Raw genomic sequence first — 57,671 nt, forward strand, 5'->3', positions numbered from 1 at the left:
GCCTGGGACATGCCGACGCCCTATGGCGATGGCATCTTTCATACGCAGAATATCATGCAGTTCGCCGATGACGTCCGGGAGGCAACAGGCGGCAGCATCGACATCACCGTGCACTCCGCGAACTCCCTCTTTGGCCATGCTGAGATCAAGGATGCGGTGCGTGACGGTCTCGTGCCAATTGGCGAGTTCCTGCTCTCGCGTCTTGCGAACGAAGACCCGGTCTTCGCGCTCGATTCCATTCCGTTCCTGGCTTCTTCCTATGAAGAGGGCGAGCAGCTCTGGGCTGCCTCACGGGACGCGGTCTCCGAAAAGCTCGCCGAGCAAGGGTTGACGGTGCTTTATGCGGTCGCTTGGCCCGGCCAGAGCCTCTACCTCAACCAGGAAGTCACCGACCCGGCACAGATGGAAGGCCTGAATTTCCGCGCTTACAACGTCGCCACGGAGCGCCTTGCAACGCTGCTCGGCGCCACGCCGACGCAGGTCGAGGAGACCGACATTCCGACCGCGTTCTCGACCGGCCGCGTCGAGGCGATGATCACCTCGCCTTCGACCGGCGCCAACGCCAAGGCCTGGGATTTCACCTCGCATTACATCGACGTGCAGGCTTGGCTCCCGAAGAACATCATCGTCGTCAACACGGAAGCCTTCGAAGCGCTTTCGGAAGACGAGCGCAACGCGATCCTAGAAGCGGCTGCTGCCGCTGAAGAGCGCGGCTGGCAGATGTCGCGCGAGGAGACCGACGCCAAGATCGCTGAACTGGAGGCTGGCGGCATGAGCATCATGCAGCCGTCCGAGGCGCTTTCCGCCAAGCTGCAGGAGATCGGCGCGACCATGACCGAGGAGTGGCAGGCCTCGGCCGGTGAGGCAGGCACCGCGGTCATCGAAGCCTACCGCAACCAGTAAGCCTTCAAGAACGGGCGGGTCATCGACCCGCCCGTTGCACTTACGGGGACCGCTCCCATGCGCAAGGCACTCGATGCCCTCTACGGCGCTGCTTTGTTCGGCGCCTGCTCGGCGATGGTCGTGATCGCGACCCTCGTTTTCATCCAGGTGGTGGCACGGCTGATCGACCGCTTGTCTACGCTCGCCGGCTTCGGCCGCTTCGGCTTTGCCATCCCGTCGCTGGCAGAGATCGGCGGCTTTCTCTTTGTCGCCTCGGCCTTTCTCGCTCTGCCGGCGACCCTGAGGGCAGCGGGTCATGTGCGCGTGACGCTCTTCGTCGGCTGGGCCGGGCCCCGCCTGGAACGCGCCATGACCGCATTCGTCCTTATCGTCGCTCTGGCGCTTGCCGCCTATGCCAGCTGGGTGGTCGGAGGACAGGCTTATGCGTCCCTCGAGCGCGCATCCGTATCCTACGGCCTGATCGCGATCCCGCTCTGGATCCCGCAAGCGGTCATGACAAGCGGGCTCGCTATCCTCGCCGTTGCGATCCTGGACGAACTCGCAGCCGTGCTTTCCGGTGGCGAAGCGAAGTTTCGCGAGATCGAGCGCACGCGCGGCGTCGACGAGGGAGGCCACTGATGGATATCGGCATTCTGTCCCTGATCCTGGTTGCCGTCCTTTTCGGTTTCCTTTTCTCCGGCCTTTGGGTCGGCTTTGCCCTCATGGCTGTCGGCTTTGTCGCTATGGAACTGGCGTCATCGGCGCCGGCCGGACTCGTCTTTGCACGTCGGGTCTGGGGGGCAATGAACAGCTGGGACCTGACGGCGCTTCCCATGTTCATCTGGATGGGCGAGCTTCTGTTCCGCTCCCGCATTTCGTCGGACATGTTTTCGGGCCTTGCGCCTTTTACGCGACGGCTGCCTGGGCGTCTCCTACACGTCAACGTGTTCGGATGCGCGCTGTTTGCAGCCGTGTCCGGTTCGTCGGCTGCAACGACTGCGACGGTCGGCAAGATGTCGCTGCCGGAACTGCAGCGGCGCGGCTACGACCCTCGCATGGCGATCGGCACGCTTGCCGGTTCGGGCACATTCGGCTTCCTCATCCCGCCCTCGATCATCATGATCGTCTATGGCGCGGCGACCGAGCAATCGATCGCGCGCCTGTTTCTCGCCGGCATCCTGCCAGGCGTCATGCTGGCAGTGATGTTTTCGTCCTACGTCATGCTCTGGTCCTTGATGAACAAGGACAGGATGCCCGAGCCCGAGCCGAAGCCCACTTGGGGCGAGCGGTTCGAGGCGCTGACGCTGCTCCTGCCGACGGTTATCCTGATCGTGACAGTTATCGGCTCGATCTATGGTGGTTTCGCCTCACCGACCGAAGCAGCCGTGGTCGGCGTCTTCGGCGCCCTTGCGATCTCCTACTTTTCCGGTGGGCTGTCGCGGGAAAGCTTCGTAACCTCGCTCAAAGGATCGGCGATCACGAGCTGCATGATCGCGCTGATCCTGGCAGGCGCGTCGTTCCTCACCGTCGCCATGGGCTATACCGGCATACCGCGCACGCTTGCCACCTGGATCGGCGAACAGGGCTTCTCGCAGTTCGCGCTGCTGGCCGTCCTCCTCGTGTTCTTCATCATTCTCGGCTGCTTCATCGACGGCATATCAATGGTCGTGCTGACAACGTCCGTCATCCTGCCGATGGTGCTTGCCGCCGGCATTGATCCGATCTGGTTCGGCGTCTTCCTCGTTCTCGTGGTCGAGATGAGCCAGATCACCCCGCCGGTCGGCTTTAACCTGTTCGTCATCCAGTCGATCACGGGACGAGGGATCTTCGAGATCGCGCTCTATGCGCTGCCCTTCTTCTTGATCCTTGTCCTGGCGACCGCACTTCTCGCCGCTTTTCCGGAGATCGCCCTATGGCTGCCGAGCACCATGATGAACAACTGAAGGATCTGGCGATCGGGCCGGTGGTTTCATCGGCGCATCTCGCCAATTCGAGCCTGCCAGCGCTCTCGGAAGTCGAGTTTGCCTTGACCATGGCAAATCATGCTTTCCAGCGGTGGATCGTGCGCTGCACGGCGGCAGCCGGTGGGCCTTCACTCTCGCCTATGGAAGTGTTGATCGTGCACCTCGTCAACCACCGGGCAAGACCGAAGACGCTCGCTGATATCTGCCTCGTGCTCAATGTCGAGGATACGCATCTGGTCAACTATGCGATCAAGAAGCTGGTTGAGCACGGTCTGGTGGAGCCGGGCCGCAAGGGCAAGGAGAAGACGATCACGGTAACGGAAACGGGGCGCCAACTCTGCAAGCGCTATGGCGATGTTCGAGAGGCGCTGGTGGTGCAGTCGGTTCTGCAAATCGGTCACGACCCGGCCGAGCTCTCGCGTCTCGCCAGCTTGTTACGTGCGGTCTCTGGTGCCTACGATCAGGCGGCGCGTGCCGCCGCCTCCCTTTAGGCTGGTGCCAGTCTTCGCCTTTCTCGCCCGCCATGGGCGGATGCTGCTCGTCTCGGGGCTCTTGATCGGCGCAATCCTGCCGGACCTCGCGATTGCACTGAGGCCCGGCATTGCGCCGATGATCGTGGCGCTGCTGTTCCTTGCGGTTCTCCGGTTGGGGCCAGATGGCATCAAAGCAGGGCTTAAAGGCGTTCACCGAGCGGCGGGACTGGCGCTCGTCCTCCAGGTCGTGCTGCCGCTGACGGCGGCGTTCGTCTTTTGGCTCACGGGCGTACTTGGCTCTACCATCGCTATGGGCATCGTGCTGGTGCTGGCGGCCGCGCCCATCACTGGCAGCCCGAACATCACCCTTATGGCCGGCGGCGATCCAGCGCCGGCCTTACGCCAGCTTGTTATTGGAACCGCGCTCCTGCCGTTGACGGTCCTGCCGGTGTTTCTCGTCATGCCCGCCTTCGGCAGCCCGCTTGCGGTTGCGCGGGCTGCACTCGAGCTTCTGATGCTGATTACACTAGCCGGCGGCGTCGCCTACGCGTTACGGGCGTTCAGGGTCGTGTCGGGCAGCGACCGGTCGGTGTTGGCCATGGATGGGCTTGCCGCGCTTCTGCTCGGTCTCGTCGTCATCGGCCTTATGTCGGCTATTGGTCCGGCGGTTCTCAACGAGCGTGGCGCATTCTTCCCGGCACTGGCCGCTGTCTTCCTGCTTAACTTTCCGATTCAGCTCTGCGCCAGTGCGCTTGCCGCGCGTAAGGACCCTGTATCGGCCCCAGCGATGGGGATCACCGCCGGCAATCGCAACGCAGCTTTGTTCCTTTCGGTGCTACCCGAGGCAACAGCCGACGAGCTTCTACTCTTCATCGGCTGCTTCCAGATCCCGATGTATTTGACGCCATTCCTAATGGCGCGGTGGTATCGAAAGCTCGCAAAAAGTTAGCTTTTTCGCTGTGGGCAGATCTTGTGAGGCGCACAGCTCATGGCTCAGCTTGGATACAACACACACGGCCCTCGGTCTCTGATCCGATACTGCTGACGGTCGGGCGCTTAATATATGTGATTGACATGTCGTCCTGGGAACAGGTCTGTGGCTCGCTGGCGATAAAGCCAACGAAGCTGTCGTCTGGCGGAGAACGGGGGAAAGGTGAGCGCAAGTTCAAGCTCAGCGAAAGGCAAAATCGCCAACGCAGCCATATTTGCTGCGTTGGGAGACAGGATCCGAGAAATTAGCAACCCGGACGATCTCGCCTATGCCGCTGCGCAAATCCTTGGCGAAGCGCTGCAGGTTAGTCGGGTAGGCTATGGTGAGATCGATAAGGACCGCGAGACGATCACCATCGATCGCGACTGGAACGCACCTGGCATCCAAAGCCTCGCCGGAACGCTCCACTTTCGCGACTATGGTTCCTACATCGACGATCTCAAGCGTGGTGAAACGGTCGTCTTCGAAGACGCGGAGAAGGATCCTCGTGCCGCGCCCGGGGCCAAGGCTTTAAAGGCCATCAGTGCACAAGCCGTCGTCAACATGCCGGTGACCGAGTACGGCGGCTTCGTCGCGCTCCTCTATCTAAATCATGCCAGTCCACGGGTATGGACCGAGGAAGAGATTGCACTGATCTCGGAAGTTGCTCAACGCACACGCACGGCAGTCGAACGGTTGCGGGCGGAGCAGGCACTTCGCCAGAATGCGGAGCGCCTGGCCTTTCTCGACAAGCTGGGTAAAGCGAGCGGCCTTGCGACTGACGCGAGCGCGTTGATGCGGGTATCGACCCGCCTCCTCGGCGAACATCTCGGAGTCTCCATCTGCGCTTATGCCGACATGGAGCCAGATCAGGATCATTTCACCATTCGCGGCGACTGGAGCGCGTCTGGTTCACCCAGCATCGTCGGCTCCTACAGCCTGGCCGATTTCGGGCAACTTGCCGTATCCCGGCTTCGGGCTGGCCTGCCGCTGATCGTCAACGACAATCGAAACGAGCTCGCGCCGCATGAGTCGGAGACATTCCAGTCGATCGGCATTACCGCGACCATCTGCATGCCGCTGGTCAAGGACGCACGCCTCACGGCACTCATGGCCATCCACGACAAGAACGCCCGGGTTTGGACAGAACAAGAACTGGCGCTTTTGAAGGAGGTCACCGAGCGGTGCTGGGCGCATATCGAGCGTGTCCGCTCGCAGGAGGCCGCCCGCGAGAGCGAGGAACGGCTGCGTCTCGCTACGAATGCGGCCTCCATCGGCATCTGGGATTACGACCCGATCTCCGGACGCCTTCAATGGGATGACCGATGCAAGGCGCTGTTTGGACTGCCACCTAATGCTGAGGTGCGTTATGAAGAGACGTTCTTGGCTGGGTTGCATCCCGACGACCGGGAGAATGCAGACGACGCTGTGCGCAGAGCCCTCAACCCCGGCGAGCCAGCCGCCTTCGACATCCAATATCGAACGATCGGCCTCAACGACCAGATCGAACGCTGGATCGCGGCGACCGGCAGTGCGCATTTCGAAGATGGACGCGCGACGCGCTTCATCGGTACCGTGATCGACATCACCGCGCGCAAGCGCACCGAAGCTGCGCTCCAGACGTTGAATGCGACGCTGGAACAGCGTGTCCAGGAAGAAGTCGCGGAGCGGGCCAGAGCGGAAGATCATCTGCGCCAGGCGCAGAAGATGGAGGCTGTCGGGCAGTTGACCGGCGGCATCGCACACGACTTCAACAATATGCTCGCGGTCGTCATCGCAGGTCTGAACCTTACTCAGCGCAAGCTGGCCAAGGGCGAAACCGATGTCATTCGGTTCATCGAGGGCGCGCTTGAAGGTGCGCAACACGCAGCTGAGCTGACCAAGCGTCTGCTTGCGTTCTCCCGGCAGCAGCCGCTCGCGCCAAAGCGCTTCAATTTGAACCGATTGGTGAGCAACATGAGCGAGCTGCTCACGCGGACCCTTGGCGAGACCATCAAGGTTGAAACCGTGCTTGGCGCCGGTCTCTGGCAAGTGGAGGCGGACCCCGCACAACTTGAAAGCGCACTTCTCAATCTAGCGGTCAATGCTCGGGATGCGATGCCAGGCGGTGGCAGGCTCACAATCGAGACGGGGAATGCACACATCGACCGACCGAGCGCGAAGGAATATTTCTTGCCGGAAGGCCAGTACGTGCTGATCGGCGTGACGGACACCGGGACCGGAATGACCTCAGACGTCATCAAGAAGGCATTCGACCCGTTCTATACGACCAAGGGTGTCGGAAAGGGTACCGGGCTTGGCCTCAGCCAGGTTTATGGGTTCGTGCGCCAGTCCGGCGGGCACGTGAAGATCTACTCCGAGGTCGGGGTGGGCACGACCATGAAGATCTATCTTCCCCGCGCCGCTGCGGGTCCAGCCGAAGAAGCTGCAAAACCGCCTCAAACCGTGCACGGTGGTGCGGCGACAGAACTGATCATGGTGGTAGAGGATGACAACCGGGTACGGGCAATGGCTGTCGAAGCATTACGTGAACTGGGATACTCAGTAGCCGCAATGAGCAGCCCAAGGGATGCGCTTGAGGCTATCCGAGGAGGCTCGGTCCCAGACCTGCTTTTCACGGATGTCGTGATGCCGGAGATGTCCGGCCGGGAGCTTGTGGACCAGGTGGAGGCACTGCGGCCGGCGTTAAAGGTGCTCTTCACGACCGGCTATACCCGCAATGCGATCGTCCACAACGGGACGCTCGACCGAGGTACGGAGCTCCTGTCAAAGCCTTACACGATGGACGAACTAGCCGGAAAAGTGCGGGCGATTCTTGATCGATAGGCGAAGAATGCCCCTGCCTGTCAATCTTGAGAAGGCAGTGGAGGACCTCGCGATCTAAATCCGGGCTGTGGCGAACGGTCCCACAACCGCCATCCGGCTTACCTTTCTCAGGACAGTTCAGCTCTGCCTATCTGACAGGTCGTAGAGCTTGAGCTGTGCCGCTGCGACACCGATTGCGGCCAAGAGCGGAGCCAGACCGGGTCGTCTTACGTCGCGATAGACAAACGAGATAGAAGCAGCGTCATCATCGATACTATCCGATGAACAACTTCACATTCTTGATCTGCCGCTTTTGATCCGACGGCGGGGCATCGAGCGTCGACTTAAAATCGAAGGCGCAGCTATGCCTGTGCCTCGCTTGGATCGGCCATTGATCGACGCGACCGCCCGTGCTCATTCGTATCGCGAGATGCTGACCGATGACGAAGGATGCACGCGCAAAGATGTCGCCATGCTCTTTGGCGTTCATCCGGAAGATGTCAGCCGCCTGTTGCCGCTGGCTTTCCTCTCACCAAGAATTGTCGATGCTATCCTGACTGGCCAGCAGCCGGTCGATCTGTCGGTTCAGCATCTCACCCGCAACATCGAGTTGCCGATCATTTGGGCTGACCAGGCCAAGAATCTCGGGATCTAGGACCTAGGCGATCCGACCAGTTCACGATCGCTGCTCGTCCTCACCTGAATGCATCAACGTTTGCCGGCCGCTCATCTTGCCCGATGGTGCAGCCAGCAGCGCCAAGACTGAGTGGACACGGAAAGCGGGCTGTCGGAACTGGCCGACAAAAAGCGTCCAAAATCGCTGAATAGAGCAGCCCCGGTTTCACTGTGGCCGTGCTCCAGGCTCGTAAGCGCCCGAAAAGTCGGCGGCATTCGAAGCCGACTCATACATAGCCAAAACTGTGGACTGGATGGTGGGCGTGACAGGGATTGAACCTGTGACCCCTACGATGTCAACGTAGTGCTCTCCCGCTGAGCTACACGCCCATCCGTGGAGCGGCATAGACCATAAATGGCTTCGCCGCGTCAATAGTGTCGAAAGCGAAATTACCTGCTTTTCGGACGAGCGCAAAAAGGCCCTCAGGCAGCTTCGAGCATCTTGTGGATTTCATCCACCAGATCGCGCAGATGGAAGGGCTTGGAAAGAACCTTGGCATCTTTCGGTGCGTTGGAATCCGGGTTCAGCGCCACGGCGGCAAAGCCGGTGATGAACATGACCTTCAGGTCCGGGTCGAGTTCCGTCGCGCGACGGGCGAGCTCGATGCCGTCCATCTCGGGCATCACGATGTCCGTCAAGAGCAGCGAAAACGGCTCTTCGCGCAACCGGTCATAGGCGCTGGCGCCATTGTCGAAGGCGCGGACCTCATAGCCGGCCTTTTCCAGCGCCTTCACCAGGAAGCGGCGCATGTCATTGTCGTCTTCGGCAAGAAGAATCTTCATTCTCTGTCGTCCTGAAATGTCGTCGTCGGCTGTCATAAAGCGCGCACCTCTCGCTGCCACAGAAACAACACTTGCGTAAACATCCGGTGAAAGCCGAATAAGGAGCGCGCTCGACTCAAGCAGGTACAGGCCTGTTTTTATGGGCTATGGACACGGGTTGAGGCAACTGGCAACATGATTTGGGCCGTCGAATTCAAGGGATGCGGGGCTTTTTCGCATCGCTCCCACCATCTCGATCGACATGCAACGGAGTGCAGGCGAATTGGCAGCGCTGGTGTTTGATTCTGAGCCATTCGAGGTCCGGATGGCGCCCCGCCAGACAACGCCTCTCGTCTTCAACTCGCCCCACAGTGGACGAATCTATCCCGCTTCCTTCCTTGCCCAGTCGCGGCTCGACGCGCGCCGCATCCGCAAATCCGAAGATTTTTACGTCGACGAATTGTTTGCCCATGCGGTCCAGGCCGGTGCGCCGATGCTGGTGGCCCACTTTCCGCGCGCCTATCTCGACGTCAATCGCGAGCCTTACGAACTCGATCCGCGCATGTTCGAGGGAGCGTTGCCGCCCTTCGCCAATATCTCGTCGACGCGTGTCGCCGGCGGTCTCGGCACGATTCCCCGTCTGGTGGCTGAAAATGTGGAGATCTACAGCCATCGCCTGCCGGTCTCCGAAGCGCTGGAGCGCATTGAGGGCATTTACCGCCCCTATCATGCGTGCCTGCGCCGGCTGATCGCGCGCACCCGCGTAACCTATGGCATGGCCGTTCTGGTCGATTGTCACTCGATGCCGGCGAGCGTGCGTTCTCCCGCTTCGCCGGTGAGGCCGGACTTTATCATCGGCGACCGCTACGGCACCAGCGCATCGCAGGACCTGACCCGCTCGGCCGCCCTGATCCTGCAGGAAATGGGTTATGCGGTGACCCGCAACAAACCCTATGCGGGCGGGTTCATCACCGAACATTACGGCCGGCCGGCCCATGGGCTTCATGCCTTGCAGATCGAAGTCAATCGTGGGCTCTATTTCGACGAGGAGCGGCTCGAGAAGAAGTCGGGATTCGACCGGCTGCGCGCCGATCTGACGGATTTCATCGATGCGCTGATCGCGCTCGTCGAAAGCGACATGGTGGAAGTGCCGCTCGCCGCCGAATAGCCTGGAGCGTTTCCAGGTGAAGTGGATAGCGGTTCACCGTGGGACAACGCGACACATCAAAGCGCTGGAGCTATTGCTCCAGCCCATAAAAAAACCGCGCCCGTTGGGACGCGGTAGAAGTCTAGGGAGGAAACGCCCAAATGGGCATTGCAGCGAACTGCACCTCGACGCTATTGTTGCGCCGCACAAAAGTCAATCGATTAGATTGATGGGTCTTCGCAGTCGCAATAAATTCATGGGCAGTGTTGTCCGTCAGTCATAGTGGAATTCATGGCCTTACCCGATCTCGATTTCTTTCGCCGACTGGCAGCTGCGGCGGCTGAGCAGACGCTCCCGCGGTTTCGCCAGAACGGAGCCGTCGAGACCAAGGGGGCCGGTCTATTCGATCCGGTCACCGAGGCCGACAAGGCAGCCGAGATGGCGATCCGCGACCTGATCATGCACGCCTATCCCGATCATGGCATTCTCGGCGAAGAGCATGGCGGTCATGGCACCGATCGTGAATACCTGTGGGTCATCGACCCTATCGATGGCACCCGCGCGTTCATTTCAGGTCTTCCCGTCTGGGGGACGCTGATCGGCCTCTATCAGAACGGCCGCGCCGTGATGGGGCTGATGGACCAGCCGTTCATCGGCGAAACCTTTGTCGCCGGTCACGGAGAATCCCGATATTTCGGTCGATCAGGAGGGCAGGAAGCACTCAAGGTGCGCGCCTGCGAAACGCTCGCCGACGCCACGCTGTTCACGACGTCGCCGAAGATCTTCTCCGATGCCCATGTCGGCCGTTATGAGCGCGTGGAACAGTCCGTTCGCCTCGCCCGCTATGGCTGCGACTGCTACGCCTATGCCCTGTTGGCCAGCGGCCATGCGGATATCGTCGTCGAATCGGACCTCAAGCCCTACGATATCGCGGCGTTGATCCCGATCATCGAGAATGCCGGCGGTGTGATCACCACCTGGGATGGCGGACGGCCCGAAGGCGGGGGCGATATCGTGGCCTGTGGCAGCAGGCGCGTGCACGAAGAGGCGCTGGCGCTCCTCAAGAACTGATCGACAGCGCGTTCTGTTCGCCTTCAGCATCTGCGCCCGGCAGAAAGGCCTTGATCGCAGCCAGTGTCGGTTCCCGGTGAATATCGCTTTCCTGAAACAGTTCGTGGCGCGCCTGGTCGATCGTGATTACCCGCCCGGCGCGAAACAGCGTTCCAAGCTCTTCGATGGCTCGCAGCGGAACGATCTGGTCACCGCCTGCGGCCAGGATCAGCGTCGGTATCTGGATTGCCGCAAGATGGTCCTGATGTCGAACGACATCGATCCGGCCGAGCGCTTCGCTGATCCAGCGGGCCGTCGGGCTCGAGGGCGCAAGCAGAGGCGCCGAGCCGAAGATCGCCTGGTTGCGCCGGAAGCGCCGCTCGTCATGGGTAAGGCGGTTCTCCGCAAAGGGCTGATTGTGCCGGTTGCGGGCAACGATCGTGCGCTTGAGCCCAACCCGGCTCATGATATTCGTCAGAAGGCGCACCCCGCGCTGGCCCAGCCTCTGGCCGCCGAGCGCAATGAACGGCGCGCAGAGCACCATGCGCTCGATCCGTGTCGTCAACCGCGGTGCGGCTGCAAGTGCGACGAGGGCACCGGCCGAATGCGCCACGAGGAAGAACGGCAGCCGCGCATCCGGCAGCACCACCTGGGTCAGAAAATCTTCAAGATCGTGTTCGTAGTCGACGAACCGCTCCACGTAGCCGGCGCTGTGATTGGGCAAGAGCCGCTCGGACCCGCCCTGGCCGCGCCAATCGAACGTCGCCACCCAGAGGCCGGTCTTCAGAAGGTCGGAGATCGTCTCGTAATATTTCTCGATGCACTCGTTGCGGCCGTGAGCGAGCACGATCGTGCCCTTGGCGCGCGGGGCGTCGGATTTGAAGAGTGCGTAACGCAAGGATTTGCCATCCCGCGTGCGGAAATGGCCGGCAACATGGCGGTTGCCGGTGGGATCGGGGAACGGGTTGTCTGGGGTCTGATAAAGAATATCTTGCATCACGCAGCGCCGGCTCAAAGCAGGCACTTAGCATCGAACCTGCCTGTTCACAAAGAACGGTGATGCGAAAAAAGAGACCGGAGGCGCGAGAGCGATATGTGGGTTTCGCGCGCCTCCGGCCGATGGCTGAAGGGAAGGGACGTTACACTCCAGCCAGTCAGGATTTCTTTGTCCCGACGCTGGCCAATATGGTCCAGTGCATCTGAACGCGATCCGAACCTGACATTCATCTCGCATTCATGTGCCTAACGGCTGACGGCCCGGTCTATTCCCTGCAGAATTGAGAGCAGCATTCGTTGGGTGCGGACACCTCTTGAACGGCGAATGCGCCTTTCCCATCTTCTTTTTGCGGACGCCAGAACGGGTCCGCTGGTCTCTTCAAGCCTTTCGCCGCCAAGCGGGAACAGGTGTGAGGCCAGACAATCGATCAGACGAACAAGTCGCTTCAAGGAGGACTTTAAAATGCGTCATGTAGACTTCTCCCCCCTCTATCGCTCGACCGTTGGCTTCGACCGCCTGTTCACCATGCTGGACAGCCTTGCGCAGCCCGACCAGGGCCAGACCTACCCGCCCTACAACATCGAGCGCACCGGCGATAACGCCTACCGCATCACCATGGCGGTCGCTGGCTTCAGTGAAGACGAACTGTCGATCGAAGCGCGCGAGCATACGCTGACCGTCAAGGGCGAAAAGGCCGATGACACCAGTGATGCCGGCGAATTCCTCTATCGTGGCATTGCCAAGCGCGCCTTCGAGCGCCGCTTCCAGCTTGCCGATCATGTCGAGGTTCGTGGCGCTTCGCTGAAGAACGGCCTGCTGCACATCGATCTTCTGCGGGAAATCCCCGAGGCCATGAAGCCGCGCCGGATTTCCATCCAGGCAAGCCCGGCGAACGCAAAGCAGATCGAGGCGCAAACCGCCTAATCCGCTAGAGCCATCGAGTGGCTCAATGAACGGCGCCCTTGCGGGCGCCGTTTTTCGTTACAGATGCCGAATGCTTAGAACTGGCGGCCGATCTTCGCGTCGACAGACTGGGCGTTGCCGCCGCGGATAACAAAGAAGAGCATCATCGCAGCCCACAGGATCGACTTTTCGGCACCGGAATAGCCTTCAGCCTGCACAACCCAATGGAAGTAGGTCGTGACGCAGAGGACGATGAAGCAGCCAAATGCTGCCGGGCGCGTCAAAAGGCCGATGGCGAGCAGGATGCCGCCGAAGAATTCGGTGCCCGCCAGAAGCGGAGACCACAGCGCTCCCGGCACGAAGCCGAGGCTCTCCACCATCCCCACCGAGCCGAACGGATTGGTGATCTTGGGCCAGCCATGTGTCACCATCGCAAGGCCTGCGACGAGGCGCATAACCGTTTCGGCAGTGGTGGAGAGGCCCGAATAGAGCGGACGCAGTGCGGGAATGATGAGGTTCTGTTGGTCTGGCTGAGCCATGCGATGTCGATCCTTGCCCTTATCGTTATTAACCTCCCGCGCGGGAGATAGAGCAGGATCGCCAGATCGCAAACAGCCAGAGAAGATCAGGCGACGAGTTCGAGGAAACCGTCCACGTCTTCCTCGCGCGTCGCAAAGCTCGTGACAAGGCGCGTCAACACCTCGTCCTCCGCGATCATGCCGTTCAACGCGCGCGGCGGCGTCCAATCATAAAACGCGGCGCCTTTTGCGCGTGCGGTCTCGGCATCCGCCTTGCGAACGATGGCGAAGACCTCGTTCGTCTGCGACGTCCAGCCCGGACGCGCGCGGTTCGATGATTTCAGCCCGTCCTGCAGACGGGCGGCCATGGCATTCGAATGCCGCGCGAGCTCGAGCCAGAGGTCGTCCTCGAAATAGCCGTGGAACTGCGCCGCGATGAAGCGGCTCTTGGAAAAGAGCTGCGCGGCGCGCTTGCGGATAAAGGGCAGGTCGCGCGCCTTTTCGGGATCCATGAAAACGAGCGCTTCTGCGCACCAGCAACCGTTCTTCGTCGCGCCGAAGGAGAGGACGTCGACGCCGCGCTTCCAGGTCATTTCCGCCGGCGTGATGTCGAGTTCGACCAGCGCATTCGCAAACCGGGCGCCATCCATGTGGAGCGGCAGGGCGTGCGCCTTCGCGATCTCAGCGATCGCATCGATTTCCTCGGGCGCATAGACCGTCCCGATCTCGGTCGCCTGGGTGATCGAGATCGCCATGGGCTGGCCGGCATGGACGAAGCCGGGTGGGAAGCGCTTCAACTCGGAGCGCAGCTCGTCCGGGTCGATCTTGCCGTTCCCGCCGTCGACCGGCACCAGTCGCGCGCCGTGGGTGAAGAATTCCGGCGCCCCGCATTCGTCCTCGATCACATGCGCCTCGCGGTGGCAGAAGGAGACCCCGCCCGGCCGGTTGACGCTGGCCAGCGCCAGCGAATTGGCCGCTGTGCCCGTGCCGACGAAGAACACCGCCACCTCCCGCTCGAACACCTCGTTAAACTTCGCCTCGATCTCCTTGTCGAGGTCGCTTGCGCCGTACGAGGCGGCAAAGCCGTCGGAGTGTCGGTGCAAAGCTTCAGCGATGCGCGGGTGGACACCCGCCCAGTTGTCGGAACTGAAAATCATGGGCTGAGCTACCTTTGCGGACATTGACGAGCGAATTGGCAAGAAGCCTTAAGGCGAGATGGCGAGTGCAGCAACACAGAGGCACGCAAAAGCGCTTTCTGTCCGTGTGCCCCGCCTGTACGACATAAAGTTTCAAGTAAGTCGGCGCACTGGCAAGGAATTGTCGCCATGCGTCATTATTTCCCGTTGCGCAACTTGCGCCGCCCGGAGCTTTCTGGCATACACCGCTGCGATAGGACAGGTTTGCTGTCCTATTTTCGGCGCGGCCACACCTGCTCGAACCGAGGCCTGTCACGGCCCCGCGACAGCACTATAATGGCCGAGATGGCGGTGCCATGCAGCCGGCGCGGGGTGAACCGACGCACGGCCAGTTGGGCGCCCAGTCAGACGAATTGAAATAGAGCAAACGGCATTTTCGGTTTCGCGAAAACGCCCGTTCGATCGACGGCCCGGTGGTGAGAACCGGGCTGAGTTGCAAGGTCAGAGCGCCGCAGCTGCGGCAGGAGGAAGGCACGATGACGACGTTTTCGCCATCTGAAGACATGATCCCGACGAGCGCCGCAATGACGGCCGCAACCGAGATGTCTTCGCGTGCCAAAGACAAACCGGTTGCGCCACGACGACTGCCGGATGCCCAAGGGCTTTATAATCCGCGCAACGAACACGATGCCTGCGGCGTAGGCTTCATCGCTCATATGAAGGGCGAAAAGTCGCACCAGATCGTGTCCGACGGTCTCGCCATGCTCGAGAACCTGACGCACCGCGGCGCCGTCGGCGCCGATCCGCTGATGGGCGACGGTGCCGGCCTGCTCGTGCAGATCCCGGATCAACTCTTCCGTGAAGACATGGCCGCTCAGGGCGTCGCCCTGCCGGAAGTCGGCAACTATGCGGTCGGCTACGTCTTCATGCCGCAGGACGAAGCGCTGCGCGCACACATCGAGGCGATCATCGCCGAAGTCGTCGAGGCTGAAGGCCAGCAACTGCTCGGCTTCCGCGACGTGCCGGTCGACAACTCCTCGCTGTCCAAGGCGCCGGATATCGCCGCGACCGAGCCCTGCCACCGCCAGGTCTTCATCGGCCGCAACCCCGAGCTTGTCTCGGTTGCAGAGTTCGAGCGGCGGCTCTTCATCCTGCGCAAGGTCATTTCCAACCGCATCTATGCGGAGACGAACGGCGTCGACAACGGCTTCTATTTCGTGTCGTTGTCTTCGCGGACCATCGTCTACAAGGGCATGTTCCTCGCCTTCCAGGTGAAGGCCTATTACAAGGATCTAGCCGACGAGCGCTTTACCTCGGCGGTGGCTCTCGTGCACCAGCGCTTCTCGACCAACACCTTCCCGTCCTGGAAGCTCGCGCACCCTTACCGCATGGTGGCGCATAACGGCGAGATCAACACGCTGCGTGGCAACGTCAACTGGATGGCGGCCCGCCAGGCGTCGGTGTCCTCGCCGCTCTTCGGCAAGGACATCGAGAAGCTGTGGCCGATTTCCTATGAAGGCCAATCGGACACTGCCTGCTTCGACAACGCGCTCGAATTCCTGGTCCAGGGTGGCTATTCGCTCGCCCATGCCGTGATGATGCTCATCCCGGAAGCCTGGGCCGGCAACCAGCTCATGACCGCCGAGCGGAAGGCGTTTTACGAGTATCACGCAGCCCTGATGGAGCCGTGGGACGGTCCGGCCGCCGTCGCCTTCACCGATGGCGTGCAGATCGGCGCGACGCTCGACCGCAACGGCCTGCGCCCGGCGCGCTACATCGTGACGGACGACGACCGCATCATCATGGCCTCGGAAGCCGGTGTCATCACTGTGCCGGAAGAGAAGATCGTGAAGAAGTGGCGCCTCCAGCCGGGCCGCATGCTCCTGATCGACATGGAAAAGGGTCGCATTGTTTCCGACGACGAGATCAAGTCGGAAATCGCGACGATGCATCCCTACAAGGACTGGCTGAAGCGCACCCAGCTCATCCTGGAAGAGCTGAAGCCGGTCGAACCGCGCGCGCTGCGCCGCGACGTGTCGCTGCTCGATCGCCAGCAGGCGTTCGGCTACACGCAGGAAGACACGAAGATCCTTCTGTCTCCCATGGCGACGACCGGCCAGGAAGCGATCGGCTCGATGGGAACGGACACGCCGATCTCGGCGATGTCGGACAAGTCGAAGCTGCTCTACACCTATTTCAAGCAGAACTTCGCGCAGGTCACGAACCCGCCGATCGACCCGATCCGCGAAGAGCTCGTCATGAGCCTCGTATCCTTTATCGGTCCGCGGCCGAACATTCTCGACCACAAGGGCGCGTCGAAGAAGAAGCGGCTCGAAGTGCGTCAGCCGATCCTGACCAATGGCGATCTCGAAAAGATCCGCTCCATCGGCCATTCGGAAGATTTGTTCGACACCAAGACGCTCGATCTCACCTATCCGGTGGACGAGCGCGCAGCCGGCATGAAGGCTGCCCTCGATCGTCTGTGCGAGCGTGCTGAAACGGCCGTCAATGGCGGCTACAACATCATCGTTCTCTCTGACCGTCAGCTTGGCCCGGACCGCATCGCCATCCCGGCATTGCTGGCGACGGCAGCCGTGCACCATCACCTGATCCGCAAGGGCCTGCGCACCTCTGTCGGCCTCGTTGTGGAATCCGGCGAGCCGCGGGAAGTGCATCACTTCGCGTGCCTCGCGGGCTACGGCGCGGAAGCTATCAACCCCTATCTCGCCTTCGATACGCTGCTGGACATGCACAAGCGGGGCGAGTTCCCACCGGAAGTGGAAAGCCACGAAGTCGTCTCGCGCTACATCAAGGCGATCGGCAAGGGCATCCTCAAGGTCATGTCCAAGATGGGCATCTCGACCTACCAGTCCTATTGTGGCGCGCAGATCTTCGATGCGGTCGGCCTGTCCAGCGGGTTCGTGAAGGATTACTTCACGGGCACCGCCACGACGATCGAAGGCGTCGGCCTGGCTGAAGTCGCCGAAGAGACGACCCGTCGGCACGATGCGGCATTCGGTGCCGATCCGGTCCTCGCGCACTCGCTCGAGATCGGCGGCGAATACATGTACCGCCTGCGCGGCGAAGGCCACGCCTGGACACCCGATGCGGTGGCCACGCTTCAGCATTCCGTGCGCGGCAATGCCCAGGATCAGTACCGCGCTTTCGCCAAGATGGTGAACGAGCGGGAATCGCGGATGAACACGATCCGCGGACTGTTCGCGATCAAGACTGCCGAGCAGGCGGGTCGCACGCCCGTGCCGATCGAGGAAGTCGAGCCCGCACAGGACCTGGTCAAGCGCTTCTCCACGGGCGCCATGTCCTTCGGCTCGATCAGCCGCGAGGCGCACACGACGCTGGCGCGCGCCATGAACCAGATCGGCGGCAAGTCCAACACCGGCGAAGGCGGCGAGGAAGCCGATCGCTACCTTCCGCTTCCTGGCGGCAAGGCGAACCCCGAGCGGTCGGCCATCAAGCAGGTCGCGTCCGGCCGGTTCGGCGTGACGACGGAATATCTCGTCAATGGCGACATGATCCAGATCAAGGTCGCACAGGGCGCCAAGCCCGGTGAAGGCGGCCAGCTGCCCGGCCACAAGGTCGATGCGACGATTGCCAAGACCCGGCATTCGACCCCGGGCGTCGGCCTTATCTCGCCGCCGCCGCACCACGACATCTATTCGATTGAGGATCTGGCACAGCTGATCTTCGACCTGAAGAACGTCAATCCGGAAGCGGACATCTCGGTCAAGCTCGTCTCCGAGGTGGGTGTGGGCACGGTTGCCGCAGGTGTGGCCAAGGCGCGTGCCGACCACATCACCATCGCCGGTTTCGATGGTGGCACCGGCGCTTCGCCGCTGACGTCGCTGAAACATGCCGGCAGCCCGTGGGAGATGGGTCTTGCCGAAACGCACCAGACGCTGGTGCTGAACGGCCTGCGCTCACGCATCGCGTTGCAGGTCGATGGTGGCCTCAAGACCGGCCGCGATGTCGTCATCGGTGCGATGCTCGGCGCCGACGAGTTCGGCTTCTCGACCGCGCCCCTGATCGCCGCGGGCTGCATCATGATGCGCAAGTGCCACCTGAACACCTGCCCCGTCGGCGTGGCGACGCAGGATCCGGTTCTGCGCAAGCGCTTCAAGGGCACGCCCGAGCACGTGATCAACTACTTCTTCTTCGTCGCCGAAGAAATTCGCGAAATCCTTGCCTCTCTCGGCGTGCGAAAGCTGGACGAGATCATCGGGCAGTCGGATCTGCTCTACAAGGACGACCTGATCGACCACTGGAAGGCCAAGGGTCTCGACTTCACCGGCGTGTTCTTCAAGCCAGCGGCACCGAAGGAGGCCACCTACTGGACCGAGCGTCAGGTGCATCCGATCGACGACGTCCTCGACCGCAAGCTGATCGAACAGGCGATGCCTTCGCTTGAAACTCGCAAGCCGCTTCAGTTCGAGGTGCCGATCCGCAACGTCGACCGGTCGGTGGGTGCCATGCTTTCCGGCGAAGTCGCCAAGCGATTCGGCCACCGCGGTCTGCCGGACGATACGATCTCAGTCACGCTGCGCGGCACGGCCGGCCAGTCATTCGGCGCGTTCCTCGCCCATGGCATTTCGTTCGATCTCGTCGGCGACGGCAACGACTATGTCGGCAAGGGCCTGTCGGGTGGCCGCATCGTCGTCCGTCCGCCTGAAAACTCCCGCGTCGTGGCCGAAAAGTCGATCATCGTCGGCAACACGGTGCTTTATGGGGCGATCGAAGGCGAGTGCTATTTCCGCGGTGTCGCGGGCGAGCGCTTTGCCGTGCGCAACTCCGGTGCGGCGGCTGTCGTCGAAGGCGTCGGCGACCATGGCTGCGAGTACATGACCGGCGGCATCGTTGTGGTCATCGGCGAAACCGGCCGCAACTTCGCAGCCGGCATGTCGGGCGGCGTCGCCTATGTTCTGGACGAGGACAACACCTTTGCGTCCCGCTGCAACATGGCGATGGTCGAGCTCGAGCCCGTGCCGGAAGAAGACGACATCCTCGAGAAGCTGCACCACCATGGCGGCGATATCGCCCACAAGGGCCGCGTCGACGTGTCGGGAGACATGACCCGTCACGACGAGGAGCGGCTGGTACAGCTCATCTCGAACCACATGCACTACACCGGTTCGACACGGGCGAAGGAGATCCTCGACAACTGGGCAGACTTCCGGCCGAAATTCCGCAAGGTCATGCCCGTCGAGTACCGCCGCGCGCTGGAAGACATGGAACGCATGCGCATGGGCGTCGCTGCCGAATAAGGCGCAGCATAGAGCGAGGATCGGGCGCGCAAAAGATCGCGCCCATCTTCCCCTCATCGATCGAATTCAAGGATTTAAGCCGTGGGTAAGGTAACAGGTTTTCTCGAGATCGACCGGCAGGTGGCGAAGTATCAGCCGGCATCGGACCGCATCCGTCACTTCAAGGAATTCGTCATCCCGATGTCGGATTCGGAGATTTCCAAGCAGGCCGCGCGCTGCATGGATTGTGGCATTCCCTATTGCCATGGCCCGACAGGCTGCCCGGTGCACAACCAGATTCCGGATTGGAACGATCTCGTCTATTCCGACAATTGGGACGAAGCGATCCGCAACCTGCACTCGACGAACAACTTCCCGGAATTCACCGGCCGCATCTGCCCCGCGCCCTGCGAGGAAGCGTGCACGCTGAACCTGGAAGACGCGCCGGTTGCCATCAAGACGATCGAACAGGCGATTGCGGACAAGGCCTATGAGCGTGGCTTCATCGTGCCACAGCCGGCAAGCCGCAAGACCGGCAAGAAGGTCGCCGTCATCGGCTCCGGCCCCGCCGGCCTCGCCGCTGCCCAGCAACTGGGCCGCGCCGGCCACGAGGTCCATGTCTATGAGCGCGAGGACAAGCCCGGTGGCCTCCTGCGCTACGGCATTCCGGACTTCAAGATGGAGAAGCACTTCATCGACCGCCGCGTCGAGCAGATGACAGGCGAGGGCGTCACCTTTTTCTGCGGCGTCAATATCGGTGTCGACAAGAAGGTCGAGGATCTGCGCGCGGAATACGATGCGGTGCTTTATGCGGGCGGTTCCGAAACCCCGCGCGACGCGGGCATCCCCGGTGTCGAACTGCACGGCGTTCACGATGCGATGCCGTATCTCGTGCAGCAGAACAAGCGCGTCGCGCGCCGCAACATTGACAGCATCGGCTGGCCGTCCGAGCCGATCACGGCAGGCGCCAAGCACGTGGTGGTCGTCGGTGGCGGCGATACCGCATCCGACTGCGTCGGGACCGCTTTCCGCCAGGGCGCTGTTCGCGTGACCCAGCTCGACATCCGTCCCAAGCCGCCGGAAAAGGAAGATAAGCTCGCCGTCTGGCCGTTCTGGGCCACCAAGATGCGCACGTCGTCTAGCCAGGCGGAAGGTGCGGAGCGCGAATTCCAGGTCGGCACGCTGGAGTTCGTCGGCGAGGATGGCAAGCTCACCGGCGTGAAGTGCTGCCAGGTCGATGAAAAGCGCAATCCGATTGCCGGTTCGGAATTCATCATCAAGGCCGACCTCGCCTTCATCGCGATCGGTTTCCGTGGCCCGTTTGAGGACAGCGTCGTCAGCGAGCTCGACGGTCAGCTCAAGATCGGCAAGGACCGCCGTGGCGCCACCTTCGTCGAGGCGAACGATCAGGACTACCGCACGTCGGTCGACAAGGTCTGGGCAGCGGGCGACGTGCGCCGCGGCCAGTCGCTGGTCGTCTGGGCGATCCGCGAAGGCCGTCAGGCCGCACGCGCGATCGATCTGGAGCTGATGGGCGCGACCATCCTGCCGCGCTGAATTCGCTGCGCATTCGACAAACACGAAAGCCGGCCTCCCCAGGGAGTGCCGGCTTTTCGCGTTTGATCAGTTGGCCGTGACCGTTTCGGAACGGCCGGGTCCGATGTCACTTGCTGCCGCGGCGCGCTCATCGCGTCGGGGTGCGGCGTTGACTGGTGTCGGGCGCGCAGCCGCGCCGCGTGCCGCCGGCGGTGCCGATGGCGGCGGAACAGCGCGGCGCGGCCAGCGGAAATCGTCGGCGCGGCCGGCCGGTGCCGCCGCCGCCAAGCCTTCCTCGACCAGCCGGTCGCGCGGGCTGCGCAATTCCGGCTCCGCATAGGTCTCGCCATTGCCAAGAAGCGTGGTCGCGCCATCGAGCGCCGGATCGGTAATACTGATTGGTGCGGTGCGGGTGACGAGTTCCGGTATGCGCGGTCGCTCGACTTCGCCGATCAGCGCATCGTCGGCGCGAATGATGTCCTCTACTGTCGCGCTGGCGGTACCCTCCAGCAGACGGCGGAGGGGACGCTCGGCATAGAAGGCCAGCTTGCGCTTACCGGCGGCTGTCATGTTGATCCCGTCGGATCCGCGCAGGCGCACCTGCTGTCCCTGAATGTCGGAACCGGTCGTAATGAAAGCGCCGCCTTCGTCGACGAAGCCGTCCCAGATATCGACGAAATCGGCTTCTGCGGCTTCCATCTGGTCGCGGTAGATCTGGTTGATGGCCAAAATATCGGCCGACATGCGCGGAGACTGGAATGCCGGCGCGCCGACCCAGATGAGCGGCACTTCTGCGGTTTCGGCAATGGCGGCGAGCGCATCGACGCGCGCCGCATATTCCCGCTTCCACGCATCCGTCAAAAGATCGGCAGCGCCATTGGCCGTACGGAGCTGCTGCCGGTCGTTCGATCCCAGCATGACGACGAGCGCCGCCGGCTCAGTCTCCTCCAGGATCGTCGGAAGATTGGCAGGCCAGCTGTAGAAATCGTCCCGCACCAGACCCGACGAGCCGTTGGTGCTGGAAACGACGACCACATTGGCCGAGGTTGCAAAAGCTTCCTGGAGACCTTCCGCCAGCCCCGACGCCATGAAGTCGCCGACGACGAGGACTGTCCGCGCGTCCTCGGCTTTTTCGACGATCGGTGCGGCAGGCGTGGCCGCCTGGCGGGTCTGACCGCCACTCGGCGCCTGCGGCGATGCGCGTCTGCGGGCGGGCTGTTGCTGTTGCGGCGCCGGCTGCGCGCGCGGCGGCGGTGGCGGCGGGAATTCCTGCGAGCGACGGGGGCCGAAGATCAAGTCGATCACCGACCGACGCTCATAGCGCTCCTGCGCCGATGAGCTCGAAACAGGCATCGCCATGAAAAGTGCGGATGAGACTATGGCAAGCAGGAGCAGGCCCGCGATGGATCGCACGGGTTTTTGCAAGGCCTGAACTATCCGGTCCCATCTGCCAGTCACGTGATCTCCTGGGTGATTTTCAACGACAAACGGGCGCCGAGTGATCGGCGCCCGGTCGATCGATAAAACCTAGGCCGGCTGCTGCGGCCTTGCAATCGACTTCCTACTGCCGCAGCCGCTGCAACACGTTCGAAGACGGCTGGCCATCGGCATTGAGACCCACGCGCGACTGGAACTGCCGGATGGCTTCCTGCGATCCCGAGCCGAGATTGCCGTCGATCTCGCCGCCATAATAGCCGAGCGACTTCAGGCGGGTCTGCAACTCGAACTTTTCCTCCATCGACAGCGTGCCGGCCGGACGCGGCCAACGCTGGCTCATGCCGCCATGGCCGGCGATCTGGTCGGCAAGGAGCCCGACGGCGAGCGCATAGGAGTCGGAATTGTTGTAGCGCTTGATGATGAAGAAGTTGCGGACCATCAGGAAGGCCGGGCCATTGGTGCCTGCCGGCATCTTCAGCTCCGCCCGGTCTTCGCCGCGAGGAAAGCCTTGGCCGTTGGGACGTCGAAAGCCAAGTCGTTCCCACTCGGCAAGCGTCTTCGTCTGGCCGTTGTAAGAACCGCCATTGCCAGGCGCGACAGCCTCGTAGCCCCAGGTCTTGCCGGTCTGCCAGCCATTGGAAGACAACAGGTTCGCGGCCGTTGCCAGAGCGTCTGGAACGGAGGTCCAGATATCGCGGCGCCCATTGCCATCGAAATCGACCGCATAGGCCTGGTAGCTCGTCGGGATGAACTGGGTGTGTCCCATGGCGCCGGCCCAGGAACCGCTCAGCTGTTCACGCCGGATATCGCCGGTCTCGAGAATTTTCAGTGCGGCCAGCAGCTGGGTGCGCCCGAATTTCGCGCGGCGGCTGTCCTTGTAGGCGAGCGTGGCGAGAGCCTGCGGCACATAATGCAGCCGCTCGGGACGCTCGAGAACGTCGCCATAGTTCGATTCCATCGACCAGATGGCCAGAAGTACCGAGCGGTCGATGCCGAAGCGCTGCTCGATCCGGGCGAGCGTCTGGGCGTGGCGCTGGGCCATCTCCTGGCCTTTGCGCACAGTGAAGGGATTGACGCGGCTATCGAGGTAATCCCAGATTTCCGAGCGGAACTCGGGCTGATAGGCCGCTTTCTCCAGCACTTCCGGGTCCGGAATCGTCACGCCTTCGAACGCGTGGTCATAGGTGGCGCGGCTGACGCCGTTCTGCTGTGCAACGCTTGCGAAATCGCGGATCCATTGCTGGAAGCCAGCATCGGCGCGGGCTACTTCAGGGCTGATCACTCCAAGGACGAGCGTCAGAGCCAGGCAGGCCGACGTCTGTCTCAAAATTCGCTTCATATCTCGTCCTCCTGAACCGTCGACTGCAACTCGCTGGCCTTTCGGCCGTTACCGCCTGATCCGTGTCTTCGAAGGCCGCGAACCGTATTGTTTGCGGCCGGTTTACATCCGAAGGCCGAATGCTACGTCGATGAAGTCAATAAAGTCTTTACCATGAAATCTTGACCGGTCATTTTCTGCCTCGCGTTGAAAGCGACGCGAAGCAACATTGTGGCGTTTGGTCTAAGGTATTTGTTAGGCAACCGATCGCGAGGGAACGAAAGTCCATGTCGACAGTCAAAAAGGTCAGAAAAGCCGTGCTTCCCGTTGCGGGGCTCGGCACACGTTTCCTGCCGGCCACCAAGGCCGTTCCCAAGGAAATGCTGACCATCGTCGATAAGCCCGTCGTACAATATGTCGTCGAGGAAGCGGCTGCCGCCGGCATCGAGCACTTTGTGTTCGTCACCGGTCGCAACAAGGCTGTCATCGAAGATCATTTCGACATTCAGTTCGAGCTGAACGAGACACTCGAAGCGCGCGGCAAGACGGCCGAGCTCGCCAACATCAAGGCGATGCTGCCGAAGGCCGGCTCCATGAGCTTCACGCGCCAGCAGGAACCGCTAGGCCTCGGCCACGCGGTGTGGTGCGCACGCGACATCATCGGAGACGAGCCCTTCGCGTTGCTCCTGCCCGATATGCTGATGCAGGACGCCCGGGGCTGCCTGACCGGCATGATGGATCTCTACGCGCAGACCGGCGGCAACGTTGTTTCGGTCGAGGAGTGCCATCCCGATCTCGCGCACAAATACGGCATCGTCGGCATGGGCGACGAAGTCGGCGAAGGCTTCAAGATCACCGAAATGGTCGAGAAGCCGGCTAAGGGCACCGCGCCATCGAACTGGTTCATCAACGGCCGCTACATTCTGCAGCCAGAAATCTTCGACATTCTGGAGACGCAGGAGCGTGGCGCCGGCAATGAGATCCAACTGACCGACGGCATGCTGCGTCTCGCCGAAAGCCAGGAATTTGCCGGCTACCGCTTCCGTGGCAACACGTTCGATTGCGGTTCCAAGGACGGGTTCATCAAGGCGAACCTCGCTTTCGCGCTGGCACGCGACGACATACGCGCTCTGATCGAGGACGATCTCAAGGCATTGATCGGCTGATCAACGCCCTGGTCAACGTCTCAGCGTCAGGCCGGCTCCGATCGTCACCGTGTCGTAGTCGGCCGCTCCATCCTGCGTCGTCCGCTCGTAGGCTATGTCGGCCTCGACATCCAGATGGCGATTGAGCGACCAGACGAGGCCGGCTGACGCATCGTAGATGTACTGGTCCGCGATGTCGAAGCCGTAATAGTCTCGCAGGGTGAGGCCACCGCCAAGGCGCGCAAGCAGGTTGTCGCGCACCACATGCGTCAGATTGATGTAGAAGCGTTGCGCCACCGATCCTGAGAGATCGGCGGTGGTGGAGCTTTCGATTTCCGTCAGCGCGCCGAACTGCACATCGGTCCCGCGCTTCGGCGACCAGTTCAGCAAGCCGTCGAGCGTAAAGGTGTCGATAGACGCCAAACGGGCATCGTCGACATCGCGCATGGCATATCCGGCGGCGATTTCACCGAACCATTTTTCGCCGAGATCGATCTCAAGCCCGGTGCGCAGGCCATAGGTCGTGGCGGATCGCTCAAAGCCGGAACGGTCGATCTCCTCGTCGAATTCCGTGCGCGTGACCTGGCTTTCAATGAACGGCGAGAGGATCGCGGAGGCCGCATAGGCAAGCCGGCTGCGCAGCGAGAAGCTCGTTTGGTCGCGATCGTCCAGCGCGACATTCGACCCGTCGGCCAGCCGCGCGCTTCCGTAAAGCGATCGCACGGCGTCCACATCCACCGAGCCCCGGATCAGTCCGAACTCTCGGGCAATGCCGGCGCCTGCGGAAAACTCGTGAATCGAAGCCTGCGTGTCGGCGCCGATCAAAGCGTTCGGATCGGTATCGTCCTCACGCTCGAAATCATAACCCGCACGCAGCGTCGCCGTCGTCGGCCCGCCGAGATCGAGGCGCAGAACCGCATCGATTTCCGCGCTGGGATCGGTCGCGCCCCGACCGCTGAGATTTTCTTGGAAGACGCCGCCGCCGATGACCGAGAGTTGATGCCGCGACCAATCGGAGCGCAGGTCGAACCGACCATCGGTCTGGGTGAACACGCGGTCGTCACCGCTCGATTGCTGTTCGCTGACGATGCGTTGTGAAAGCGACGGCCGCAGAACGAAGGTTCCAAGCCGGATACCATCGGCTTCCGTCGGCTCCGGGCCCCGCCGGCGCAACTGGCCGCCCACCGTTTCGGCACGCGGGTTCTGCCGTCCATCGATGCGAACGGGCTCGGCCGGCTGCGATGGCCGCAATTCCTCCGCGATCAACGCCTCGATGGTCGGATCGTCGGCAACCGCATCGGCGGCTTCGGTGGTGAGTAGGCTTCCGAGTGCAGTGGAGGCATCGGATGTGTCCGATACCTGGGCCCAGGCAGGCCCGGCGAGCATCGTGCTGAGTAAAAGGGCGGCAAGCAGCGACGCCCGGCGACCGATCGGTGCGCTCCGTTCTTCCGCCCTGATCGGGTAAGCCCGCATGAACCGCCTTGCATGGATCGAATGGATGACGGCGCATCGCGAACCGCCACTGTGATTGCCAAATCGTAAACGCTCGTGGTTAACGCTTTCTTGCGCGGCGCTCCCGGAAGGTCTTCGCATGGACACCCGGGCCCAAACGGTCTAACGGAAACGCCATGTCGATGACGAATACACAGGACGCGCCGAGCGAGATCACCGCTTCGGCACTACGAACTCTCGAGATCGAGCGTGCCGGCTTGGCCGCACTGCAGGCAGCACTGGCGAACGGCCTGGGCGATCGGTTCCGCGAAGCGGTGGAGTCAGTGCGCGCAGCGACCGGGCGCGTGATCGTGACGGGCGTTGGCAAGAGCGGACACATCGGCTCCAAGCTTGCGGCAACGCTTGCCTCCACGGGCACGCCCGCTTTCTTCGTGCATCCCGTCGAAGCCAATCACGGCGATCTCGGCATGATCGCGCAGGACGACCTGATCATCGCCATGTCGTGGTCCGGCGAAACCGCCGAACTGCGCGGCATCATCGCTTACGCTAAGCGCTTCCGCATCCCGCTGATCGGCCTGACGTCGGGCGCGGAGTCCACGCTTGCCCAGGAAGCTGATGTGGCGCTGATCATGCCGAAGGAGCAGGAGGCTTGCCCGCACGGGCTGGCGCCGACGACCTCGACGATCATGCAGCTTGCGCTGGGTGATGCGCTCGCCATCGCGCTTCTGGAAACGCGCGGCTTCACGGCCAACGATTTTCGGGTTTTCCACCCGGGCGGCAAGCTCGGCTCGATGCTGACCCATGTGTCGGACCTGATGCACAGCGGCGATCGTCTGCCGCTGGTGCCGATCGGCACCGGCGTTCCGGAGGCAGTCGCGAAACTTTCCGAAAAGCGGTTCGGCTGCGTCGGCATCGTGGGCGAGGGCGGTGGGCTCGTCGGCATCATCACCGATGGCGACCTTGCCCGAAACCTAGCGCGCGATTTGAGCGGCCTCCTCGTCGAGGAAATGATGACGGTCAATCCGAAGACGGTCGCGGGCTCGGTGCTTGCGGGAAGCGCGCTCGCGCTGCTCGAAGATCACAACATCAGTGCGCTCTTCGTGACGGACGAGAACCGTCGTCCTGTAGGCATCGTGCATTTCCACGATCTGCTGCGCGTCGGTGCGGCTTGACCAACAAAAAACCGGCGCTGGGTTCAGCCCGACGCCGGTTCTTTACTTGTACTGATCAATCTTGGTCTGCGTTCAGATCCAACCCTGGAGCTCGCGCCGAACGACGCTTTCGAGCACCCGCATGCCATCCGCCGAGTCGTTGAGGCAGGGGATATGCGTGAACTTCTCGCCGCCATGCTCCTCGAAAATCTCGTGGGCCTCGCCCGCGATCTCCTCAAGCGTTTCCAGGCAATCCGAAACGAAACCTGGGTTGAGCACCGCGATGCGCTTCACGCCATCCTTGGCCAGCTGCTCGACCGTCTTGTCCGTATAGGGCTGCAGCCACTCTTCCGGGCCGAAACGTGACTGGAAGGTCGGCCGGAACCGCTCCTTCGTCCAGCCAAGCCGCTCGCGCACCAGACGCCCGGTCTTCAGGCACTGGCAGTGATAGGGATCGCCGCGCTTGAAATAGGATTGCGGAATGCCGTGGAAGGATGCGAGCACCACTTCCGGCTCCCAGTCGAGCGTCGCCAGATGCTTCTCGATCGAGGTGGCGATGGCGTCGATATAAACCGGATCGTCGTGGTAGGATGGGACGGTGCGCAGCGCCGGCTGCCAGCGCATGGCAAGCAGCGCTTCGAACACCTTGTCATTCACGGTTGCCGTCGTCGTCGCGGAATACTGCGGATAGAGCGGGAACACCAGGATGCGGTCGCAACCTTCCGCCTTCAGAGCATCGACGCGCTCGGCAATCGAAGGCTTGCCGTAACGCATGGCCCAATCGACATGCACATTCGGATACATTGCAAGCGACTGCGCAAGGCTCTCGGACTGGTTGCGCGTGTAGGTCCTGAGATAGCTCTCGTCGAGATCCTTGTTCCAGATCTCTTCATAGGCCCTACCGACGCGCTTCGGCCGCGTGTTGAGGACGATGCCGAACAGGATCGGGTACCAGAGCGCCTTCGGCCATTCGATGACGCGCTTGTCCGTCAGGAATTCCTTGAGGTAACGGCGCATGGACACGGGGTCGGTCGCATCAGGCGTGCCGAGATTGACAAGCAACACCCCGACCTTACCGATCTTGACCGGCGGATGATCGGTCGGCAGCGCCATATTCGGCGCGGCGACTTCAAAAACGGGATTGACGTGCTGGTTCATGGTTGGGGCGACCCTTGTCTCGGCATCCACCTGGAATGACCTCTCACATAAAGGCGACGCGCCAATTTTCAATCATTCCAATTTGTCGCACGAAACGACTGCATAACAAAAGCCCGGATACGAGGATCCGGGCTTTTGAAGGTTAGAAAGCTATCGCGCCGGATGCTTACGGCCGAGCCGGGATGACCAGCTCGGTGCCGATGTCCAGATCTCGTGCTTCCTGCGAGGGGTTCGCATCCGCGATCGCCTGCCACAGCGTGCCATCGCCGTAATACTCTTCGGCGATATCCCAAAACGTATCGCCACGGGCGACCGTGTGGGTGCGCTCGCCGGCATCATCCGCGGCGGGAGCAGCTTCCTCAGTTGCCTCCGGTGCCATCGGCGCAGGGGTTGCTGCGGGAGCTTCCTCGGCTGTGTCGGCAGGCTCAGCCGGCTCTTCTGCCGGTGCCGCCGGGGCAGGGGCCGGAGCCGGAGCAGGTGCAGGCTCCGTTTCTGCAGCATCTTCCTCCGTGGCCGGCATTTCGGCCGGCATGTCAGCCGGTGTCTCGGAAGGCGCGGCCTCTTCGGTCATCGGTGCCTCCGCTGCCGGAGCCTCGGTCGCCGGAGCTTCCGGTGCGGTCGTCTCGGCAGCTTCAGGAGCTTCAGGCGCCGGTGTCTCGGCTTCCATTGCCTCTTCGGCTGCCGGTGCAGGCTCTTCGGTCGGCGCCTCGGCTTCCGTGGCGGGCTCTGCGGTCATCTCTTCGGCCGGAGCCGGAGCGACTGCCTCCTCTTCCACCGGAGCGGCCGTCTCTTCTGCTGGTGCAGCTTCGCCAGATGCGTTGGCGTCGATGATGCGGCCTTCGAGGAAAGGCTCGTAAGGCTCGTTCTCGGCCAGATAGTCGGCGACCACCTGCTCGAGGCCCGGACCGTAGTCATAGGCGTTCTCGCCCTCGGTCGCGAACATCTCGTAGCCGTCGCCGCCGCCGCGCATGTAGTTGTTGGTGGCGACGAGGTAGGTCGCTGCCTCGTCGATCGGCGCGAAGCCGCCATTGCCGTCGGCAACTTCAACCGAAACGATGCGGCTTCCAGCCGGCTGCGTGGCATCGAAGGTGTAGCGCATGCCGGCGACCTGGGCGAAGCGGCCGGCCTGTTCTTCATACTGGCTGAGGCCGTTTTCCAGCGCGGCGACGACGCCGGCACCGGAAAGCTGAAACGTTGCCAGCGTATTCTGGAACGGCAACACGCCGAGCACATCGCCCATCGTGATCTCGCCCTCGTCGATCGATGCACGAAGACCGCCGCCGTTCTGGATGACAAGCTGCACGCCCTGATCGGCCGTCTGCCAGAGCATTGCATCGGTGACGAGGTTGCCCATCTCGCACTCGCCCGCGCGGCAGGTTTCGCGCGATCCATCGATGGCAGTCGTCGCTTCGGACACGCGCTCCAGCATCAGGTCCTGGATCGGCTCGGCAAGTTCGGCGACGCGCGCGGCGACTTCCGCGTCGGGTTCGACGGACGAATCGAGGAGGTGCGGATCACCGGATGCCGATGTGACATTGCCGTCGTCGTCGAATTCGACGCGCAATTCGCCGAGATACTTGGAGTAGGCGTAGGCTTGAACGATCGGCACGTCCGTGCCCGACGGGTTGGCGACCATCGTCGGGTAGGCGCCGGCGGCACCTTCCTCGTTGGACAGAAGCGTGTGCGAGTGACCGCCAACGATCACATCGATGCCATCGACGGCAGCGGCGATTTCCTGATCGCGCACATAGCCGACATGCGAAAGGAGGATGATCTTGTTGATGCCTTCGGCTTCAAGCTCGGCAACGGCGCCGGTCAGGTACTCGATCTCGTCTTCGAACGAGATGTCGTCGCCAGGAGAAGATGTCTCGTCCGTGTCGGTGGCAAGGACGGAAACGATGCCGATGCGCTCGCCGCCAAGTTCCTTGATCAAATAAGGCTCGTACTTGCCGGCCAGCAGAGACCCTTCGGCAGCGACGGTGTTGCCTGAAAGCAGCGGTACGTCGACGAGGCCGATAAAGGCGTCGAGCGCTTCGGGGCCATCGTCGAATTCGTGGTTGCCGATCGCCATTGCGTCGAAGCCGATGGCGTTCATGAATTCGGCTTCGGCTTCGCCCTTGTAGGTCGTATAGAACAGAGAGCCCTGGAACTGGTCACCCGCGTCCAGCACGAGCACATTGGCGCCTTCACCGGTCAGCGCGTCACGCCGCTCGTCGATCTTCGTCTTCAGCCGCGCAACACCACCGAAACATTCGTTGGCCTCGGCCTGCTCGGCAGAACACGTCGCATCCGACGAATTGATCGCCTCGATGCGCGAGTGCAGGTCGTTGATGTGCAGGATGTCGAGGGTGAAATCGGCATGGGCCGCGCCCGCGGAAAGCGCGAGCGCAGAGACCGAGATCGCTGCGCGGCGAAAGAATTTTGACATGAAAAGAAGCTCCCTGTGAATTCCGCTGCTTGCTGCCAGCTTGTTGCATAGCTTTTATGACAGCTCGTCAGGTCAATGGTTTCATCATGGCCATGGGAGCGCAAGCGCAAAGAACAGGCGTTTCGGCCAAAATCCCGGCGAAGTCTCAGAGAGCGTTGACCGGCGCCGTGGCGCCGGTCAGAAAGAATTCGATCAGCCGACGGCCTGACGGGCGAGCGAGAACTGTGCACCGGCATCCGAGGTGCAGTTCAGCTGTGTCGGGCTGACGATCGCGCAGTTGACCGTCGACGTCGTGCCGCGAACGCGCGACGTCAGCTGGATCTCGACCAAACGATCGGATCGATACTGGTAGTTGCCATCGGCCAGCAGGCTGTTGGTGTCCGTCGTGCGGGTCTCGAACCGGCCGTTGTTGAAGCTCGAAACGATGCCGTTCGGATCAACCCAGGTGCCCTGCAGCTGGTCGCGCGGCTGCGGAGCCTCGCGCAGCACGGGAGCCGGGCCGTAATTGACTGCCTGACACGCTGCCAATAGTGCAGCCAGGCCGGCGATGGATGAGATGCGGACGAGGCGGTTCATGTAATTGGTGTCTCCCGTTGATAGCGGGCTTGTCGTTAGCCCCCGCTGTGGCGAATGCGCGTGCGCCATGTTGGTTCCTGCACCTCTGCAAGGCTTTGGCGCTGTGGCGCTTACGCCACAGTCGCTGCCGTGCTGAAGCCTATCGAGGATGCAGCGCGCAATCAGCTTATGCAAGTGCGCGCCGCTGCGCCCGATCAGCGTACGAGGATATTGCGGAACTGCCAGGGATCGCTTTCGTCGAGGTCTTCCGGGAAGAGGCCCGGGCGGCCTTCGAGCGGCGTCCAGTCCGTGTAGTGGCCTTCCACGGGTCCGAGATAGGGAAGCTGCACTTCCAGGCAGCGCTTGTAGTCCATCTCGTCGGCTTCGACGATGCCCGCTTCCGGGTTTTCCAGTGCCCAGACCATGCCCGCGAGCACGGCGGAGGTTACCTGCAGGCCCGTGGCGTTCTGATAGGGCGCCAATTCGCGCGTCTCTTCGAGCGACAGGCGCGAGCCGTACCAATAGGCGTTCTTGTCGTGGCCGTAGAGCAGCACGCCGAGTTCGTCGACGCCGTCGACCAGTTCGTCCTCGTCGAGCACGTGCAGCTTCGGCTGCTGGGTGCCGCCATTGCCGAACATCTCATGCAGCGAAAGAACGGCATCGTTGGCCGGATGGTAGGCGTAGTGGCAGGTCGGGCGGTAGGAAACCTCGCCCTTCTTGTCGCGCAGCGTGAAGAAATCCGCGATCGAGATCGATTCATTGTGCGTGACGAGGAAGCCGTACTGGGCGCCGGGCGTCGGGCACCATGTGCGCACGCGCGTGTTGGCGCCGGGCTGTTCCAGGTAGATCGCAGCCTTGCAGCCCGACTTGTGCTTCTTGGCGTTCTTCGGCTTCCACTTCTCGTGCGTGCCCCAGCCAAGTTCCGACGGCTGCAGGCCTTCCGAAATGAAGCCTTCCGCCGACCAGGTGTTCCAGAAGACGTTCATCGGCTTCGGGTTCTTGGTGCGCTGGGTGTCGCGCTCGGCGATGTGGATGCCCTTGACGCCGACCTTCTTCATCAGCTTGGCCCAGCCGCGCTGATCGGCTGCTTCCGGCTCATCGAACTCGACATTCAGTTCCTTGGCGAGATCGACGACGGCCTGCTTGACGAACCACGAAACCATGCCGGGGTTCGCGCCACAGCATGAAACGGCGGTGATGCCGCCTAGATTCTTGCGCTTTTCCTCGCGCACGGTTTCGCGAAGCGCGTAGTTCGTGCGTGTGGAATTGTCGGCGGTCTTGTCGAAGTAGAAGCCGAGCCAGGGTTCGACGACGGTGTCGATATAGAGCACGCCCAGCTCGCGGCAGAGCTTGATCAGGTCAAGCGAGGAGGTGTCGACCGAGAGATTGACGCAGAAGCCACGGCCTTCGCCTTCCGTCAGCAGCGGAGACAGGAGCTCGCGGTAGTTCTCCTTGGTCACGGCCGACTGGATGAACTTGACGCCGTGCTTCTTGAGAATTTCGGCATTGTCGTCGCGCGGATCGATGACGACCAGACGATCCTTGTCATATTTGAAGTGCCGCTCGATGAGAGGAAGCGTGCCCCGCCCGATCGATCCGAAACCGAGCATGACGATCGGTCCCGTGATTTCGCCGTAAACGGGATAATCCTTGCCTGACATGGTGAGCTGCTCCTCAGCGCAATAACGGGACGCGGCGTTCGCGTCCGTGTGTTCCTGTTGGACCGCGCTAAAGCATGTTTTCCCGTCACAATAAAGGGCGAGGCGGTTTACGCCTTGGCGGTCTCCAACTGCTGAAGCGCATCGACAAGCTCATCGCGCCGCAGCCGCAGGCCTTTATAGTCGAGCTCGCTCCCCTGCAGCGCCTGAAGTTGACGCCGCAGCCCGGCAGCAAGACGGGGCCCATCGCCGTGGCGTTTCAAAACCGCGAGAGGATCCACGAAGATGCGGATCGTGAAGACGATGCCGCCGGTTTCGGGCAGCTTGCGCAACGTCTGCCGTTCCACCCGAACAAATGCCGCGAAAGGATCGGCAAACGGCGCCCCGTCATAGGGCTGCGCGTGTGGATGATGCAGTTGGTCATCGCCATAGATCGACCAGTTGAGGCGCCAGACCGGCCGTTCGACTCGAAGATTATCAAACATCCGGGCGATCAGCTCGGCGTTGCGAGTACCCGCCTGAAACCCCGGAACCGGCGCATGGATCTCGTCCATCGAGCGATTGAATTTCTCGGTAAGCGACCAGGACGAGGGAAAGGAAAGCGACGCGGCCGTCAGCCGCCACGCTCCGTCGACCTTTTGCATGATGACGAGATCTTCCTGCACGAGCCGTGCGGCCCGCTTCAATGGCGGCACGGATGTGTCGCTGACATCGACGACACGATCCGCGCCGATGCGCATCCCATTGCCATCGATGCGATAGATGTGCGGGAAGTAGTCGGGCAGATGCTGCGTCAGCATCGCCAGAACTTCGTCTTGAGCCTGCCGGGACTGGGGCGTCTCCACGAACACGCGGGACGGGTGCTCGCCTTCGAGCCGATCCTTTTCCATCAGATACACATCGAGCCGATTATCCACTTCGATCCAGTCGGCAGGATCGAGCTGACGCAGGCCGATCGTGAAGGGCTCGGCAGAACCATCATAGGGGGTGTGGACAGGCATCCTCAAGATCGGCCTTCCAGGACCCGGCGCCAGTTTCGGTGGCCTTCTGTCAGCAGCACCACCGTGACCTGTTGAGACGCCAGGTCGATCTCGTAGACCACGACGTAGCCGTCGAAGACAAAGTACCTGAACCGATTGACGACACGCCCGGCATCTGGATTGGCTGCAAGAAGGGAACGGACACGCCTCTCCAACCTGTCGACAAAGGCAACGGCATTGGCGGGACTGTCTTTGGCGATGAAATGCAGGATGTCGTCGAAGTCGCCATCGGCTGCTTGCGAGAACCGGACGTCGAAACCGCTCATTTCATGTAGAGATCACGGATCATCTGCCTCTTGCGCTCAAAAAAGGCGTCGTCGGCCAAAACCACCTCCCCGCGCGCCATCTGAGCCTCGGAGTCCGCAAGCCTGCGGCTGAGATCCTCGATATCGGCGCGTTCCATCATCTCGCGCAGCGCTTCCTCCACGACCTCGCTGGCCGAACTGTAGCGTCCGGCCGCGATTTCGGCAGCGATGAAATCCTCGAACTGCTTGTTGAGAGAAATCGTCATGGCAAAAGCTCCGTCAGCCAGGCTCTTTTTAGCACGCTGTACGCGTGCAGGTCACCTTCATGCGGTTTCGTCCCTTTCCAATGCCTCGATCTCGTCGATCAACCCCTCGATCATCGACAGCCCCTTGTCCCAGAAGGCGGGGTCGGATGCATCGAGGCCGAAGGGGGCGAGCAATTCGGAGTGATGCTTCGTGCCGCCGGCCTTCAGCATCTCGAAATACTTCTCCTGAAAACCCGTCTCCGCGTTCTGGTAGACTGCATAGAGCGAGTTCACGAGGCAGTCGCCAAACGCGTAGGCGTAGACGTAGAAGGGCGAATGGATGAAGTGCGGGATATAGGCCCAGTAGGTCTCGTATCCCTCGGAGATCCGGATCGCCGGTCCAAGGCTTTCGCTTTGCACCGACAGCCACAACTCACCGAGTTGCTCTGCCGTCAGTTCGCCCTCGCGGCGCGCCGCGTGAACCTTGCGCTCGAATTGATAGAAGGCAATCTGGCGCACGACCGTATTGATCATGTCCTCGACCTTCTGGGCGAGCATCGCCTTGCGCTCGCGCTTGTCCTTCACCTTGTCGAGAAGCGCCCGGAAGGTAAGCATTTCGCCGAAGACCGATGCCGTTTCGGCAAGTGTCAGCGGCGTCGAGGCCATGAGTGCTCCTTGCCGGCCGGCCAGCACCTGGTGCACGCCGTGGCCGAGTTCGTGGGCAAGCGTCATCACGTCGCGCGGCTTGCCCATGTAGTTCACGAGCACGTAGGGGTGGGCGGATGGCACCGTCGGATGGGCAAACGCGCCTGGCGCCTTGCCTGGTCGCACTTCCGCATCGATCCAGTTGTCGTCGAAGAAGCGCTTGGCAATCTCCGCCATCTCGGGCGCGAAACCGGCATAGGCCGAAAGCACGGTGTCGCGGGCTTCCGACCAGCCGATGGCGGCCTGCGGCGTATCCGGCAGCGGCGCATTGCGGTCCCAGAACTCCATCTGCTCCATGCCGAGCCATTTCGCCTTCATGGCGTAGTAGCGGTGCGACAGCCGCGGATAGGCGCGCCGGACGGCTTCCACGAGCGCGTCCACCACTTCCCGCTCGACACGGTTGGCAAGATGGCGCTGGTCGGCAATGTCCTTGAAGCCGCGCCAGCGATCGGAAATTTCCTTGTCCTTCGCCAGCGTGTTGGTGATCAGCGAAAACGTGCGGAGATTGGCACCCAGCGTCTCGGCAAGCGCCTTGGCCGCCGCTTCGCGTTTCGCCCGATCATGGTCCTGCAGAAGGTTGAGTGTCGGCTCGAGGCTCATCTCCTCGCCATCGACCGCAAACCGCAGCGCCGACATGGTTTCGTCGAACAAGCGGTTCCAGGCGCCGGAAGCCGTCATGCTTTTCTCATGAAACAGCTGCTCGACCCGCTCTTCCAGCTGGTAAGGCTTGTCCTGCCTGAGATCGACGATCCATGGACGGTAATGCCCCGTCAGCTGATCCCGATCCATGGCTGCGTCGACCCGCGCATCCTCGATCGCGTTCAATTCGAGCGAGAAGAACAGGAGATGCGAGCCGGCATCCGTCAGCTTAGCCTGCATGTCGCCGTAGAACTTGGCGTTCGCAGGGTTGCTCGTGTCGGAAAAATACAAAAGGCCCGCATAGGAGATGATGCGGCCCAGCCGCTCTTCGATCGCTTCATAGGCGGCAATCGCCGCGCCCAGACCATCGTCACCGTCTTTTCCGGCCGCCTCGCTGAGCTTGCCCTTCCAGCGCGCGGCGAAGGCTTGTGCATCGGCAAGCCCCTGCGCCAAATCGCTTTTCAACGCGTCGCTGTCCGGGCTCGGATAAAGGTCCGCAAGCTGCCAGGTCGGCAATGCGCCGAGATCGGCAGCAGGACGCCGTGCCGCTGCCACTGCCACTTCGCTCGCCATAGACACTTGTTTCGCCACGACATTCGTCATCGATAGATGTCCTCCAATGAAACGGTCCGACGCCGTCGAACGCCGTTTGCGCCGTTCTGAAACGCGACCGTTAAAATGCGAGCCTTTCCGGCAAGCTGATCTTGAAGCTCCTGTGGGACTCTCCGGTCGAGCGTCCGATCCTTCAAGAGAAGAGTCCTAGCGAACATGGACCAGACAGCAAGCCCCAATGTCCTCGTCGTCGACGATGATCCTGTCCAGCGGCGCCTTTTGAAGGCCGCCGTCGAGCATATGGGCGGCAAAGCCTTCATGGCCGAGGACGGCGACATCGCGCTGGAGTTCCTGACGACCAGGCGTGATCCGATCGCCATCGTTGTGCTGGATCTCAAAATGCCGCGCATGGACGGGCTGGAGGTCATGCGGCGCATGACGCAATCCGGCATCGAAGTGCCGGTGATCGTGCAGACCGGTCATGGCGGCATCGAAACGGTTGTCGAGGCGATGCGGGCAGGGGCCTTCGACTTCGTGGTCAAGCCGGTGGCGCCGGAGCGTCTCGCGGTTTCGATTCGAAACGCACTCAAGGTCGATCAGAGCGAAGAGCGCCATGCAGGTTTCCGAATGGATCCCGGCACGGGCATGGTCTCGGCAAGCCCGGCCATGGAGCGGGTCATGCATTTGGCGCAGCGCGCCGCGGCATCGTTGATCCCCGTCGTCATCGAAGGGGAATCGGGTGTCGGCAAGGAAAAGATCGCGCGCACCATCCAGCGCGCCAGCGATCGTCGCCACAAGCCCTTCGTCACCGTCAACTGCGGGGCCATCCCCGACAAGCTGGTGGAAAGCGTCCTCTTCGGCCATGAGCGCGGTGCATTCACCGGTGCCACCGAAAAGCACCGTGGCAAGTTCATGGAAGCAAATGGCGGCACGCTGTTCCTCGATGAGATCGGCGATCTGTCGCCCGACATCCAGGTCAAGCTGCTGCGCGCGGTGCAGGATGGCGAAATCGAAACCGTCGGCGCGCGCCAAAGCGCCAAGGTGGATGTGCGGCTGATCTCCGCGACCAACAAGAACCTCATCGAAGAGGTGAAGGCGGGTCGCTTCCGTGAAGACCTCTATTACCGTCTGAACGTCTTCCCGATCACGGTGCCGCCGCTGCGCAACCGCAAGGAAGATGTTCCGATGCTGGTGCGCAGCTTCGCCGATCGCTTCGGGCGCGAGCATGGGCTTCGCGGGCCGGTGTCGATCAGCCCGGAAGTGCTTGCGATGCTGACGGCCTATGACTGGCCGGGCAATGTCAGGCAGCTCGAAAATGCCGTCTTCCGCGCCGTCGTGCTCTGTGACGACGGCCTGCTGACACCCGATCTCTTTCCCCAGATCGCGGCGCAGCTGCCGGGCTACGATGTTCGCGAGGCCGGTGCGGGCCAACGGGTCGCGGTGTCCGACGCGCCGTCGCTCTCCATGCCGGACATACCGTTGCAGCGTGGTTTTGCCGAAAGCCAGCAACGGATCACGACCGGACTGTCGCTCGGCGACCTCGGGACAACAGCAAAGACGGGCAGTGCTGCCCGCGGCATGATCAACGCGATCGGCGATGACGGGGAAATGCGCACCCTCAGCGAGGTCGAGGAAGAAGTCATCCGCTTCGCGCTGCAGTTCTATTCGGGACAGATGAGCGAGGTGGCACGCCGTCTCGGAATCGGTCGCTCGACGCTCTACCGCAAGATCAAGGACTATGGTATCGACGCCGGGAAGACGATCGAAATCGAGGCCTGAGCGGGGATTTTCGCAGCAAATCCAGTGCATGTTCGAGCCAGCCGCCGGATAAATCGGGGCGATCGCTTTGACTGTTTAGGTGTTGTTAGTTATTCATTCACTACATTGCATCCTTGGCCGGCCCTGTTGCCGGCGGGCCACGGTTGCAGCTTCGTTTGGGGCGGCCGGGGATCTGACTAAAAAACGAACCTGCTTGTGGGGATGATTTTGGCAGTCAATTCGGGGTGCATCGAAAGCGCAGCTGCTGCGCAGGGCCTTCTTCGGTCCGTGACGAGCTGCTTCTCTCAATCCCTTCGCTGGGCGTTCGTCGCGGTTTTTGCCGTCGCGGTCATGTCTTTCGCCACAGCCGAAGCGTCTGCGCAAACGCGCAGCCTGAAGATCCATTTCACCCATACGAAAGAGCGCGCTGAGATCGTCTTCAAGCGCAATGGGCGCTATGATCAGTCAGGCCTGAACCAACTGAACCACATTCTCCGCGACTGGCGTCGCAACGAGCCGACCAAGATGGACCCGCGCCTGTTCGACCTCCTCTGGGAAGTCTACCAGGCATCGGGATCGCGTGAGTACATCCACGTCGTCTCGGCTTACCGTTCGCCCAACACCAACAACATGCTGCGTTCGCGCTCTTCCGGCGTGGCGAAGAACAGCCAGCACACGCTCGGTAAGGCGATGGACTTCTTCCTGCCTGACGTGCCGGTAAAGCGCATCCGTGAAATCGGCATGCGTTTCCAGGTCGGCGGCGTCGGCTTCTATCCCAATTCCGGCTCGCCCTTCGTGCACCTCGATGTCGGTAGCGTTCGTGCTTGGCCGCGCATGAGCCGCCAGGAACTCCTCGCACTGTTCCCCGATGGCAAGACCATCCATCTGCCGCCGGATGGCCGCAAGCTTGCAGGTTATGATCAGGCGCTCGCCGATTACCAGCGTCGCGTCGGCGCTACGGAGATTGCGGTGGCCGGTGGTGGCTCGCGCAACAGCGATGGCGCCGGCAGCGGCGGTGGTCGCCGGAACTTGATCGCCATGCTCTTCGGCAACAACGGTGACGAAGACGAAGATGCGGAAGCAATCGCTGCTCCGACGCAGGCTGCTGCGCCTCAGCGCAATGCTCCGCCGGCCACTGTGCCGCAGCAAGCTGCACCACAGACGCAGATCGCAAGCGTTGCTCCGATCCGTGCACCCGTCCCGGTCGCGCGACCCGTCATCGAAGCCGTGGCGCAGCCTCAAATGGCTGCTCTGGCACCAGCTCCGGCAGCTCCGGTTCCCGCAGCGCCCGTTCCAGCCGCGCCGCCTGCTGGCATGAGCTTGGCAAACGCCACCTTGCCGGCCAATGGTGCCAATACGCCGCCCGCCGCAATTCCGCAGACAGCTGCAGTCGAGCCCCCGTCGCCGACGGAAGCACCTGCCATGCCTGAGGTCCGTGAATTCGCCGATCTCTCCGGCATGTCTGTGCCGGTTCCGGAGTTCGTCGACCGCTCGGGCATCTCGGTCTTCGCAGCCAACGATGCGCCTGCCTTCGATGGCCAGGAAGTCACCGATATCCTGATGGCTGAGGCGACCCCCGAGGCGCCGAGTGCGGCATCGGGCGAGGCAACGTCCTCCGCGCTGCAGACCGCGCTCGTGCCGGCGCCGGTCGCGCGTCCCGAAATCGCGGCGATTGCTGCAGCGACCGGGCAGGGTGCATCCTCTGTTGCCACCGATGCGACCGCCTCGGCAGAAGCGCCGGCCGTCGCTGAGGTTCCGGCACCAGTCGCAGTTCCCGATGAAATCCGGGTTGCCTCGCTGACGCCTTCGCCAAGGGCGGCAAGCGACGCGTCTACTGGTTCCAGCACGTCTGCCGGCAACGATACCGCTGCGGGCGAGCCAGAAGGCCTGGCAAACCGCATGGCCGCATCTCTCGGCGCGACACCGCTGAAGGGCGCACGCCCGACGGAGCGGGAAGCGACCGGCACGGCCAAGCGGGCAATCCGGACGGAGCCGAAGCTAACCGAGACGATCGTATCGAGCTGGGCGCTCGATCACACGCGCCTTGCCAGCGTCTCGCAGCCGGTGAAGTCGCCGCGCTTCGTGGACAAGCAGCTGCGTGCCGCCCCCGAGGTCGTCTACACCACCGGCTTCTCGGCCGAGACGGTTGAGGCCAACCGCTTCACCGGTGCTGCCGTAAACTTCCTGAGCGTCGCCCGCTTCGAGGCGCAGCAGTAGGCCCAAAGTTCCACTGACTTCATCGTGAAGGCCGCCGTTCGCTTCGATCGGCGGCCTTCTGCTTTTCGCAAGACCCGCTATTCTGTGCCTATGCCAGCGCGATGCCGGATGCCGTACGTCCCCAGGCATCTTGCGCAGTCGCGAAAGCGTATCTATCGACACGTCATCGTCCCCAAGGAACTTCGCCCCATGAAATCGATGGAACTGCTGATCGAGCGTGTCATTCTCTCGGCACGCTGGATCCTCGTCGTCTTCTATGTGGGGCTTGCCGCGGCGCTGGCGATCTACGCGGTGTCGTTCATCTACAAGCTCGCCAAGGTGGCCGTGGATGTCTTCACCCTCGACGATTCCGACATGATCCTCGCGATGCTTGGCCTTATCGATGCGGCACTCGTCGCGAGCCTCATCGTCATGGTCATGATTTCCGGCTACGAGAACTTCGTCAGCCGTTTCGACAAGACCGACAACGACGAGATCTCATGGCTCGGCAAGCTCGATGCGGGCAGCCTCAAGATCAAAGTCGCGTCGTCCATCGTCGCGATCTCATCAATCCATCTGCTGCAGATCTTCCTGAACATGCAGCAATATGACGGCACACGGCTGATGTGGGCGACGCTGATCCACCTCGCCTTCGTCGTCTCGGCGCTGCTGCTCGGATTCCTGGAGCAGATCATGACGAAGCTGAAGGCCTGATTGCGCGACTTCAGACGAGAGGTTTCTCGACCCTAAACATGAAAAAGCCGCCGGTCGTGCCGACCGACGGCCTTCGATGTCGAAATAGCGGGTGAGGCTCACTCTTCCGGCGCAGGGCCCATGCCGAGCGCGTGCAGATAGGTGTCCAGGATCGCTTCCTGTTCCATCCGCTCGTCCTTGTCGATCTTCCGGAGCGAGATCACGCGGCGAAGGGCCTTGGTGTCGAAGCCCGTGCCTTTCGCTTCCGCATAGACGTCCTTGATGTCGTCCGCGATGGTCTTTTTCTCTTCTTCGAGGCGTTCGATACGCTCGACGAATGCACGCAGTTGGTCGCGTGCGACGCCGCCTGTGTCGGACATCGCTTACTCCTGTTGTCTCGTTCCAAGAAGGTCGAATTTTAAGCGTGTCAGGTGCCGCGCGGCGCGGCTGACGTCAAGTCAAACCTTGCCGCCGCGCCACATTCCCTGCGTGATGCGCCGAATGCGCATCAGCCATGGGTCGCCTTAGTTGCGAATGAGGCTTTCTGCGCGTCTGTCGCCTCGGTCTGGTAGCGTTCCCGCCAAGCGTCATAGGGCATGCCGTAGACGATCTCGCGTGATTCGTCCTTAGTGAGCGCGATGCCGTCCGCCTCGGCAGCATCCTTGTACCAGTTCGACAGGCAATTCCGGCAAAAGCCGGCGAGGTTCATCATGTCGATGTTCTGCACGTCGGTCCGTTCGCGGAGATGCGAGACCAGCCGGCGGAAAGCGGCTGCCTCGAGTGCGGTGCGCTGCTCGGCGCTGAGCTTCTGTTCGGGCGATGTCTGGTGCATGATTGGCCTCCTGAGGACTCGTCCCGGAAATGGTGATCGATGGTGGCCGATTCTAGGCGTCGCCGAAGCCATGGGTCAAGTTGACGGAAGAGATGCCACTAAAGGCTCAGCTTCGTTGACATTGTCGGGTTCGCATCGCACAACCGAAGCAGTGATCAATGGAGAAACGATAGACACCGTGCCTGCGAAAAATCGCTTCACATCGCGTCTCTTGAGCCTCCAAATGCTGTTCCTGCTGGCGGGGTCCGCGGCCCTTTTCGGTGGCACCGAAACGGCGCGCGCCGATTTCCGCGTCTGCAACGGAACGCAGAACCTCGTTGGCGTCGCAATCGGCTATCGGGCCCAGGAAGGCTGGATATCCGAGGGATGGTGGCAGATTCCCGCCACGTCCTGCGCCACGCTCATCGAAGGCCAGCTCCAGTCGCGCTTCTACTACCTCTATGCCGAAGATGCGGCCCGCGGTGGACGCTGGGCCGGCAACATCAACATGTGTGTCGCCGACAACGAGTTCAAAATCGTCGGCGTCAACGACTGCGTCGCACGCGGCTACCAGCGCATGGAATTCAAGGAATACGATACGGGACGACAGGGCAGCTGGATGGTTCAGCTTTCCGACACGCCAGCCCCGCCCGCATCACCGACGACAGTACCCAACGCGACACCCGACAGCACGGAAGGCACCAGCCAATGAGACGCCAGCGCAAAGTCAAGATCCTGGCGACGCTCGGTCCGGCCTCCTCCGACGAGGCTATGATCCGCAAGCTTCATGAGGCGGGTGCCGATCTGTTCCGCATCAATATGAGCCATGCGAGCCACGAGATCATGCGCGATCTCATCGGCCGCATCCGCAACGTCGAAAAGGAAGTCGGTCGCCCGATCGGCATTCTCTGCGACATCCAGGGCCCCAAGCTGCGCGTCGGCAAGTTTGCCGACGGCAAGGTTCAGCTGTCGGCCGGCGACACGTTCACCCTCGACGACAAGCCCGAGCCGGGCGACGCGACGCGGGTGCAATTGCCGCACAAGGAAATTCTCGAAGCCGTGCAGGTCGGGCACCGTCTCCTGATCGACGATGGCCGCCTGCAGCTGGAAGCGGTCAAGGCGGACGGCAAGTCGATCGTCACCAAGGTGATCTCCGGCACGCACATCTCGGACCGTAAGGGCGTCAGCCTGCCGGATACGACGCTCGCCACCGGTGCGCTCACGGAAAAGGACCGCAAGGATATCGATGCGGCGATCGCTACCGAAGAGGTGGACTGGATCGCGTTGTCCTTCATCCAGCGGCCGGAAGACGTCGCCGAAGTGCGCAAGATCGTGCGCGGCCGCGCAGGCCTCATGTCCAAGATCGAGAAGCCGCAGGCGCTGGAGCGGATCGACGAGATCATCGAACTGTCCGACGCCCTGATGGTGGCGCGTGGCGATCTGGGCGTCGAAATGCCGATCGAAGCCGTGCCCGGCATCCAGAAGCAGCTGACCCGCGCCTGCCGCAGGGCCGGCAAGCCGGTGGTCGTCGCGACCCAGATGCTCGAATCGATGATTTCGGCTCCGGTGCCGACCCGCGCAGAAGTGTCGGACGTCGCGACCGCAGTCTTCGAAGGCGCCGATGCCGTGATGCTGTCGGCAGAATCGGCTGCCGGCGAGTATCCGGTCGAAGCCGTGTCCACCATGGCCGCCATTGCTCGCAAGGTCGAGAAGGACCCGAACTATTCGGGCATCATCTACGCGCAGCGCCCGCAGCCCGAACCGACCGGCGCCGATGCAATCTCGCTTGCCGCGCGCCAGATCGCCGAAACGCTGAATCTTGCTGCGATCGTCTGCTACACATCCTCGGGCACAACCGGGCTGCGCGCCTCGCGCGAGCGGCCGCAGACGCCGATCCTGGCGCTGTCGCCGGTCATCCAGACTGCGCGTCGCCTGTCGGTCTGCTGGGGGCTGCACTGCGTTGTAACGGAAGATGCCCATGATCTCGACGACATGGTCGATCGCGCTTGCCGCATTACCCACCGGGAAGGCTTCGGCTCCGCGGGCGACCGCGTGATCGTGACTGCAGGCGTTCCGCTCGGCACACCCGGCGCGACCAACATGCTGCGCATCGCCTATATCTCGTCCGACGGGCAGTCGGCCGTCTGAGCACGGACGGCTAGCCGCAGATCTCCGCATCGTCGGCGATGCGCCCTTCGAGGGCGCGTGCCATCGCCTGCAGGTCTGCCTGGCCGCCTGCCAGTTTCTCGATAGCTGCGATGGCGATGTCCCGGGCGACATAGTCCGGCTTGTGGCCGAGATTGTTGATCTCGACGAGTTCGGAGTTCGGAAGATCGCGCGCTAGCCCCTGCGAATGGATTTCCGGCAGAACGATCTCGTCGCGATTGCCGGTGATGATGACGGCAGGCGCCGTGATTTCCGGGTAGCTCGGCGAAATGCGCTCTACATAGTCTTTCAGATTGGCGACATCGGTCGAATTGGCGCGGAAAGCTTTCGGCCTCAGCACCAGTTGAGGGCCGGTCTGCTCGACATAATCGGAGGGCATTGGGTTCGGGGCGAAGACGCAGGCGGCCGAGGACACGACGCGCGACGATCCCACCGGCAGCGCAACGACATGGCTGAAAAGAGGCCCGATCACCGGTGCACGGGCGACCGAATAGAACCAGGCGACACCGCCAGGCCAGGGATGGGTTGCTGGCGCGAGAAAGAGCAGGCCACCGGTCCGCTCCGGATATTGAAGCGCAAAGCTCGCCGCAATCGCCGAGCCGAAGGAATGGGCAACGATGATGGCATTGTCGATGCCGAGCTTCGCCATCAGGCCGGCAACCATGTCCGCTTGGCCATCGGGATTGGAATTGGAGGCAGTCCCGCGCTCCGAATAGCCGTGGCCGGGCCGGTCGACGAACAGCATCTCGGCGCGGCCCTTCAGCGGATCCCCGAAGGCGATCAACTGGTCACGCAGATTGCCGCTAGCCCCATGCAGGAAGACGAGAGGAGGGAGATCGGCTTGCGGCCCCGCGGGCACGTGAACCGCATGCATCCGAACCCCGTCGACCTCGTGGAACGTCCCGATCGGCGGAAAGCGCGCCTCGATCTGGCGCGATTGATAAGCCGTGTAGCCGGCCAGAAGAGCAAGCACGGCGGCAAGAACGAGAACAACGGTGATCATGGGACGCATAAGCTGAGGGTTCGATTGGAATGAGCGGGAGGCGGGCGACAGTCATCAATGACGGGCACTGGTGACGGCAGTAGACTTATACGTCGGCGGCGTCGGTTTGGTTGCGCCGCCCGCTCCCTCTCATTCTCAATCGCTGATTTTCAGCACGATCTTGCCGATATGGCTGCTGCCTTCCATGCGCCGATGGGCTTCCACCACATCGGCAAAGGGGATCACGCTGTCCATCACCGGCGCAACGCGGCGGCTTGTCAGCAGCGGCCAGACTTTTTCCATCAGCTCCGCCGCAAGCTTCCCCTTGAAGCCGCTGTCGCGCGCGCGCAGCGTGGAGCCGGTGTGAACCAGCCGCTTCATCATCAGCTTGGAGAAATCCGCCTCGGCCTTCCGCCCGTTGAGGAAAGCGATCTGCACCACGCGCCCCTCGATTGCCGCCACGTCGTAGTTGCGGCCGATATAATCGCCACCGACCATGTCCAGGATCACGTTCACGCCTTTGCCATCGGTCAGGGTCTTGACCGATTGCACGAAATCTTCGTCGCGGTAGTTGATGGCGTGGTCGGCGCCAAGCTCGAGACAGGCGCGGCATTTGTCGTCTGAGCCCGCGGTCGCAAAAACGGTCGCGCCGAACGCCTTGGCAAGCTGGATGGCGGTCGTACCGATGCCGGACGTGCCGCCGTGCACCAGGAATGTTTCCCCGGCCTGCAATCCCCCGCGTTGGAAGACATTGTGCCACACCGTGAAATAGGTCTCGGGCAGGGCGGCTGCCTCTTCCATGGAAAAGCCGTCCGGCACGGGAAGCACGCTGTCCTGATGTGCCGCGCAGCGCTCGGCATATCCGCCGCCTGTCACCAGAGCGCAAACCCGGTCGCCGACCGACCAGCGCGTGACGGCGTCACCGAGCGCCACGATCTCGCCTGCGACCTCGAGCCCAGGAATGTCGGAGGCACCGGGCGGAGGCGGATAGGCGCCTTGCCGCTGCAGGCAGTCGGGCCGGTTGACGCCGGCGGCTTTGACGGCAATCAGCACCTCGTCTGGCTTCAGGGCCGGAACCGGGCGCTCGGCAAGCTTGAGAACTTCCGGACCGCCCGGCTGGCTGATCTCCACGGCGCGCATCGTCTCGGGCATGGCTTTTCCATTCCTGTTTTTCGTCACGGGGTTATACTGGCTCGGTCCGCCGAGGGCGAGTGATCCTCGCATTCGGTCCAAGCGTGAAGCGTAAGGAGTGATGAGCCGATGGCCATTTTCGATGACATGCCGCCGACGCGCAAACCCGTCCATGAGATCGGCGCCGATCTGGCGCTTCTTTCCGCCGACGAATTGCGGCAGCGCATCGATGCGTTGCGCAGCGAGATTGCGCGGCTGGAAGAGGAAATCGAGATGAAGACATCCAGCAAGGCGGCGGCAGAGCGGTTTTTTCGCTGATGGGGATCGCTCGAATTCTCGAAAAGAAGCAGCGGGCCCGGCCCATTAACCAGGCATTAACGGTTAATAGTGTCTAATGCTCATGTCCGGAGCTTCTGGACGATTGCAGACTGACTGCTGGTCACTCTGTTTGACGCCTCCCTGTTAAACTCTCGAGAGCCGCTTTTGCGGCTCTTTTTTTTGTCGCAGGAAGGCACGGCGCATTTGCCGCACATGTGGACATTAACCCTTTCTTAAGAACGATCTTGCGCAAAGCCCTGTCGACGTACCATTCTGCGGATAGAGATCGATCACCCCATGACGGCGGAACGGAACCTGATTCTGCCTGGAGTGTTACAGCATTCAAGAATGCGACGGCCATGATGTGCCGACGCGACACAGCCTGCAGGCGAGAACCGCAGAATGCGGCACGGCGGGTCAACTGATATCGAGGCGGAATTCGAACATGAGCGAAACGTCCAGCAACATGATCAGCTTTGCCGGTCACATGGCGACGTCCAACCCATTCAAGACACTGTATGCCGACGGCATGGGTCTGGTGGAAGAAACGGCAAGCTATCTCGATGGTCCGGGTCGCATCGCATCCAAGGACCTGCCGCGTCTTGCGTCCATTCTCTACGCGGCGGAGTCCATGCGGCTGACGACGCGGCTGATGCAGCTCGCCTCGTGGCTCCTGCTGCAGCGTGCGGTCAACAACGGCGAGATGAGCCGCGACCAGGTGATGTCCGAGAAGAACAAGGTGCGGATCGACAGCTTCACCATCGACGCCAACGCGCCGGGCTGGGACGATCTCCCCGAGCAGTTCCGCGACCTCGTGGCCCGTTCGCTGCGTCTTCAGGCACGCGTTGCGCTGCTCGATCGTGAAATCTATCGGCCGGAAGTGATGCCGGCATTTGCCGATAACGAAAACAGCGTGAAGGCACAGCTTTCATTGCTGCAGACGGCATTCGGCCACCACTGACACGCCTCGTCGGAAGGAGAGAAACTGCCGTTCTCTCCTTCTTCATCTGCGACTTTAGCCACCGTCGAAACGAAAAAAGCCCGGTCTCGCGACCGGGCTTTTTTTGGATCTCGCGAGAGATCGAAACCTAAAGGCCGAGGCCTTCGAAGCGCTTCTTGAACTTCGAGAGACGGCCGCCACGGTCCATGAGCTGCTGGCCACCGCCGGTCCATGCCGGGTGGGACTTCGGGTCGATCTCGAGGTTCATCGTATCGCCTTCCGAACCCCAGGTGGAGCGCGTCGTGTATTCAGTGCCGTCCGTCATGACGACTTTGATCGTGTGGTAGTTGGGATGAATGTCGGCTTTCATCGTCCTGGCTTCCTGACTGCTTGGCGAGCCGCCGTGACGAAATAGGCGTTGCGTCAAATCGGCTCAAATGGGAAATGAAAGCGCCGCCATTGAGGCTCGCAGCTTCCTAATTTGTTGGCGAGCCTATACAGGAAGGGCAAATCGATAACAAGAGCCCTGGGGGAAAATGGGGCCGGGCGGGAGTAGGAGAGTTAAAGCGTGGCGCAAACGGCCCCTAGCGTGAACAAGAGGCGCTCGCTGCGACCGCTTGCGAGATTGCTGCCCTATGTGCTGGCCTATCGCGGGCTGGTCGCTGGCGCTTTGATCTTTCTCGTTCTCGCCGCCAGCATGACGCTGACCCTGCCGATGGCCGTCCGGCGCATGATCGACCACGGATTTTCCGAATCCGATGCCGGTTTCATCGAGACATATTTCGTCATGCTCCTGGTGATTGCGGTGCTCCTCGCGCTGGCGAGCGCCTTTCGCTACTATTTCGTCATCACGCTTGGCGAGCGCGTCGTTTCCGACCTTCGCCGCGACGTCTTTTCGCATGTGACGCGGCTTTCCGCCGGCTTCTACGACGTCAATCAATCGGGCGAGATCGTCTCGCGCCTGACGGCGGACACCACGCAGATCAAATCGACGGTCGGCGCGACGGCATCGCTGGCGCTCCGCAACATGATCCTGTGCATCGGCGCCATCGGCATGATGATCGTCACGAGCCCGGGCCTGTCGAGCCTGGTGCTGGCCGCAATTCCGCTGATCGTGTTCCCGATCGTGGCTTTCGGCCGCGCCGTGCGCCGCCGCTCGCGCGCCGCCCAGGATACGCTCGCCAACGCCATGGCCTATGCGAGCGAGACGATCGGCGCGACCCGCACCGTCCAGTCCTACAACAACGAACCGACCGCCAACGGCCTGTTTTCCCACGCGATCGAGACGGCTTTCACCGCAGCGCGTGACGCTGTGCGGGCGCGCGCCGTGTTGACCGGCTTTGCGATCTGCATGGCATTCGGGAGCGTCGTCGCCGTTTTGTGGTTCGGCGCGCAACGCGTGCTCGACGGCACGATGTCGCCCGGCACGCTCAGCCAGTTCCTCCTCTATTCGCTGTTTGCCGCTGGCGCGCTCGCGGCCTTGTCCGAGGTCTGGAGCGAGATTTCCCAAGCCGCCGGCGCCGCCGAGCGCCTGTCGGAACTGCTGGACGAGGTGCCCGAGATCCGCGCGCCGGCCAACCCCATCGCGATGCCGGTGCCCCCGGTGGGCGCCATCGAGTTCGATCACATCGCCTTCGCCTATCCCGCGCGCGACGACATGCCGGTGCTCGATGATTTCGATCTTCAGGTGAAACCCGGGGAAAGCGTTGCCGTCGTCGGCCCTTCAGGGGCCGGCAAGAGCACGCTTTTTGCCCTACTGCTGCGCTTCTACGACCCGGTGTCGGGCACGGTGCGCATCGACGGTGTCGACATCGCCAAGGCCGATCCTGCAGAGGTTCGTGCGCGCATTGCGATCGTGCCGCAGGATGTGACGATCTTCCAGGGCACGGTGCGCGACAACATCGCCTTCGGCCGACCCGGCGCGAGCGAGGGGGACATTCTGGCGGCGGCAAAGGCAGCGCACGCGGATATCTTTGTGGCCGCGCTGCCCGACGGCTACGACACGATGGTGGGCGAGCGCGGCATCACGCTTTCCGGTGGACAGCGCCAGCGCATCGCGATCGCGCGGGCCATTCTGAAGGATGCGCCGATCCTCATTCTCGACGAGGCGACCTCCGCGCTCGATGCCGAAAGCGAGCAACTGGTGCAACAGGCCCTGGAGCGGCTGATGAAGGGCCGCACGACGCTCGTCATCGCGCACCGGCTCGCTACCGTGCTCAAGGCGGATCGGATCGTCGTCATGGATCGCGGACGCATCGTGGAAGAGGGCACGCACCGCAGTTTGGTGGAGCGCAACGGCGTCTATGCGCGGCTGGCGCGCCTGCAGTTCGATCACGGGCAGACCGAGTTCATCCAGGCGGCGAAGTAAGCTCGCTCACATCGGAACGCCGGCTATCAGCGTTCCGTCAGCTTCAGCTCGATGCGCCGATTTGTGGCGCGTGCTTCCGGACTGTCGCCTTCCGCAATCGGCTGGAATTCGCCGAAGCCTGCCGCAACCAGCCGCTCGGCCGGGACACCTTGCGAGATCAGGTATTTGACGACCGAGGTCGCGCGGGCCGACGAAAGCTCCCAATTGTCCACGTAACGGCCGGTGCCGGACAGCGGCACATTGTCCGTATGGCCGTCGACGCGCAGCACCCAGTTGATGTCGGAGGGGATCTCGCGTGCGAGCTCCAGAACGGCCGTCGCCAGTTCACCCATCTGATCGATGCCCTCCGGGTTAAGTTCGGCACCACCTGAAGGGAACAGAACTTCCGACTGGAACACGAAGCGATCGCCGACGATCCGGATGTTTTCGCGGTCGGAAAGGATCTCCCGGAGACGGCCGAAGAAATCGGAGCGGTAGCGGTTCAGCTCCTGCACGCGCTGCGCGAGCGCGACGTTCAGGCGACGGCCGAGATCGGCAATCTGCGTCTGCGCTTCCGCGTCACGCGCTTCGGAAACGTCGAGCGCGCCTTCCAGAGCCGCGATCTGGCTGCGTAGGGCGGAAATCTGCTGGTTCAACAATTCGACCTGGTTCAGCGCCCGCTGGCTGACCTGACGCTCGTCGTCGAGCGTGCCTTCCAGCATGCCGATCTGCGCTTCGGCTTCGGCCGAGACGCCCTGGTTGGAGCTCAGCAACTCGCGCAGACGCGATTGCTCCTGCTCGGACTGGGCGAGCGACGCACGCAGATTGGCGAGCGCATCTTCAGCGTCCTGGCCAACGGCCTGTTCGAGCGCCAGCAACTGTGTCAGCTCGTTGATCTGGCTGTTCAGCCGGTTCAGAACCTCGTCCTGGCCTGAAATCTCGCGGCTCAGCAGAAATTGCGCCAGCACGAAGACGGACAGCAGGAACATGATGGCGAGCAGCAGGGTCGACAGCGCGTCGACGAAACCCGGCCAGTAATCGACGGACCGCTCGCGCCGCCTGTTGCGCGCCAGGGCCATGGATCAGCCTTCTTTCCGCGGGCGGTCGGGATCGATGCGCGTCGAGATCTGCTCCAGCGTCTCGCGCAGAGCGCGCGTTTCCCGCTGCTGCGCCTCGATCCAGTCGCGCAGCATCTGCTGCTCGGACCGCATGTTCTTCACCAGCCCCTGGATGCCTTCGGCCAGATTTGCCATGGCGGTGGTGGAGCGCTGGGACATGCCGTTTTCCTGTGACATGGCCTGCAGCCGTTCCGAGAGCAGCCGAAGCTCTTCCGTCGAACCCGTCCCGCGCGCCATCTCGTTGACGATCGTTTCGGAATCCATGTCCGTCACCGTCGAGAGCCAGTTTTCCAGTTCCGTGTAGAACCGGTTCTGCGCGCGCCCGGCCTGCAGGTCGAGGAAGCCGAGGATCAGCGATCCCGATAGGCCGAAGAGCGACGACGAAAACGCCGTGCCCATGCCGCCGAGCGGAGCGCTAAGGCCCGCCTTCAGCGACGCAAGAATGTCGTTCGTGTCGCCCGATCCCGGATCCAGCGACTGGATCGTGTTGTTGATGGAGCCGATGGTGCCGAGAAGGCCCCAGAACGTGCCGAGCAGGCCGAGAAAGACGAGAAGACCGATCAGATAGCGCGAGGTATCGCGGGACTCGTCGAGACGCGTCGCGATGGAATCGAGGATGGACCGCAACGACGAGGTGGAAAGCGCCATTTCCTGGCGGCGCCCGATCAATGCGCGCATCGGCGCAAGAAGCACCGGCTCGCGGCCCGCCTTTTCGGCACTGCCGGCCGCACGGAACGAGTTCACCCAACGCACTTCCGGGCGAAGCCGCAGCACTTGGTTGAAGGCCAGCAGGACGCCGATCAGCAGCACGCCGAAGATCAGGCCATTGAGGCCGGGATTGGTCACGAAAGCGGACTGGATCTGCCGATAAAGGATCGCCGCCAGGAAGCCGACGATGATCAGGAAGATCAGCATGCTCCAGAAGAAGACGAGCGGGCTCGATAATTTATGCGGATCGGCGCCGGTGCCGTCTTCAGAAATGCCCCAGCCCGAAAATTTCAATCCTGCCATGAACAGCAGCTCCAATCGTCATAGGGTCGGACAGTAACCGAAAATCAAGACGGAAAGAAAGCCGCGTGGTGGCGGAAGATTAACCGCCGATTGCAGGAGCAGGGCGGTGCACCACGTCCTTCAGCGCCTTGTGGATGTACTCGTTGCCGGCAAGAACCGTTCCGCTCTCGAACATCCGGTTGCCGCCTTCGAGGTCGGTCACGTAGCCCCCGGCCTCGCGCACCAGAAGCATGCCGGCAGCGATATCCCAGGCGGCGATGTTCTTTTCCCAATAGGCGTCGAAGCGCCCGGCAGCCGTATAGGCGAGATCGAGTGCGGCGGAGCCGGTGCGGCGAACGCCCGCGACTTCGCCCATGACGTTGCGCAGCTCGACGAGGAACTTGCCGTGGTGTCCGCGGCCAAGATGAGGGATGCCGGTCGCGATGACGGCGTCCGACAGCTTCTTGCGGGCCGCGACGCGCAGGCGACGATCGTTGAGGAAAGCGCCACCACCACGTTCTGCGGTGTAGAGCTCGTCCATCGCCGGGTTGAAGATCACGGCGCCGACGATCTCGCCATTGCGCTCCAGTGCGATCGAGACCGCGAACATCGGAATGCCGTGCAGGAAGTTGGTCGTGCCATCCAGCGGATCGACGATCCAGCGATGCGCACCGTCGGTGCCCTTGGTCTCGCCGCTTTCCTCGCCGAGGAAATCATAGGTCGGGCGGGCACGCGACAGTTCGGAGCGAATGATCTCTTCGGCCTTGCGATCGGCCTGGCTGACATAGTCGCCGGGACCCTTCAGCGAAACCTGCAGGTTCTGCACTTCGCCGAAGTCTCGCGACAGAGACCGCCCGGCCTTCATTGCGGCCTGGACCATGACGTTCAAGAGGGCGGAGCGGGCCATCGGGAGAGCTTTCGCGAAGAGGAGTGGGCAGCCTGATCAGTCGGCGCGGCGGATATAGGTGATCTCGTTGGTGTCCACGAGAATGCGCTCGCCGGATTCGATGAAGGGCGGCACCATGACGCGCACGCCGTTTTCCATGACAGCAGGCTTGTAGGACGACGCGGCCGTTTGGCCCTTCACGACAGGGTCTGCCTCGATAATGGTGAGGACCACTTGGTCCGGCAGCGAGATGCCGATGGGCTTGTCTTCGTACAGTTCGACGGTCACCATCATGCCGTCCTGCAGGAAGGCTGCGCGATCGCCGACGAAATCCTTCTGAAGCTCGAGCTGCTCGTAGGTTTCGTTGTCCATGAACACGAGCATGTCGCCCTGCTCGTAGAGGAACTGGAAGTCCTTCTGCTCCAGGCGCACGCGCTCGACCGTTTCGGAAGCGCGGAACCGCTCGTTGAGCTTGGTGCCGTCGAGGAGGTTCTTCAGTTCGACCTGGTTGAAGGCGCCGCCTTTGCCCGGCTTGACCGCGTTGGTCTTCACCGCGGCCCAGAGGCTGCCATTGTGCTCGATGACGTTACCGGGACGGATTTCGTTGCCGTTGATCTTCATGAGTCTTTTCCGTTGACATCTGGACGACCGGAAGACGTCGGATGGGTCCGATTGCGATCGCTCAGAGCGCGCTTTCCGGGATTGCGCGCCTCAAGACCACAAATGCGGCCGGCTTTCAAGCCCGGTGCCGGTCGGAGCGCAGTCTCGGGCGTGGAACGCTCAGCCGAGAAAGCGGTTTGCCGCTTCGATCGCCTGGCGCTGTTCCTCGTCGGTCAGGCCGCGAAAGAAGTCGTCGAGGACCGGGTCGTTATAGCCCGCCCGCCGCGACAGCACGTACCAGCGACCAGCCGCGACCGGGTCGGGGCGGGTGCCGATCGCGTTGATGTAGAGATGTGCCAGGCGGTTCTGGGCAACCACATTGCCGCGATTGGCTGCGATCTGCATCCAGCGGAACCCTTCCTCATAATCGACATCGCCGCCGATACCGTCGATCAGCCAGATGGCGAGATCGAGCTGTGCTGTATCGAAGCCGGAAGCGGCAGCACGCGCCAGCCAATCACGCGCGGTGTCGCGCTGCGCTTCATCGAGATCCCGGGCATTCACATAGATCTGCGACAGCGCGTATTGCGCATCAGCCACGCCCGCAGCCGCCGAGCGTTCGAAGTAGGGCATTGCCGCGATCAGTCCCGCCTGGCCTCGCTGCTGATCGACGAGAAGCTGGCCGTAGTTGAAGGATGCCATGGGATGCCCGGCGTCCGCCGCTTGCTTCATCAACTCCCGGCCGCGTTCGGGATCGGCTTCAGTGTGGCGCCCCGCGAGAAGCATCATCGCATATTTGAACTGAGCTTCGCGATCCCCGCCGGCAGCAGCCTGCCCATACCAGAACGCAGCTTGTTCGAGATCGCGCGGAACGGCAAAGCCTTCGGAAAAGAGCTCCGCCACCAGCGTCTGCGCAGCCGCGTCGCCATCTCCGGCCAGCGGAAGCGCCATGTCCATGGCGGTCAGATAGTAGCCACGCTGAAAAGCGGCATAGGCCTTGGCGGGTGTCGGATCGGTCGCGAAATCGGCCGGCAGGGGCGCGACGCTCGGTGCCGGCAGGATGGCGCCGCCGATGAGCCCGATGGGGCGCTGTTCGCCGGCCAGCCGTTCGATCAGAAACCCTGGTTCGCCGGGCTGGATGTTGCTTTCGCCATTGCCGAGAAGACGGTCCGTGGTCGGCGCCGCCTGCGTGTCCTCAGCCGGCGGAGCCCCTTCGGCGTCTTGTGCCGATGCTTGTCCAAGGCCAAGGGCAGCAACCAGCGACAGGGCAACAAGCGCCGCAATCCCGCGTCGTTCGGCTCGATCGATCCTTGGCGTTCCGACATGCCCCATGAGCGGCATCAATCGCTGAACCGTGGCGCTTTTTCGGCGAGCAGGGCATTCACTTCCTGAACGGCGGCAGCGGGACCGGCAGGATGATCGAAGATCGCTTTGCCGAGAGCGACGAACTCGCCCCCGGCTTCCGCGACTTCCAGCGCGGAGGATACGGCGGTGCCGCCCATGGCGATGCACGGGATCTCGATCATGGCCGACCACCATTCGGCAAGATCGAGAACCTTGGGATTGGCTTCCGGCTTGATGTCGCCATCGAGCTTGCCGAAGAAGATGTAGTCGGGCCGCAGTTCGCCGCGCTCCAGTGCGCCGTGCCGGTCCTTGGCATTGCCGACGCCGACGATGAGCTTGGGTGCGAATTTCTCGATCGCTTCGGCCGCATCCGATGTGGCGCCTTCCACGTGAAGGCCATCGGCGCGGGCGCGCCCGGCCACGCGGCTGTCGCCTGCGATGATGACGGCGACGCCCTTGTCCTGTGCGATTGGAACGAGCTTTTCGGCGAGCGTCTGGAAGAGGTCATTGTCACGGCCGGCCTGCGGGACGATCACCGTTGCGACGTCGCCACCGGAAAGCGCCTGTGAGAGCGCCTCACCCTGCGCGTCGACGTCGTCGCCGGGCTGCGTCACCAAAACCAATCTGCATCTGTCTTCGAACTCTGCCTTGCTCACGCCTGGGCTCCTTGTGCGCGGGTGGGCCGTCTGGTCGCCGCTCGCAATCCCCGCCGATCTCGGATAGACGCGTGGCAACAAAGGTTCAACTGGTCGCCGATGCTTTCCGATCCCTGGTTCTACGCCGCCGCAATCCCGTCCGTCCTGCTGGTCGGCCTTTCCAAGGGTGGGCTTGGCGGCGCGATGGCATTGCTCGGCGTGCCGTTGATGTCGCTCGTCGTCCCGCCGGTTCAGGCGGCTGCGATCCTTCTGCCGATCCTGATCGTCATGGACATGGTGGGCCTGTGGTCGTGGCGCCATCACAGCGATCGCATGACCCTGAGGATCATGTTGCCCGGCGCAATAATCGGGATCGGCATCGCCTGGATGACCGCCGCGTTCGTCACCGATGCCATGATCAAGCTGCTGGTCGGCGTCGTGGCGCTCATCTTCGCCCTCGACTATGCGCGCCGTGCCTGGCAGCTGCGCGGTGGTGCGCCTTCGGGCGAACGGCCGCACAATCGCGTGAAGGGTGTGTTCTGGGGCACTGTCTCGGGGTTCACGAGTTTCATCTCGCATGCCGGCGGCCCGCCCTATCAGGTCTACGCCTTAGCGCTGCGTCAGGAACCGCGCACCTATGTGGGCACCAGCGTGCGGTTCTTTGCCGTCGTCAATGCCGTCAAGGTCATTCCCTATCTGGCACTCGGGCAGTTCGATACGTCCAATCTTCAGGCATCGCTCGTGCTCCTGCCGCTCGCGCCGATCGCTACCCTTGCCGGCGCCGCGATCGTGCGCCGCATCCGGGCCGAACGCTTCTACCCCTTCATGTATGGAATGGTCTTTCTCGCCGCGTTGAAGCTGATCTGGGACGGGCTTGCCGGCCTCCTCGCTTGATCGCGGCGACAATCTCAATATCGTGTGCGTCAGCCGTGCGGGGAGCGCGGCCGAAGGGGAGGAAAGACGTCAATGAGCGGCAGTGCCTATGAGACCGATCTCGATCGCAACCCGGCCAATTACCAGCCACTGACGCCGATTGCGCATCTCGCGCGTGCCGCCTACGTCCATCCCGATCACATTGCCATCATCCATGGCGCCATGAAGTTGGACTATCGGACCTTCTACGAACGCTCCCGCAAGCTCGCCTCCGCGCTTCAGGCTGCCGGCATCAAGCGCTTCGATACGGTGTCGGTGATGCTGTCGAACACGCCGGCTATGCTGGAGGCTCATCACGGCGTGCCGATGTCCGGCGGCGTGCTGCATTCGATCAACACCCGGCTGGATGCGGCCATCATCGCCTTTCAGCTCGATCATGCCGACAGCAAGGTGCTGATCGTCGACCGCGAATTTTCGGGTCTCGTCGCCGAGGCCTTGAAGCTTGCCACCGTTAAACCGACGATCATCGATTATGACGATCCGAACTACCCCGATGATGCACCGGCGCCGAAAGGCGAGCGCATCGGCAAGATCGACTACGAAGAGTTCCTGCAATCGGGTGACCCGGACCATCACTGGGCCGGCCCGGAAGACGAGTGGGACTCGCTCTCGCTGAACTACACATCCGGCACCACGGGAAACCCCAAGGGCGTCGTCTATCACCATCGCGGTGCCGCGCTGATGGGCTACTCCAACGTCGTCGCGTCCGGCATGGGCAAGCATCCCGTCTATCTCTGGACCTTGCCGATGTTCCATTGCAATGGCTGGTGCTTCCCCTGGACGCTGGGCGTGGTGGCAGGCACGCATGTCTGCCTGCGTTGGGTGCGGGCGAAGGCCATGTATGACGCGATTGCCGATCACGGCGTCACCCATCTCTGCGGCGCGCCGATCGTCATGTCGACGCTGATCAACGCGCCGGACGAAGACAAGCGCGACTTCCCCCAGACAGTTTCCTTCAACACCGCCGCCGCGCCACCGCCGGAACAGGTGCTGTCCGGCATGGCGGATGCCGGCTTCGA

General features: G+C 62.4%; 50 protein-coding genes and 1 tRNA gene (2 of these 51 cut by a window edge). 24 read left to right on the top strand and 27 right to left on the bottom strand.

Features of this window, described 5'->3' with window-relative positions; genetic code table 11:
• The 7 genes from QQL76_RS08335 to QQL76_RS08365 form a co-directional block, all read left to right on the top strand.
• Positions 1-903, top strand: partial view of a TRAP transporter substrate-binding protein gene (locus QQL76_RS08335; RefSeq protein WP_499207236.1) — the 3' portion only. 78 nt of this gene lie to the left of the window's left edge; only the last 903 of its 981 coding nucleotides appear in the window; its start codon lies off the left edge, out of view; the stop codon is at positions 901-903.
• Positions 904-960: 57 nt separating this feature from the next.
• Positions 961-1,521, top strand: a complete 561-nt coding sequence (locus tag QQL76_RS08340; RefSeq protein ID WP_499207237.1) for a TRAP transporter small permease — start codon at positions 961-963, stop codon at positions 1,519-1,521.
• Positions 1,521-2,825, top strand: coding sequence for a TRAP transporter large permease (locus QQL76_RS08345; protein ID WP_499207238.1), 1,305 nt, complete (start codon positions 1,521-1,523; stop codon positions 2,823-2,825). Before QQL76_RS08340 ends, QQL76_RS08345 begins: the two co-directional genes overlap by 1 nt.
• On the top strand, positions 2,795-3,337 hold the full coding sequence (locus QQL76_RS08350; protein WP_499207239.1) for a winged helix DNA-binding protein: 543 nt from the start codon (positions 2,795-2,797) through the stop codon (positions 3,335-3,337). The genes QQL76_RS08345 and QQL76_RS08350 overlap by 31 nt, the downstream gene beginning before the upstream one ends.
• Complete coding sequence (locus QQL76_RS08355; RefSeq protein WP_499207240.1) at positions 3,318-4,268, top strand: bile acid:sodium symporter family protein; 951 nt, start codon at positions 3,318-3,320, stop codon at positions 4,266-4,268. Before QQL76_RS08350 ends, QQL76_RS08355 begins: the two co-directional genes overlap by 20 nt.
• 204 nt (positions 4,269-4,472) lie before the next feature.
• A complete protein-coding gene (locus QQL76_RS08360) occupies positions 4,473-7,115 on the top strand; it encodes a GAF domain-containing protein (RefSeq protein ID WP_499207241.1) in 2,643 nt (880 codons plus the stop codon).
• A 370-nt stretch (positions 7,116-7,485) separates the two neighbouring features.
• Positions 7,486-7,749, top strand: a complete 264-nt coding sequence (locus QQL76_RS08365; protein ID WP_499207242.1) for a hypothetical protein — start codon at positions 7,486-7,488, stop codon at positions 7,747-7,749.
• Between the two features lie 275 nt (positions 7,750-8,024).
• On the opposite strand, the gene QQL76_RS08370 is transcribed toward QQL76_RS08365, so the two are convergent.
• Both QQL76_RS08370 and cpdR read right to left on the bottom strand, forming a co-directional pair.
• A tRNA-Val gene (locus tag QQL76_RS08370) sits at positions 8,025-8,099 on the bottom strand.
• A gap of 93 nt (positions 8,100-8,192) precedes the next feature.
• A complete protein-coding gene (cpdR, locus tag QQL76_RS08375) occupies positions 8,193-8,552 on the bottom strand; it encodes a cell cycle two-component system response regulator CpdR (protein ID WP_126011893.1) in 360 nt (119 codons plus the stop codon).
• Between the two features lie 241 nt (positions 8,553-8,793).
• Here cpdR and QQL76_RS08380 point away from each other — a divergent pair, with 241 nt between their 5' ends.
• Positions 8,794-9,699, top strand: coding sequence for an N-formylglutamate amidohydrolase (locus QQL76_RS08380; RefSeq protein ID WP_499207243.1), 906 nt, complete (start codon positions 8,794-8,796; stop codon positions 9,697-9,699).
• A 270-nt stretch (positions 9,700-9,969) separates the two neighbouring features.
• On the top strand, positions 9,970-10,749 hold the full coding sequence (gene hisN, locus QQL76_RS08385; RefSeq protein ID WP_499207244.1) for an inositol monophosphatase family protein: 780 nt from the start codon (positions 9,970-9,972) through the stop codon (positions 10,747-10,749).
• Here hisN and QQL76_RS08390 read toward each other — a convergent pair.
• Positions 10,739-11,725 (bottom strand): alpha/beta fold hydrolase domain-containing protein, encoded by a 987-nt coding sequence (locus QQL76_RS08390; protein WP_499207245.1) that lies wholly within the window; start codon positions 11,723-11,725, stop codon positions 10,739-10,741. The two genes, hisN and QQL76_RS08390, sit on opposite strands and share 11 nt — an antisense overlap.
• Positions 11,726-12,187: 462 nt before the next feature.
• Between QQL76_RS08390 and QQL76_RS08395 the strand changes: the two genes are divergently transcribed.
• Positions 12,188-12,649 (top strand): alpha-crystallin domain-containing protein, encoded by a 462-nt coding sequence (locus QQL76_RS08395; protein ID WP_499207246.1) that lies wholly within the window; start codon positions 12,188-12,190, stop codon positions 12,647-12,649.
• A gap of 74 nt (positions 12,650-12,723) precedes the next feature.
• On the opposite strand, the gene QQL76_RS08400 is transcribed toward QQL76_RS08395, so the two are convergent.
• Together QQL76_RS08400 and QQL76_RS08405 are read right to left on the bottom strand one after the other, a co-directional pair.
• Positions 12,724-13,167, bottom strand: a complete 444-nt coding sequence (locus tag QQL76_RS08400) for a DoxX family protein (protein WP_499207247.1) — start codon at positions 13,165-13,167, stop codon at positions 12,724-12,726.
• An 86-nt stretch (positions 13,168-13,253) separates the two neighbouring features.
• Positions 13,254-14,303 carry a threonine aldolase family protein gene (locus QQL76_RS08405; protein WP_499207248.1) on the bottom strand — a complete coding sequence of 350 codons (1,050 nt, stop codon included), beginning with the start codon at positions 14,301-14,303 and terminating at the stop codon, positions 13,254-13,256.
• A 515-nt stretch (positions 14,304-14,818) separates the two neighbouring features.
• Here QQL76_RS08405 and gltB point away from each other — a divergent pair.
• Both gltB and QQL76_RS08415 read left to right on the top strand, forming a co-directional pair.
• Positions 14,819-19,561 carry a glutamate synthase family protein gene (gene gltB, locus QQL76_RS08410; protein ID WP_499207249.1) on the top strand — a complete coding sequence of 1,581 codons (4,743 nt, stop codon included), beginning with the start codon at positions 14,819-14,821 and terminating at the stop codon, positions 19,559-19,561.
• A gap of 81 nt (positions 19,562-19,642) precedes the next feature.
• Positions 19,643-21,097, top strand: a complete 1,455-nt coding sequence (locus QQL76_RS08415; RefSeq protein WP_499207250.1) for a glutamate synthase subunit beta — start codon at positions 19,643-19,645, stop codon at positions 21,095-21,097.
• Positions 21,098-21,163: 66 nt separating this feature from the next.
• Here the strand turns inward: QQL76_RS08415 and QQL76_RS08420 are convergent, their stop codons facing one another.
• Both QQL76_RS08420 and QQL76_RS08425 read right to left on the bottom strand, forming a co-directional pair.
• Complete coding sequence (locus QQL76_RS08420; RefSeq protein WP_499207251.1) at positions 21,164-22,534, bottom strand: SGNH/GDSL hydrolase family protein; 1,371 nt, start codon at positions 22,532-22,534, stop codon at positions 21,164-21,166.
• Between the two features lie 103 nt (positions 22,535-22,637).
• Entirely contained in the window at positions 22,638-23,852 is a 1,215-nt protein-coding gene (locus QQL76_RS08425; protein ID WP_499207252.1) for a lytic murein transglycosylase, read from the bottom strand.
• Positions 23,853-24,118: 266 nt separating this feature from the next.
• Here QQL76_RS08425 and galU point away from each other — a divergent pair, with 266 nt between their 5' ends.
• Positions 24,119-24,997, top strand: coding sequence for a UTP--glucose-1-phosphate uridylyltransferase GalU (gene galU, locus QQL76_RS08430; RefSeq protein ID WP_499207253.1), 879 nt, complete (start codon positions 24,119-24,121; stop codon positions 24,995-24,997).
• Positions 24,998-25,009: 12 nt separating this feature from the next.
• Here galU and QQL76_RS08435 read toward each other — a convergent pair whose 3' ends face one another.
• Entirely contained in the window at positions 25,010-26,449 is a 1,440-nt protein-coding gene (locus QQL76_RS08435) for a porin family protein (protein ID WP_499207254.1), read from the bottom strand.
• A 155-nt stretch (positions 26,450-26,604) separates the two neighbouring features.
• On the opposite strand from QQL76_RS08435, the gene QQL76_RS08440 reads away from it, so the two are divergent.
• Positions 26,605-27,600: a KpsF/GutQ family sugar-phosphate isomerase gene (locus QQL76_RS08440; protein WP_126011869.1), complete on the top strand. Its 996-nt coding sequence runs from the start codon at positions 26,605-26,607 to the stop codon at positions 27,598-27,600.
• A 72-nt stretch (positions 27,601-27,672) separates the two neighbouring features.
• Here QQL76_RS08440 and hemH read toward each other — a convergent pair whose 3' ends face one another.
• The 8 genes from hemH to QQL76_RS08480 form a co-directional block, all read right to left on the bottom strand.
• A complete protein-coding gene (hemH, locus tag QQL76_RS08445; RefSeq protein WP_499208337.1) occupies positions 27,673-28,692 on the bottom strand; it encodes a ferrochelatase in 1,020 nt (339 codons plus the stop codon).
• A gap of 211 nt (positions 28,693-28,903) precedes the next feature.
• Positions 28,904-31,165, bottom strand: coding sequence for a 5'-nucleotidase C-terminal domain-containing protein (locus QQL76_RS08450; protein WP_499207255.1), 2,262 nt, complete (start codon positions 31,163-31,165; stop codon positions 28,904-28,906).
• Positions 31,166-31,357: 192 nt separating this feature from the next.
• Positions 31,358-31,741: an outer membrane lipoprotein Omp10 gene (gene omp10, locus QQL76_RS08455; RefSeq protein ID WP_499207256.1), complete on the bottom strand. Its 384-nt coding sequence runs from the start codon at positions 31,739-31,741 to the stop codon at positions 31,358-31,360.
• A 194-nt stretch (positions 31,742-31,935) separates the two neighbouring features.
• On the bottom strand, positions 31,936-33,381 hold the full coding sequence (locus QQL76_RS08460; RefSeq protein WP_499207257.1) for a homospermidine synthase: 1,446 nt from the start codon (positions 33,379-33,381) through the stop codon (positions 31,936-31,938).
• Positions 33,382-33,488: 107 nt separating this feature from the next.
• The gene (locus QQL76_RS08465; protein ID WP_499207258.1) at positions 33,489-34,379 is read right to left on the bottom strand and encodes a heme-dependent oxidative N-demethylase family protein; all 891 of its coding nucleotides are present in this window, start codon (positions 34,377-34,379) and stop codon (positions 33,489-33,491) included.
• Positions 34,380-34,381: 2 nt separating this feature from the next.
• The gene (locus QQL76_RS08470) at positions 34,382-34,684 is read right to left on the bottom strand and encodes a type II toxin-antitoxin system RelE/ParE family toxin (protein ID WP_499207259.1); all 303 of its coding nucleotides are present in this window, start codon (positions 34,682-34,684) and stop codon (positions 34,382-34,384) included.
• A complete protein-coding gene (locus QQL76_RS08475) occupies positions 34,681-34,929 on the bottom strand; it encodes a ribbon-helix-helix domain-containing protein (protein WP_499207260.1) in 249 nt (82 codons plus the stop codon). Before QQL76_RS08475 ends, QQL76_RS08470 begins: the two co-directional genes overlap by 4 nt.
• Before the next feature lie 57 nt (positions 34,930-34,986).
• The gene (locus QQL76_RS08480; protein ID WP_499208338.1) at positions 34,987-36,825 is read right to left on the bottom strand and encodes a M3 family oligoendopeptidase; all 1,839 of its coding nucleotides are present in this window, start codon (positions 36,823-36,825) and stop codon (positions 34,987-34,989) included.
• A 195-nt stretch (positions 36,826-37,020) separates the two neighbouring features.
• Here QQL76_RS08480 and QQL76_RS08485 point away from each other — a divergent pair, with 195 nt between their 5' ends.
• The 3 genes from QQL76_RS08485 (at position 37,021) to QQL76_RS08495 (ending at position 41,472) form a co-directional block, all read left to right on the top strand.
• Complete coding sequence (locus tag QQL76_RS08485; RefSeq protein ID WP_499207261.1) at positions 37,021-38,583, top strand: sigma-54-dependent transcriptional regulator; 1,563 nt, start codon at positions 37,021-37,023, stop codon at positions 38,581-38,583.
• 330 nt (positions 38,584-38,913) lie between these two features.
• Complete coding sequence (locus QQL76_RS08490) at positions 38,914-40,779, top strand: peptidoglycan L,D-endopeptidase MepK (RefSeq protein ID WP_499207262.1); 1,866 nt, start codon at positions 38,914-38,916, stop codon at positions 40,777-40,779.
• A 189-nt stretch (positions 40,780-40,968) separates the two neighbouring features.
• On the top strand, positions 40,969-41,472 hold the full coding sequence (locus tag QQL76_RS08495) for a TIGR00645 family protein (RefSeq protein WP_126011849.1): 504 nt from the start codon (positions 40,969-40,971) through the stop codon (positions 41,470-41,472).
• A 98-nt stretch (positions 41,473-41,570) separates the two neighbouring features.
• On the opposite strand, the gene QQL76_RS08500 is transcribed toward QQL76_RS08495, so the two are convergent.
• Together QQL76_RS08500 and QQL76_RS08505 are read right to left on the bottom strand one after the other, a co-directional pair.
• On the bottom strand, positions 41,571-41,831 hold the full coding sequence (locus QQL76_RS08500) for a DUF2312 domain-containing protein (protein ID WP_126011847.1): 261 nt from the start codon (positions 41,829-41,831) through the stop codon (positions 41,571-41,573).
• A 128-nt stretch (positions 41,832-41,959) separates the two neighbouring features.
• The gene (locus QQL76_RS08505) at positions 41,960-42,283 is read right to left on the bottom strand and encodes a DUF1244 domain-containing protein (RefSeq protein WP_499207263.1); all 324 of its coding nucleotides are present in this window, start codon (positions 42,281-42,283) and stop codon (positions 41,960-41,962) included.
• Positions 42,284-42,506: 223 nt separating this feature from the next.
• Between QQL76_RS08505 and QQL76_RS08510 the strand changes: the two genes are divergently transcribed.
• Together QQL76_RS08510 and pyk are read left to right on the top strand one after the other, a co-directional pair.
• Positions 42,507-42,974 carry a DUF1036 domain-containing protein gene (locus tag QQL76_RS08510; protein ID WP_126013615.1) on the top strand — a complete coding sequence of 156 codons (468 nt, stop codon included), beginning with the start codon at positions 42,507-42,509 and terminating at the stop codon, positions 42,972-42,974.
• A complete protein-coding gene (gene pyk / locus QQL76_RS08515) occupies positions 42,971-44,410 on the top strand; it encodes a pyruvate kinase (protein WP_499207264.1) in 1,440 nt (479 codons plus the stop codon). The genes QQL76_RS08510 and pyk overlap by 4 nt, the downstream gene beginning before the upstream one ends.
• Positions 44,411-44,420: 10 nt before the next feature.
• Here pyk and QQL76_RS08520 read toward each other — a convergent pair whose 3' ends face one another.
• Together QQL76_RS08520 and QQL76_RS08525 are read right to left on the bottom strand one after the other, a co-directional pair.
• Complete coding sequence (locus QQL76_RS08520; protein WP_499207265.1) at positions 44,421-45,431, bottom strand: alpha/beta fold hydrolase; 1,011 nt, start codon at positions 45,429-45,431, stop codon at positions 44,421-44,423.
• A gap of 135 nt (positions 45,432-45,566) precedes the next feature.
• Positions 45,567-46,562 (bottom strand): NAD(P)H-quinone oxidoreductase, encoded by a 996-nt coding sequence (locus QQL76_RS08525; protein ID WP_499207266.1) that lies wholly within the window; start codon positions 46,560-46,562, stop codon positions 45,567-45,569.
• A gap of 108 nt (positions 46,563-46,670) precedes the next feature.
• Between QQL76_RS08525 and QQL76_RS08530 the strand changes: the two genes are divergently transcribed.
• Both QQL76_RS08530 and rcdA read left to right on the top strand, forming a co-directional pair.
• Positions 46,671-46,859, top strand: a complete 189-nt coding sequence (locus tag QQL76_RS08530) for a DUF1192 domain-containing protein (protein ID WP_404862809.1) — start codon at positions 46,671-46,673, stop codon at positions 46,857-46,859.
• A gap of 445 nt (positions 46,860-47,304) precedes the next feature.
• Positions 47,305-47,820 carry a protease adaptor protein RcdA gene (gene rcdA, locus QQL76_RS08535; protein WP_126011837.1) on the top strand — a complete coding sequence of 172 codons (516 nt, stop codon included), beginning with the start codon at positions 47,305-47,307 and terminating at the stop codon, positions 47,818-47,820.
• Positions 47,821-47,947: 127 nt separating this feature from the next.
• Here the strand turns inward: rcdA and rpmE are convergent, their stop codons facing one another.
• A complete protein-coding gene (gene rpmE / locus QQL76_RS08540) occupies positions 47,948-48,169 on the bottom strand; it encodes a 50S ribosomal protein L31 (RefSeq protein ID WP_126011835.1) in 222 nt (73 codons plus the stop codon).
• Between the two features lie 219 nt (positions 48,170-48,388).
• Here rpmE and QQL76_RS08545 point away from each other — a divergent pair, with 219 nt between their 5' ends.
• Entirely contained in the window at positions 48,389-50,167 is a 1,779-nt protein-coding gene (locus tag QQL76_RS08545) for an ABC transporter transmembrane domain-containing protein (protein ID WP_499207267.1), read from the top strand.
• 26 nt (positions 50,168-50,193) lie between these two features.
• Here the strand turns inward: QQL76_RS08545 and QQL76_RS08550 are convergent, their stop codons facing one another.
• The 6 genes from QQL76_RS08550 to QQL76_RS08575 form a co-directional block, all read right to left on the bottom strand.
• Positions 50,194-51,225, bottom strand: a complete 1,032-nt coding sequence (locus QQL76_RS08550) for a peptidoglycan -binding protein (protein WP_126011831.1) — start codon at positions 51,223-51,225, stop codon at positions 50,194-50,196.
• A 3-nt stretch (positions 51,226-51,228) separates the two neighbouring features.
• A complete protein-coding gene (locus QQL76_RS08555; protein ID WP_499207268.1) occupies positions 51,229-52,275 on the bottom strand; it encodes a flagellar motor protein MotA in 1,047 nt (348 codons plus the stop codon).
• Between the two features lie 79 nt (positions 52,276-52,354).
• Positions 52,355-53,161 (bottom strand): inositol monophosphatase family protein, encoded by an 807-nt coding sequence (locus QQL76_RS08560; RefSeq protein WP_499207269.1) that lies wholly within the window; start codon positions 53,159-53,161, stop codon positions 52,355-52,357.
• A gap of 36 nt (positions 53,162-53,197) precedes the next feature.
• Positions 53,198-53,761 carry an elongation factor P gene (gene efp / locus QQL76_RS08565; protein WP_499207270.1) on the bottom strand — a complete coding sequence of 188 codons (564 nt, stop codon included), beginning with the start codon at positions 53,759-53,761 and terminating at the stop codon, positions 53,198-53,200.
• 159 nt (positions 53,762-53,920) lie between these two features.
• Complete coding sequence (locus tag QQL76_RS08570; protein ID WP_499207271.1) at positions 53,921-55,072, bottom strand: tetratricopeptide repeat protein; 1,152 nt, start codon at positions 55,070-55,072, stop codon at positions 53,921-53,923.
• Positions 55,073-55,080: 8 nt separating this feature from the next.
• A complete protein-coding gene (locus QQL76_RS08575; RefSeq protein WP_499207272.1) occupies positions 55,081-55,740 on the bottom strand; it encodes a thiamine phosphate synthase in 660 nt (219 codons plus the stop codon).
• Between the two features lie 99 nt (positions 55,741-55,839).
• On the opposite strand from QQL76_RS08575, the gene QQL76_RS08580 reads away from it, so the two are divergent.
• Together QQL76_RS08580 and QQL76_RS08585 are read left to right on the top strand one after the other, a co-directional pair.
• Positions 55,840-56,613 (top strand): sulfite exporter TauE/SafE family protein, encoded by a 774-nt coding sequence (locus QQL76_RS08580; RefSeq protein ID WP_499207273.1) that lies wholly within the window; start codon positions 55,840-55,842, stop codon positions 56,611-56,613.
• A 72-nt stretch (positions 56,614-56,685) separates the two neighbouring features.
• Positions 56,686-57,671, top strand: the 5' portion of a protein-coding gene (locus tag QQL76_RS08585) for an acyl-CoA synthetase (protein ID WP_499207274.1). Its footprint extends 658 nt past the window's final position; only the first 986 of its 1,644 coding nucleotides appear in the window; its start codon is at positions 56,686-56,688; the stop codon falls past the right edge of the window.

Source organism: Rhizobium albus (genome assembly GCA_030160035.1).
GTDB classification, from domain to species: Bacteria; Pseudomonadota; Alphaproteobacteria; order Rhizobiales; family Rhizobiaceae; genus Georhizobium; species Georhizobium albus.

Bases quoted from the DNA above. Each gene is read 5' to 3' on its own strand.
- QQL76_RS08340 (WP_499207237.1), top strand. From the start codon at position 961: ATGCGCAAGGCACTCGATGCCCTCTACGGCGCTGCTTTGTTCGGCGCC.
- QQL76_RS08500 (WP_126011847.1), bottom strand. From the start codon at position 41,831: ATGTCCGACACAGGCGGCGTCGCACGCGACCAACTGCGTGCATTCGTC.
- galU (WP_499207253.1), top strand. From the start codon at position 24,119: ATGTCGACAGTCAAAAAGGTCAGAAAAGCCGTGCTTCCCGTTGCGGGG.
- QQL76_RS08560 (WP_499207269.1), bottom strand. From the start codon at position 53,161: ATGGCCCGCTCCGCCCTCTTGAACGTCATGGTCCAGGCCGCAATGAAG.
- QQL76_RS08350 (WP_499207239.1), top strand. From the start codon at position 2,795: ATGGCTGCCGAGCACCATGATGAACAACTGAAGGATCTGGCGATCGGG.
- QQL76_RS08345 (WP_499207238.1), top strand. From the start codon at position 1,521: ATGGATATCGGCATTCTGTCCCTGATCCTGGTTGCCGTCCTTTTCGGT.
- QQL76_RS08440 (WP_126011869.1), top strand. From the start codon at position 26,605: ATGTCGATGACGAATACACAGGACGCGCCGAGCGAGATCACCGCTTCG.
- QQL76_RS08380 (WP_499207243.1), top strand. From the start codon at position 8,794: ATGCAACGGAGTGCAGGCGAATTGGCAGCGCTGGTGTTTGATTCTGAG.
- QQL76_RS08480 (WP_499208338.1), bottom strand. From the start codon at position 36,825: ATGGCGAGCGAAGTGGCAGTGGCAGCGGCACGGCGTCCTGCTGCCGAT.
- QQL76_RS08505 (WP_499207263.1), bottom strand. From the start codon at position 42,283: ATGCACCAGACATCGCCCGAACAGAAGCTCAGCGCCGAGCAGCGCACC.
- QQL76_RS08570 (WP_499207271.1), bottom strand. From the start codon at position 55,072: ATGGGGCATGTCGGAACGCCAAGGATCGATCGAGCCGAACGACGCGGG.
- efp (WP_499207270.1), bottom strand. From the start codon at position 53,761: ATGAAGATCAACGGCAACGAAATCCGTCCCGGTAACGTCATCGAGCAC.
- QQL76_RS08400 (WP_499207247.1), bottom strand. From the start codon at position 13,167: ATGGCTCAGCCAGACCAACAGAACCTCATCATTCCCGCACTGCGTCCG.
- hemH (WP_499208337.1), bottom strand. From the start codon at position 28,692: ATGGCGCTGCCGACCGATCATCCGCCGGTCAAGATCGGTAAGGTCGGG.
- QQL76_RS08465 (WP_499207258.1), bottom strand. From the start codon at position 34,379: ATGCCTGTCCACACCCCCTATGATGGTTCTGCCGAGCCCTTCACGATC.
- QQL76_RS08460 (WP_499207257.1), bottom strand. From the start codon at position 33,381: ATGTCAGGCAAGGATTATCCCGTTTACGGCGAAATCACGGGACCGATC.
- QQL76_RS08485 (WP_499207261.1), top strand. From the start codon at position 37,021: ATGGACCAGACAGCAAGCCCCAATGTCCTCGTCGTCGACGATGATCCT.
- QQL76_RS08435 (WP_499207254.1), bottom strand. From the start codon at position 26,449: ATGCGGGCTTACCCGATCAGGGCGGAAGAACGGAGCGCACCGATCGGT.
- QQL76_RS08520 (WP_499207265.1), bottom strand. From the start codon at position 45,431: ATGATCACCGTTGTTCTCGTTCTTGCCGCCGTGCTTGCTCTTCTGGCC.
- QQL76_RS08425 (WP_499207252.1), bottom strand. From the start codon at position 23,852: ATGAAGCGAATTTTGAGACAGACGTCGGCCTGCCTGGCTCTGACGCTC.
- QQL76_RS08405 (WP_499207248.1), bottom strand. From the start codon at position 14,303: ATGATTTTCAGTTCCGACAACTGGGCGGGTGTCCACCCGCGCATCGCT.
- QQL76_RS08510 (WP_126013615.1), top strand. From the start codon at position 42,507: ATGCTGTTCCTGCTGGCGGGGTCCGCGGCCCTTTTCGGTGGCACCGAA.
- QQL76_RS08580 (WP_499207273.1), top strand. From the start codon at position 55,840: ATGCTTTCCGATCCCTGGTTCTACGCCGCCGCAATCCCGTCCGTCCTG.
- QQL76_RS08475 (WP_499207260.1), bottom strand. From the start codon at position 34,929: ATGACGATTTCTCTCAACAAGCAGTTCGAGGATTTCATCGCTGCCGAA.
- gltB (WP_499207249.1), top strand. From the start codon at position 14,819: ATGACGACGTTTTCGCCATCTGAAGACATGATCCCGACGAGCGCCGCA.
- pyk (WP_499207264.1), top strand. From the start codon at position 42,971: ATGAGACGCCAGCGCAAAGTCAAGATCCTGGCGACGCTCGGTCCGGCC.
- QQL76_RS08555 (WP_499207268.1), bottom strand. From the start codon at position 52,275: ATGGCAGGATTGAAATTTTCGGGCTGGGGCATTTCTGAAGACGGCACC.
- hisN (WP_499207244.1), top strand. From the start codon at position 9,970: ATGGCCTTACCCGATCTCGATTTCTTTCGCCGACTGGCAGCTGCGGCG.
- QQL76_RS08395 (WP_499207246.1), top strand. From the start codon at position 12,188: ATGCGTCATGTAGACTTCTCCCCCCTCTATCGCTCGACCGTTGGCTTC.
- rpmE (WP_126011835.1), bottom strand. From the start codon at position 48,169: ATGAAAGCCGACATTCATCCCAACTACCACACGATCAAAGTCGTCATG.
- cpdR (WP_126011893.1), bottom strand. From the start codon at position 8,552: ATGAAGATTCTTCTTGCCGAAGACGACAATGACATGCGCCGCTTCCTG.
- QQL76_RS08470 (WP_499207259.1), bottom strand. From the start codon at position 34,684: ATGAGCGGTTTCGACGTCCGGTTCTCGCAAGCAGCCGATGGCGACTTC.
- rcdA (WP_126011837.1), top strand. From the start codon at position 47,305: ATGAGCGAAACGTCCAGCAACATGATCAGCTTTGCCGGTCACATGGCG.
- QQL76_RS08525 (WP_499207266.1), bottom strand. From the start codon at position 46,562: ATGCCCGAGACGATGCGCGCCGTGGAGATCAGCCAGCCGGGCGGTCCG.
- omp10 (WP_499207256.1), bottom strand. From the start codon at position 31,741: ATGAACCGCCTCGTCCGCATCTCATCCATCGCCGGCCTGGCTGCACTA.
- QQL76_RS08550 (WP_126011831.1), bottom strand. From the start codon at position 51,225: ATGGCCCTGGCGCGCAACAGGCGGCGCGAGCGGTCCGTCGATTACTGG.
- QQL76_RS08530 (WP_404862809.1), top strand. From the start codon at position 46,671: ATGGCCATTTTCGATGACATGCCGCCGACGCGCAAACCCGTCCATGAG.
- QQL76_RS08390 (WP_499207245.1), bottom strand. From the start codon at position 11,725: ATGCAAGATATTCTTTATCAGACCCCAGACAACCCGTTCCCCGATCCC.
- QQL76_RS08490 (WP_499207262.1), top strand. From the start codon at position 38,914: ATGTCTTTCGCCACAGCCGAAGCGTCTGCGCAAACGCGCAGCCTGAAG.
- QQL76_RS08450 (WP_499207255.1), bottom strand. From the start codon at position 31,165: ATGTCAAAATTCTTTCGCCGCGCAGCGATCTCGGTCTCTGCGCTCGCG.
- QQL76_RS08495 (WP_126011849.1), top strand. From the start codon at position 40,969: ATGAAATCGATGGAACTGCTGATCGAGCGTGTCATTCTCTCGGCACGC.